Below are 57,671 nucleotides of genomic sequence, written 5' to 3'. Positions count from 1 at the left end.
AGATCACGCGTGCGACCATCGCCCGCGCCGTCGGACTGCAGACCGATCTCCGCGGGCGGGCCAGGATCCTGCTGGCCGATCACGCGGGCAGTGCTGTGCTCGAACAGCGGCGCAAAACCATGCTCACCGACGCGACCGATGGGCTCATCGCGATCGCCTGGCCCTATCTACGCCCCGATATCGACGAAACCGCCATGCGTATGAGCACACTGGCAGGCATCGGCGGGTTCATAGAACTGCTGTCCGCCTGGCGCACGGGCGTGCTCGACGTGGACTCCGAGCGGATCGTCGAACACAGCACTGCGATCGCGATGCAGCTCGGCACGTTGTTTCTGCCCGCGGAGATCATCGGCGACTGACCGAACACGCGAGGCCTTGTCGAGTACTCACGCCGGGTGCCGACTGCGATCGGCTCGACCCGCACGCGGACTGTTGGCTACTGCGCTGATCCCTTCAGCGCACGCAGGCCTGCGGCTCAGCGCACGCAGGCCTGCGGCCATGAATTCCGTAGTGGCCTCGGCTGCCCGGTCGGCGGCGGAACCCGTATCGGAACCCTGGTTGGCCCGGTGGGTGATGCCTTCGCCGATGATGCCCAGTTTGAAGTTGGCCAGGGCGAGGTAGAAGCCCCAGTTGTCCAGGTCGCGCCCCGACGAGGTCGCGTAGGTCTGAGCGAGGGTATCGGGGCTCGGCAGGCGGGAGCTGGTCCACGCGGCCCGGGTGCCGAGGATCACGGCGAAGATCGGGGCACGGTAAACACACATGAGAGCCACGTCGGTGAGTGGATCGCCCAGGGTTGAGAGCTCCCAATCGACCACTGCACGAACAGTTTTCGGGTCCGCGCTGTCGAGGATCGTATTGTCGATACGGAAATCCCCGTGCACGATCGAGGCCGACGATTCCCGCGGGATCGTAGCGTTCAGCGCGGCGTGCAGGGTTGCCACGTCGGGAAGTTCGCGGGTTTTGACCCGCTCCCACTGGGATGCCCAGAGCTCGACCTGCCGGGCGACGAAACCGTTCGGCCGACCGAATGTTTCGAGGCCGACAGCGGCCGGGTCGACCGCGTGCAGCTCGGCGAGGACGCGAACCAGCTCGCGCGCACTGGAATTCACCTGCTCATCGGTGAGCGCCGCCAGCTCGTCCTGATCTCGAAATACCGTCCCGTCGACGAACTCGACGACCGCCATCGGTGCGCCGAGCGCGGATCCGGTCGCGTCGAAGGCGATCGTCTTCGCCACGGGCACAGCGGATTTCCGCAGCGCGCTGGTGACGGTGTATTCGCGCCCCATGTCGTGGGCGGACTGGGTGAGGCCGGCGACCGGTGGGCGACCCAGCGCGAGACGTCATCGGCGGCGGCGAACGTCAGATTGGACCGGCCACCACTGATCAGTTCGACGCGCAGCTCCCCGTGCACCTCGACGCCGTGGGCACGCAGGAACTACCGGCGGGTGCGCGCGGCACGCCTCGACGGCGCGAACGGCCGCGAACGCGTGAGCTGTGTCGTCGAGGCACTGGCCTTCTCGATGCCGACATCGATGCCGCGCTCGCCGAAGCAGGCAGATCGACCGCCCACGCGCGCGACGCGGGGCGTGCCATCGCGACAATGTGTACCGCACTCCCCCAATGGTTTCGGCTCGACGGCCCGTCCTCCCCCGAACAGATCGCCACCGCCTACGCGGATTTCGCCCTCGGCCTGCTCGGCTTGGCGCCCGGCGCGCTAGCGCCGATAAAACAACGGCTGGACCACCCACAAGCCCAGCACAGCACGGCCGCGACAATTCCCGCGATGACGCCCGCGGCGGTGCCGACGACCATATCGAAGATCAGCACCGCCATGCCCGTCAGCGCGACCCCGAGTAGCGCGATTCCGAGAGTGCCAGGCGGTGGGCACCGAGCACGAGCACGCCGAGACGATGTCGGCGGAACAGCAGCCGGTGAATGGCCACGGGGGCGACCAGCAGGGCGGTCGCGGCGATGGCGGCGGAAACCACCACGAGGTAGACAACGCGCAAGGGACGCTCAGGCGTCATTTCACCGCGTACGGATAGACGTCGGAGCGACCCTGGAACGACAGGATCCGCGGGTTCTTCACCCGACCGTCGCGAATCTCGATTGCACGGCGAATCGTTTCGCTGCCATCCCACGCTTCGGGTCCGCCGAGCACGACGGGCAGGTACTCGAGCAGGGCTTCGGAGTTCTCCCATGTCGCCGAGTCCCAGAGGAACGAGGGGCTGTGGTCGACACCGTAGTAGTGCAGATCGTCACCGACGGTGAACATCGGATCGGCGAACGAGGTCGGGCGCGAGAACTCGAAGCCCATCCCCTCGTCGCAGGAGACGTCTACGAAAAGTGTTCCGCGCGTGAACAGTTCGAGGTCGTCGTTCATGACGAACGTCAACGGGTCCTCGGTGTCCTGGAACATGCAGTTCACGACCACGTCGTAGTTGGCCAGCATCTGCGCCAACGGCCCCGGCTCGGGTGCCTCGAGCGCGAGTGTCCGGCCGGGCAGTCCCGGATCACGCTGGAAATGCTGCATCCGCACCGATGCGAACGGCGAGGCCACCGCCGACACGCTGCGCTGGGTCAGCACCGTCACATCACTGATCCCCATCGCCGACAGTGCCCGCACCGCACCCCGCGCGGTGGCGCCGAAGCTGATCACCGCCGCGCGCATCCGGCGACCGTAATCTCCACTCACGCCGCGCAATTGGAGGGCGTGCATGACCGAGCAGTAACCGGCCAGTTCGTTGTTCTTGTGGAACACGTGGACGCTGAAAGCACCCGATTTCGTCCAGTGGTTCATCGCCTCCCAGGCGATCAGGGTCAGGTCGCGGTCGACAGCCAGCTGGGTCATCCGCGCGTCCTGCACGCAGTGCGGCCAGCCCCACACGGTCGTGCCGGGGCGCATCTGCGCGAGGTCTTCGGCCAGCGGCTTGGCCAGCAGGAGCACATCGCACTCGGCGAAGAGCTCGTCGCGCGTGCGATGACCCGCTACCAGCGGGGCGAGGACGTCGTCGGGGTAACCGAATCGGTTGCCGTAACCGTGTTCGAGGTAGATCTGACCGCGCAGTTGGGGATCGATGCGGTCGAGGTGAGCCGGGTGGATGGCCAGCCGGTGTTCGTTTTCCTTGCGAGAGGTCGCGACGACGCCGACGGTCAGGTGTTTCACAGTTGCTTCACCTGGTCAGCCTACCCGTAGGCCCTTCAGCGCTCCGTTTCGCCGAGTTCCGCCCGGGAATGTATCCCACCCCCTGCGCCGGATACATTCCCCGATCAGCTATCGCCGATGCAGCGACCAGACGGTGAACGCGCCCCAGAGTGCCAGGCTCACAGCCGCGGCCGTATAGAGGAGATAGGCCAGCACGACCAGGACGGACCCGTAATTGCCCACCCAGTCGCCGAGCCGCGGCAGACCGGCCACGCCGAGGCCGAGCAGGATCAGGCCGAGGACCAGCCCCGGTGTCGCCAGCGGCGCGATGGGCGATTCGGCGGACGAGGCGGCGGTCACGCGGCGACCCCGACCGGTAACTGTCAGGTTGCTGTTCGATTCGAAGTAGATGCTGCTCATAACAACGCGGTCCCTTCCTGGCAGCCGCCCCGACACGGCCGATAAGCGATCCGTACCGGATCTTTCGATGACCGTCGCGCCGTGACGGACGTGCGGGGCGTTCTGCACCGCGACTCCGCGTCGACCCGGTGGATGATCACGAATGGTTAACGTTCAGCAATTGCGAGCTTGCCAGCTGGGCCAGCCAGAGAACAGGTGATGTGATCTGCATCACATAGAACACCTGTGCGACACGGATAGATAACGCGCGTTACATTCCCGAAGAACACGGGTTGGAACTGGCGAAACCCCAAGCCAACTGGACATTTGCTCAAGAAGCCGACAAGCGTGTCATTTATCGAACCGTTACGGCCCCGACGCGGGAAAACGTACCCAAACGCACCGCGATCCAGTTGGTACCTCCGCGAGCCGTCGACACGGCACCGTGACGGAATCCGCTCAGCGAACTCCTCTCACGCCCGAAACCCGTAGGCCCCGAACCGCTTCGTTGCCGACGACGCGCGGAAACCGCGCCGTGACAGGTCTGAGAGGAACCGATCGTCGCGCAGGAAACATTCCGGCCGCGACATCCTGCGTTCGATGTGGGGATCGCGTCACGTTCGGCTACTGTCCTTCTAGTTTTCGATGCTGCTGGATCGTTCGTGTCGCTTCGCCGAAGTCGCGTGCCGCGTGAGATCCACGCCTCGCGCTTTCGGCGACCCTCTCAGACGAAGGACGCCGGTCACCATGCCCGCACCCGTTATCCTCCACGGCCGCATCGCACGGCTGGAACCTCTTGCACCCCATCATGTTCCCGGCCTGGTCGCCGCGGCTGCCGCGCTGGACGGACCGGCCGGGTTCACCATCGTCCCGCACGGCGAACAGGAGGCTCGCACCTATGTCTTCCAGGCCGAGGCGGCGCAACTGGCAGGCACGGCGCTGGCCTTCGCGATCGTCACCGTCGCCGACGAGAGCGTGGTCGGGGCGACCCGATTCACCCGGCTCGACTACTGGCAGGGGCCGCTGACCTGGCCGTTGTCCGCCGAACCTGTCACCGCGTTGCCCGGCGGGGCCATCCCCGACGCGGTGGAGATCGGCAACACCTGGCTCACCCCGGCAGTGCGGGGCGGTCAGGTGAATCTCGACTCCAAGCTGTTGCTGCTGTCGCACGCCTTCGAGAGCTGGGGTGTGCGGCGGGTGACCTTGCGCGCCGATGCCCGCAACCTGCGCTCCCGGGCGGCGATCGAACGCCTCGGCGCGGTGAGTGACGGTGTGCGGCGGGCACATTCGCGTGGGCTCGACGGCGCGGTGCGCGATACCGCGTTCTATTCGATCCTGCACGACGAATGGCCGGGAGTGCGCGGTCGGATCATCGAGCAGCTGGCCGCGCGCGCGTTGCGGCGGGCGCCGTTGATCCCGGCGACCGTGGAAGGGTGGCGGACCCTGACCGCGCCGATCGGCTGACCGGCACGTCGGATCCGGGCGATCGATGCCTCAGCGGCCCGGCACGGATTCGACCCGGTCGATGATCAACTCGGCCAGCTCGGCGGGGCGTTCGTCGGGTATCCAGTGCGATGCGCCCTCGATCACGGCCAGGCGGTAGTCCCCGGCCACGTGACGTTCGGTCAATTCGGCGCCACGGCGCGACAGTGCCGTGTCACCGGTGCTCCACACATGGGTCACCGGAACCTCGATCGGTGCCGAAACCATGTTCGGCGCCAACGACAGCATTGCCCGGTACCAGTTGAGAGCGCCGGTGAGCGCACCACCGTCGACGATCTCACTGCGCACCCTGGCGATGGAGTCCTCGGACATCCCCGTCTTGGCCAGCAGCCCGTCCAACACCGCGGGACGAGCACGCAGAAGCCGTTCGGGCAGTCCCGGGATCTGGAACAGCGCCATGTAGTAGGAGCGGACGAGCTGATCGCTGGACACCAGCGACCGGACGTAGGCACTCGGGTGCGGGACCGAGATGGTCACCAGTGTGCGGACCAGGTCGGGCCGGGCCGCCGCCATCGACCACGCGACCATGGCGCCCCAGTCGTGTCCGACGAGGTTGACCGGCCCGCGGCCGATGGCATCCACCAGTGCGACCACGTCGCCGACCAGCTCCGACACTCGGTAGGCACGCACGCCGCGCGGTCGCGCCCCCGGAGAATACCCACGCTGATCGGGCGCGATAGTGCGGTAGCCACGCGCGTTGAGCAAGACGGTGAGGGGGGTCAGCGAGGTCGCGGTCTGGGGGAAGCCGTGCAAGGCGACGATCACCGGGCCGTCGATCGGGCCGGAGTCGACCACGTCGAACTCGAGACCGCTCCGGGTGAAGGAGGTTATCCGGATACTCAACCAAAGCCTCCGATGGAGTCGACTGAACGATAAATTACGCCGGATTCCGGTGTGGGGCAAAGAGGGGATTAGCGACCGGTCCCGCCGTGCACCACGGCGACCTCGGCTCCACCGAGGTCGAAGGCCCGATGCAGGATGCGCACCGCTGCGTCGAGGTCGGTGTCGCGGACCAGCACGGAGATGCGGATCTCCGAGGTGGCGATCAGGTCGAGGTTGATGTCCGCCGCGGCCAGCGCCTCACAGAAGGTGGCGGTGACGCCCGGATTGTTGCGCATGCCCGCGCCGATCAGCGAGACCTTGCCGACGCGGTCGTCGTAGCGGACGTCGGCGAAGCCGATCTCGGCGCGGCGGTCGCGTAGCAGGGCTACGGCACGCGCGCCGTCGGCGGCGGGCAGGGTGAAGGTGATATCGGTGCGCCCGGTACCGGTGTTCTGCACGACCATGTCGATGCCGATCTCGGCGTCGGCGACCGCGCGGAACACCTTGGCCGCGTAACCGGGTTCGTCGGGCAGACCGACGACGGTCACCTTGGCCTCGTTGCGGTCGTGCGCGACACCGGTGAGCACGGCCTGGTCGGCGGGGATATCGGCCATCGAGCCGAAGACGGTGGTGCCGATGTTGTCGGTGTAGGACGAGCGCACGTGCACGGGCACCTGGTAGCGGCGCGCGTATTCGACGCAACGCAGCATGAGAACCTTCGAACCGCAGGCCGCCATTTCCAGCATTTCCTCGTAGGAGATCTGGTCGAGTTTCTGGGCGTCGGCCACGATGCGCGGGTCGGCGGTGAAGACACCGTCGACGTCGGTGTAGATCTCGCAGACGTCGGCGCACAATGCCGCGGCCAGCGCGACGGCGGTCGTGTCGGAGCCGCCACGGCCGAGGGTGGTGACATCGTGGTTGTCCTGGCTCACACCCTGGAACCCGGCGACCAACACCACTTCACCGTCGTCGAGGGCGCGGCGCACCCGGCCCGGGTCGACTTCGATGATCTTGGCGCGGCCGTGGGCGCCGGTGGTGATCACGCCGGCTTGGGAGCCGGTCAGCGATCTGGCTTCGGCTCCGAGTGAATGAATCGCCATGGCCACCAAGGCATTCGAGATCCGCTCCCCTGCGGTGAGCAGCATGTCCAGCTCGCGCGGTTCCGGTGCCGAGGCGATCTGGGCCGCCAATTCGAGGAGCTCATCGGTGGTATCGCCCATTGCCGAGCAGACCACCACCACGTCGTGCCCCTGCTTCTTCGTCTCCACGATCCGCTCGGCGACCCGCCGGATCCGCTCCGCGGTGGCTACCGACGAACCGCCGAATTTCTGCACAACCAGGGCCATCTGCGAAGTCCTCTCCCCTGCTCGCCCGCGTGCGATCCGCGGGTGACCCCTCCGAGTATCCAGGCAATCCGGGCACGGCCGTACCAATTCGGAAACGAAAACGACTGCCGCCGAAGAGTTCCGGACGCGATACTGGCAGTCAGGGGGTGGCGCGAAGCGTCGGCTCCCGGTTCGGCAGCTCTCGGCGTTAGGCGTATTCCGGTGATCGATCAGCACTTCCGTTCCGCTCGCTCCGCTCTGGCGGTCGCCGTTCTCGGCACCGGCGCGCTGGCCGAGGAGGTGGCGCGGATCTTTCGCCACACCGTCGATGATCTGAGCGAACGCGCCGGGACGCGGTTGGTACTCGGGGCGGTGTCGGGCGCCGATCTACTCGTCGACGCGACCGCGACCACCGCATCGTCGACCACAGTGCTCGCCGCGCTGCGTGCAGGCAGGTCGGTGGTCACCGCGAATACGGCACTGATCGCCGAGCACGGACACCGACTGGCCGCGGCCGCGGAGGAATACGGGGCAGACCTGTGCTTCGAGGCGGCGGTCGCGGGCGGGGTGCCGGTAGTGCGGCCACTGACCCAATCACTGTCGGGCGATCGGGTGCGGCAAGTGCTCGGGGTCTTCCCCCTCGACGGCGCGAATCCGGTTGCGCAAGCCGCGATCCTGGCGACGTTGGCGTTTCACACCAGAGTGGAAGTCGCCGATGTGCACTTCGAGGAGTTCGGGGCGGCCGACCCACACGCCCTCGCCGCCGCGCAAGCGTTGTCACTGCGGCTGCGACAACTCACCGTCTGCACCAGGGTCAGCGAGCAGTCAGGCCCCGAAGACGGTGGCAAGGAACAGATTTCGGTGCGCGTACACCCTGCGCTGATTCCTGCCACCCACCGGCTCGCCCAGGTGGACGCACCCGCGGTGACCGTCGAGGCGGACTGCGCTGGGCAGCTGATGTTCGCTGGCCGCCATGCCCCGAAAGCCACCGCATCGGCGCTGCTCGGCGACTTGGTCACCGCCGCACGAAACCGCGTCAACGGCGGCCGCGCACCCCGCGCCTCCTACTACGCCGAACTCCCCGTCGCGCCGCTCGGCGACACCCCGACCCGCTTCTACCTGAACCTGCACGTCACCGACCACGCCGGCGCCCTGGCTCGGGTCGCATCGACCTTCGCCGACCACGGGGTGAGCATCGAGCGGGTCCGTCAAGAGCACCACAACGACGCCGCCCACCTGATCGTGCTCACCCACCGCGCCAGGGAATCCGCCCTCACCGACACGGTCGACGCCCTCACCGACGCATCCTGCGTGCGCGCGGTGCGCACGCGTTGGCGAGTGGAGGGCACCGACGGCTAGCCGAAACCGCTTGGACGCAACGCATCGTGGGCAGACCGTCGCTCGGTGGCGTCGCCGACAATGAACATCCGCATCTGCCGCTGATCGCGCGGGCTACCCCGAGCCTTGACAGTGCAGAGGACGGCCCCACTCGCCGGGATGAGCGCCGATCACTACATCCGGCTCGAACAAGGCCGCGATAGGCATCCGTCCGATCAGATCGTGGCGGCGTTCGCCCGGGTGTTCTCGCTCGACGACGACGGCACCGCGCAGCTGCGGGAGTTGGCGAGCCCGGCGCTGCGGCGCACACGGGCACCGCGACGACCGGAACGGTAACGCCGAGCCTGCTACGCCTGACGCGGACCTGGTCGGACACTCCGGCGATGGTATATGGATGTCCGGCCGCGACACCGGTGGCTATCGCGCTGAATTCCTGTTCGGCGCCGGGAGTCAATCAGGTCAGGATGGTGTTCCTGGATCCCGAGGCGCGCAACATTTTTCCGGATTGGCCGGCAATCGCCGCGGAGACCGTGGCCGGTTTGCGGGTCAGCGCAGGCACTGATCTCGACGACCCGCTTCGGCAATGAGCACCTCGACTACAGGCTGAACGCGACCGCGCGCAGGATCAGGACTGCGATGAACACGGCGGTGAAGGCCAGGTCGAGGGAGAAGTCGCCGATGCGGATCGGCTTCAGTACCTTGCGGACCGGGGCGATCACCGGTTCGGTCGCGGCGTGAGTTACCTCCCGTGCCTTGCGCGCCCACTGCGGACCGTTGCCAAGGGCATCTATCCAGTCCACCACCAGCCGAGCGATCAGCAACAGCAAGAACACGGTCAACGCGTAGCCGACCAGGGTTCCGATAAGACTCATCACGCACTCCCTCGCGGAGGCCACAGAGGACCTCTTACCGCTACCAACGTGCCCGACATTGCCAAGGTTTCCACCACCCGGTAGTTCTCAGTCAATTGTCAGGCCTGCGGTCGTGTTTCCTCGACGTGATCGCGGGTGCGGCGTGGTGGCACCTGGTCGGCAATGGCGAGTCGCGGCGCGCGTTGTCTACTTGCCTTGGTGGGCGTCCGTCGGCTCGTAGCGGCGGGTGAAGTCGAGAATGCGTGCAGTCACCAGTTTCGGGAACTGGTGGAAGAGGCCGTGTCCCGCCTGGGGAACGATCTCGACTTCGCAGGTGGACAGGTTGTCGCGCAGGCGTTGTTCGGCGAGTTGCGGATCGACCACCAACGACTCCGACCCGATCAGCACCAGGGTCGGCGATGTGATCGTGGCCAGCCGCTCGTCGGTGAACATCTTCGGATAGCCGATCGTGGGGATATACCCGAGAGCCGCCTTCACGCCCGCGAATTCCGCGTCGGTCAACGCGACGCCGGGGTTGAGCCGTGCGTTCATCGTGCGGAGGTTCTTATCCGTGGGCCGGGCTCCGACGCGGAGCATCATCCACAGCAGGCTCCATGTGATCTTCGTCAAGGTGCCGCTCGGCTCTACCACGTTCACGCTCGCCAGCCGCGTCTGCTGAGTGGTCGCGATGACCAACACCTGCCACGCGCCCTGTGAGTAACCGACCAGATGAACCCGGTCGACGCCGAGACCGTCGAGGACCTCGCCGAACCAGGTACCGAAGCGCGATTCGTCGATCGGCGCGGTCTGCACACTGAGACCGGGAGCGCCGATCATTTCGGGCATATAGACGACGCGATCGCGAGCGAAGTCCTCGATGACGTGGTCCCAGGACAGGCTGTTGCCGCCGAGTGAGTGCATCAGCACGATCGGCACCCCTTCTCCCGCACCGGCTTTGCGGACGCGAGTGGATCCGAAGGAGGTACTGATGTCGACCGTGGTCGACGGGATCCGCCACTGCTTTTCCAGTTCGCGATAGGTCCGCAGATACTCCTCGCGCGCCTTGTCGTTCTTGAACCGCCCGATCTTGGCCATGACCACCCCTGCTTCTCGTTGGTGATATCACCGTACCACAAAGGTGATATGGGCGTACCATGAAAACTTCTCGTGCAGCCAGATCAGAGGGGAGCCACGGTGCCACGCTTGGCCGATCACGAAGAACGTCGCAGGTCCATCACCGGTGCCGCCCGCCGGGTGATCGCCCGCGGTGGGCTCGACGCCGCGACTTTCCAGTCCGTCGCCGTGGAGGCCGGGGTCTCGGTGCGGTCGGTGCAGTACTACTTCGGCACCAAACGGGAGTTCCTGCTCGCCACCCACCGTGCTGTCGTCGAGGACTCCGGCACCCGGATGACCCAGGGGTTCGCGGCGCTCGGGCCCGACGCCGGTCCGCGCGATATCGTCCGCACGATCCTGCTCGCGATACTCCCCCTCGACGAACCCAGTCGGCGCGACGCCGTCATTCTCGGCATCTTCCACGCCGCGACGCTCACCGGTCCCGACGTCGAATCAGCCGATACCGTGCAAGCGCCGAACTTCATCGTCGACGCTGTCGCTGGGCAACTGCGACAGTTGCGCGGGCCCGGCGCCGACGAGCAGACCCTTGTCGCCGACGCCGAGGTGATCCTGCTCGCGGTCGGCGGGCTGGCGCAAGGAATGCTCACCAACGACGACTATGCCTCGCGCGCAACACAATTGGTCGACCACCTGCTCGACCGCGTATTGGTAGCCTGAAAAACGAAGAGCCCCGGCGATATTCGCCGAGGCTCACTCGTCTGACACTCGAATTACTTCTTGCGTTCCTTCTTCTCGCGCACACGCACCGAGATGCGCACCGGCGAACCGTCGAAGCCGAATTCCTCACGCAGACGGCGCTCCAGGAAGCGGCGGTAGCCTGCCTCGAGGAACCCGGTGGTGAACAGCACGAACGTCGGCGGGCGAGTGCTCGCCTGAGTGGCGAACATGACGCGGGGCTGACGGCCGCCACGCATCGGCGGCGGGGTGGCCGCGATGACTTCCTTCAGCCAGGTGTTGAGGCGGCCGGTGGAGATGCGCTTGTCCCAGGACTCGAGCGCGGTTTCCATCTGCGGCACCAGCTTGGCCACGGCGCGGCCGGTGTGGGCGGAGATGTTGACCCGCTGCGCCCACGGCACCCGCACCAGGTCGCGATCGATCTCGCGCTCGAGCATGTAGCGGCGGTCCTCGTCGACCAGGTCCCACTTGTTGAACGCCAGCACCAGCGCACGACCGGACTCGGCGACCAGGCTGATCACGCGCAGATCCTGCTCGGTGATCGGCACCGAGGCGTCGATCAGCATGATCGCGACCTCGGACGCCTCCAGCGCCGACTTCGTGCGCAGCGACGCGTAGAACTCGGTGCCGGTGGCATTGGAGACCTTGCGGCGCAGACCGGCGGTGTCGACGAACTTCCACGTCTTGCCGCCCAGCTCGACCAGCGAGTCGACCGGATCGACGGTGGTGCCCGCGACATCGTGGACCACCGAACGCTCGTCGCCGGCCAGCTTGTTGAGCAGGCTGGACTTGCCGACGTTCGGCTTGCCGACCAGTGCCACACGACGCGGACCCGCGACAGCGGTGCCTTCACGCGGGGTCTCGGGCAACGCGCTGAGCACGTCGTCGAGCAGGTCACCGGTGCCACGGCCGTGCGCGGCCGAGACCATGCGCGGCTCGCCGAGACCCAGCGACCACAGCGTGGCGGCCTCGAGTTCGACCTTCTGGTCGTCGACCTTGTTGGCCACCAGGATCACCGGGATCTTGGAGCGGCGCAGCTTGCGCACCGCGGCCTCGTCGGTCGTGGTCGCGCCGACCGTGGCGTCGACCACGAGCAGGATCGCGTCGGCGGTCTCCATCGCCACCTCGGCCTGGCGCGCGACATGAGCCTGCAGACCCTTGGCGTCGGGTTCCCACCCGCCGGTGTCCTGCACCATGAAACGGCGCCCGGCCCAGTTGGCCTCGTACGAAATGCGGTCACGGGTCACCCCGGGAACGTCTTCGACCACCGCTTCGCGTCGGCCGAGGATGCGGTTGACCAGGGTCGACTTGCCCACGTTGGGGCGCCCGACCACGGCAAGCGTCGGCATCGCGACGTGCTGTTGGCCGTCACCGTCCCCATCGATATCGAGGACTTCCCATTCGGACTCGTCGGTCCAGGTTCCGTCGCCTACGAGAATCTCTTCGATCATCGCGGACCTCCTGTCGTGGCCGAAAGCTGCTGAGCCACCACGCGATACAGCTCCTCGATGGTCTGTGCCATCGTCAGGTCGCTGGTGTCGACGAGCACCGCGTCGGCGGCGGGGCGCAACGGCGACACTGTGCGGGTGGAGTCGAGGGTGTCGCGGCGCTGCACGTCGGCCAGCACGGCCGCGTAATCGTCGCCGCGGCCCTCGCGGATGTTCTGAGCGTTGCGCCGCTCGGCGCGTGCCTGCGCGGAGGCGGTGAGATAGATCTTGGCGTCGGCGCCGGTGAGCACGACGGTGCCGATATCGCGGCCTTCGACCACGATGCGTCCCGACATCGCCGCGATCTCACGCTGCAGGGCAACGAGCTGCTCGCGCACCTGCGCCACCGCGGAAACCGCCGAGACCGCCTTGGTGACGGCGTCGCCGCGGATCTCGTCCGAGACGTCTTCACCGTCGAGTTCGATGACCTCGTGGCTGGGATCGGTGCCGATCGAAAGCGGCATCCCCGCAACGGTTTGCGCGATCGCGGCCGCATCGGTCAGCTCGACGCCCGCACGCAGCACGCGCAGGGTCGCGACCCGGTACATGGCACCGGTGTCGAGGTAGCGCGCACCGAGACGGGTGGCGAGACGGCGAGACACGCTGGACTTGCCGGTGCCGGACGGGCCGTCCATCGCGACGATGAGCGTCGCGTCCCCGGTCATCCGGTTGCCATCGAATTCCAGGGGAAAGTCGACACCGTTCACAGCTGCACCGCCTCGTAGAGTTTGCCGATCTCGTCGCGGCCGAGCACCCGCAGCGTGCCGGGACGCTGGTCACCCAGTGCCACCGGGCCGAGGTGGGTGCGCACCAGCCGGATCACCGGGTGGCCGACCTCGTCGAGCAGCCTACGCACGATGTGCTTGCGGCCCTCGTGCAGCACGAGCTTCACCAGCGACCGGCCCTGGTAGGCCTCGAGCACCATGAACTTGTCGACCTTGGCGGGCCCGTCCTCTAGCTCGACGCCTTCGCGCAAGCGCTTACCGACCAAGCGGTAGTTCACCTCGCCGTCGACGGTGGCCAAATAGGTCTTGGGAACTTCGAACGAGGGGTGCATCAGTCGATGCGCCATCTCGCCGTCATTGGTGACCAGCAGCAGGCCCTCGGTGTCGGCATCGAGGCGGCCGACGTGGAACAGGCGCTGACCAGCGGCGATCCGCTCGGCGATGATATCGCCGACGCACGGGCGCCCCAGGTCGTCGGACATGGTGGACTGCCAGCCCCTCGGCTTGTTCAGCACCAGGTGCACCAGTTCGTCGCGGACCACGACACGGGTCCCGTCGACGCGCACGACCGCGTTCTCGGCGTCGATGCGCAGACCCTGCTCGCGCACGATCTTGCCGTCGACCTCGACGCGACCCGCGGCGATCATCTCCTCGGCGGCGCGGCGCGAAGCCACACCGGCCTTGGCGAGGACCTTCTGCAGACGTTCGCCTTCGCCCCACGGGAGCTTCTTGGGACCCTCGGTGACATCAGCGTGCTGGTGACGCGCGGGCTTGGCGTTGTTCAGGATCGTCGGAGCGACGACCTTGCGCTGCGGCTTCGTGGTCTTCTTGCGAGCCGCGAAGGCCTGTGATCCGGCCGAAGCGCCGCTGCGCTGACCAGCTGTGCCACCACGCTGTTCGCGGTCGGCGTCACCACGCGGGTAGCCGCCACCGGTGCTGCGACGGTCATCACGCTGACCACCGCCGGCGGGGCCACCACGGCGGTCGTCACGCTGGTAACCACCGGCAGACGGGCCACGACGGTCGCCACCGACTGGGGCGCCGCGTCGATCATCACGCTGGTATCCACCGGGCGAACTGCCGCGACGGTCACCACCGGCGGGGCCGCCGCGACGATCGTCACGCTGGTAACCGCCGGTGGAGCCACCACGGCGACCGCCGGACTCGGCGTCACGCTGGGAGCTGCCGGCGGACCGGGCAGCTGTCTGATTGCCGCGCTGGAAGCCACCCGCGCCGGTGCCACGGCGGCTGGGAGCCGAGCCGCGAGAGCCGGTCTGCCCGGTGCGCGCACCCTCGCCACGGTTACCCGCGGTTCGATTCGCGCCACTTCGGGGCTGGTCGCTGCGATTTCTTCGATCCGGTGTGCCATCTCGGCGAGCGGAATTATTCATCTGTCCTGTCAATCGTCGGTGCCGAGATCCATGTCGGACTCGGCGGGTTTCTTCAGCCTGGTGAACCGCGGATCGGTTTCCAGGCTCTCGCTGATCTCGTCGATCAGATCGACGCCGGGAAGCAGCGGCGCCAGCAGTGGCAGGTCGCCGAGCGAGGCGAGCCCGATCCGTTCGAGGAACAACTCGGTGGTGCGGTACAACGTCCCGTTGGTGTCGGGGTCCTGACCCGCTTCCGCGATCAAGCCCCTGGCCAGCAGCGTGCGCATCACTCCATCGACGTTCACCCCTCGGACCGCACTGACCCGCATGCGGGTCACCGGCTGGCGGTAGGCGACTACCGCCAAGGTTTCCAAGGCGGCCCGGGTCAGCTTCGTCCGGGCCCCGTCGAGCAGTACCCGCTCGACATAGGGCGCGTACTCCTGTCGAGTATAGAAGCGCCATCCGTCACCGACGAAACGCAGGTCGATGCCGCTGCCCCGCGCGGTCAGTTCCGCCGACATCGCGCGCAGGACGGTTTCGACGCGCTCGCTGGTGTCGTCCAAGGCCGCTGCCAGCTGTTCTGTCGGCGCCGGGGCGTCGACAACCAGCAACATCGCCTCGAGCGCCGAGCGCAATTCGAGGTCGTCGAGTGGCTCAGAGGTGAATTCCACCACTGCCTCAGTCATGCTGCGCCTTCCTGGATGATCGAGGGCCCTACGTGGTCACGCTCGGCTACCGCCTCCGGGCCTGACCCGATCATCCGTAGTCTTCCTCGAAAGTCAACGCCGCTGCCTCGGCGTCCGGGTCGAGCTCGCCGAGCCAGCTGACGGCAAGGGGCCCGAGCGGATCGGGTTGGTCGAAGGCGATGGTTTTACCCCGGTACAACTCCAGCAACGCCAGAAACCTCGCCACGATTTCCACCGGGACTGTGCAGTCGACCACCAATTCGGCGAACGTCGTCCATCCGCCCGGGCCGCGTTCCTTCAACATGGCCAGCACCAGCTCGGCCTGCTCGGCGACCGAGATGGTGTGCATGTGCAGATGCCCGAGCCCGACCTCGGCGATCGGGCGTGGCCGGAAGGCCGCCGCCGCGATCTCGGCGAACGCCGCGATATCCACCCCGAGGGTGACCTCTGGCAGCAGCCCTTCGAACTGTTCCTCGAGCGCCACCGAGCGCGGATACCGGCGCAGAGCCGCGGCTTCCAGCTCGGCGAGCAGCTCGGCCACCTGCTTGAACGCGCGGTATTGCAGCAGTCGCGCGAACAGCAGGTCGCGAGCGTCGAGGAGTTCGAGGTCATCGGCGTCGGTCATCTCGCCCGACGGCAGCAGCCGCGCCGCCTTGAGGTCGAGCAAAGTGGCGGCGACGACGAGAAATTCGGTGGTCTGATCGAGAATCTTGTCCGCGCGCAGCTTGGTGTTCTCGGCCAGCTCAGCGGTCAATGCCTTGGTGTAGGCGATGAATTCGTCGGTGACCTGATGCAGCGCGACTTCGGTGACATCGAGTTTGCGCGAGCTGATCAACGTCAGCAGCAGATCGAACGGCCCCTCGAAATTAGTGAGCCGCAAGTGAAAACCGGGTTTCTCCGCGGCCGGCACCGCGTCTTCGGGTACTGCTTGCACCGCAGGTGTAGCTCCGATCACCGGCCAGACCGGTGGATGACTTCACGTGCCATCGCTCGATACGACTCGGCGCCGCCCGATTTCGGCGACCAGGTGGTGATCGGCTCTCCGGCGACGCTGGCATCGGGGAAGCGCACGGTGCGCGAGATGGCGGTGTCGTAGACCAGATCACCGAACACCTCGACCACGCGCGACATCACCTGACGCGAATGCAGCAGGCGCGCATCGAACATGGTGACCACGATGCCGTAGAGGCTCAGTCGCGGGTTGAGCCGGTCGCGCACTTTCTCGACGGTGTCGTTGAGCAGGGCGAGGCCGCGCAGCGAGAAGTACTCGCATTCCATCGGAATGATCACACCGTCGGAGCAGGCCAGCGCGTTGACCGTGAGCAGGCCGAGCGAGGGCTGGCAGTCGATGAGGATGTAGTCGTAGCGATCGCGCACACCGTGCAGGGCGCGGCCGAGCGACTGTTCGCGGCCGACCTCGTTGACCAGCTGGATCTCGGCGGCGGAGAGGTCGATATTGCTGGGTAACAGGTCCATGCCGTCGACCTTGGTGGTCTGCAGCACGTCGTCGACCTTGGCTTTACCGCCGATCAGCAGGTCGTGCACGGTGAGGTCGAGATCGTGGTGTGCCACACCGAGCCCGGCCGAGAGCGCACCCTGCGGATCGAGGTCGACGAGCAGCACCCGGCGACCGTATTCGGCCAGTGCCGCGCCGAGATTGATGGTCGAAGTGGTTTTTCCGACCCCGCCCTTCTGATTGCACATGGCCACGACGAGTGCGTCGCCATGTCGCTGGACCTGCGGTGGATCGGGTACCAGTCGCAGCGGGCGGCCTGTCGGGCCCATCTCGACGGCCTCGGCGACCTGTTCCGGTCCACCGTCCCACGGTGTTTCCGCTGTCGTCACGATCCGCTGCTCCTTATACGTTTTCCTTGCCGGTAACCCCTGTCGAGGGTAGCGAGGCCGATCCTGCGACCGGCTCGCTTTCGTACGGTCCAACTCTGGGTAGACGCTACCGCTCGGACCGGTGAGGTACGGCATGGCAACGCCGGGCGTGTTCGCACGATACCTGCTCAGCGCGGACCGGTGGGTACGGTTCACGTGGCACGCGGATGGGCGGTGGCCCACACTTCGCGCATGGTGCTCACCGTGACGAGGGTGTAGATCTGGGTCGTGGTCACCGAAGCGTGGCCGAGCAGTTCCTGCACCACCCGCACATCGGCGCCACCGTCGAGCAGGTGGGTGGCGAAGGAGTGGCGCAGGGTGTGCGGTGAGACCGTCGCGCCGATTCCGGCGCGCTCGGCAGCGGTCTGTAGTACCTGCCATGCGCTCTGCCGTGACAGTCGGCCGCCGCGAGCGTTGAGGAAAAGCGCTCCGCCGCAACCTTTTCCGCTCGCGGCGAGGGTGGGACGACCACGCACCAGATACGCCTCGACGGATGCGAGAGCAGGGCGGCCGATCGGGACGAGGCGCTGTTTTCCACCCTTGCCGCGCAGCACCACACAGCGTTGTTCGGCGTCGATGTCGTCGACGTCGAGCCCGACCATTTCCGAGATCCGCGCGCCCGTGGAGTAGAGCAGTTCCAGCAGTGCCCGGTCGCGCAATCCGCGCGGTCCCCCTTCGGCGCCATCCGGTTCGCCGCCCGCCGACTCGAGAAGTCGCAGAACCTGGTCGTAGGGCAGCGCTTTGGGCAACCGCCGACCCGGCGCGGGCGGTTTCACCGCGTGCGCCACATCGGTGTCGGTCATGCCCTCGGCGGCGGCGAACCGGTGCAACCCGCGCACCGCGATCAACGCCCTCGCCACCGAACCCGCTGCCAGCGCGGGGTGATCAGCGCCGCCGGAACGCAACGCCATGGTGAATTCAGCGACGTCGCCTTGGGCCACCGCGCTCAAGCTCTCGATTCCACGACCGGTGAGGAAATTCCGGTAGCGGGCCAGATCACGACGGTAGGCACCGAGGGTGTTGCGCGCGGCTCCGCGCTCGACCGTGAGGTGGTCGAGGTAGGCGTCGATCTCGCGCTCCAGCACGCCCTTGCCTGTCTAGTCCCCGCCGACCACTGCGACGGGTTCGGCTGCCGTGGTCACGCGTGGTTACCGCGAGTCGGCGCTGACTGCGCCTCGGCGGCTTTACGCCGCAGGAACGTCGTCGGTTGACCGGGCCACGGCGCGTCGGCAGCGCGCAGCGGCACCCCACTCGCCTGAGCCGCCGCGTAGGCGAGCACCCCCGCCACCGCGGTCGCGTTCACGATCTCCCCCGCCAGCGCGGCTCGCACCGCCTCGTCGAGCGGCATCCGCACCAGCTCCAGATCCGCTTCCTCGTGCTCGGGATCGGGCCGGTCGGTGGCGCTGAGACCGGTCGCGAAGAACACCCGAAGCGCCTCGTCGGTGAAGCCCGGCGACAACGCCACATCCACCAGCACCGACCACTGCGCGGCGGCGAGGCCCGTCTCCTCGGCCAGCTCACGCTTGGCCGCGGTAAGCGGGTCCTCACCCTCGATATCGAGCAGCCCGGCGGGCAGTTCCAGCAGCCGGGTACCGATCGGATGCCGATACTGGCGGATCAGCACCACAGTGCCGTCGTCGTCGAGCGCGAGCACCGCGACAGCACCGTGATGCTCGATGACCTCACGCTCGGCGACCCGCCCGTCCGGCATCCTGACCTGATCCTGGCGCAAGGCCAGGATCGCGCCGCTGTAGAGCACCCGGCTCGACACCGTCTCGAAGTCGTGACTACCGGGCTCGCTCATGCGTTCCTATCGCCGATGTTCCTATGCGTCCGCGGCCTGCTCCGCGAGCTCTTCCTCCGGGAAGTCTACGGGAAGGCGTTCGGCCAGTTTATATTTCAACGCGGCGTTGATCAGCGCCGCGAACAGCGGATGCGGCCGGGTGGGACGGCTCTTGAGCTCCGGATGCGCCTGGGTGGCGACGAAGAACGGATGCACCGACGCCGGGTATTCGACGAACTCCACCAGGTGCCCGTCAGGCGAGGTGCCGGAGAAGACCAGCCCGCTCTTGGCGATGGCGTCGCGGTAGGAGTTGTTCACCTCGAACCGGTGCCGGTGCCGCTCGGACACCTTCTCGGTGCCGTACGCCTGCGCGACGACCGAGCCCTTCTTCAAGGTGGCGGGGTAGGCGCCCAACCGCATGGTGCCGCCCAGATCGGCTTCACCGGCGACAACGTCTTCCTGGTCGGCCATCGTCGAGATCACCGGGTTCTTGGTATCCGGCTCGAATTCCGCGGAGTTCGCGTCGGCGATACCGACCGAACGCGCCGCCTCGATGACCACACACTGCAAACCAAGGCACAGACCGAGCAGCGGGATTCCGCGATGCCGGGCGTAGCCGATCGCGCCGAGCTTGCCCTCGATGCCGCGAATGCCGAACCCGCCGGGGATCAACACGGCGTCGACATCGCGCAGCGCCGCCTGCGCGCCGACCTCGGTCTCGCACTCGTCCGACGGCACCCAGCGGATGTTCACCTTGGCGCGATGCGCGAAACCACCCGCACGCAGCGCCTCGGTCACCGACAGGTAGGCATCGGGCAGATCGACGTACTTGCCGACCAGTGCCACCTCGACGGTCTCGCGCGGGGAATGCACGCGATCGAGCAGATCACCCCACACCGCCCAGTCCACATCGCGGAACGGCAGCCCGAGCTTGCGCACCACATAGGCATCGAGACCCTCGCTGTGCAGCACCTTCGGGATGTCGTAGATCGACGGCGCGTCCGGCGTGGAAATGCACGCCTCCACATCGACGTCACACATCAGCGCGATCTTGTTCTTGAGACCCTGCGGCACCTCACGGTCGCAACGCAGGATCAGCGCGTCGGGCTGGATACCGATATTGCGCAGCGCGGCCACCGAATGCTGCGTCGGCTTGGTCTTGAGCTCACCCGAGGGCGCCAGATACGGCACCAGCGACACATGTAGGAAGAACACGTTGTCGCGACCCACATCGTGGCGGATCTGGCGGGCGGCCTCGAGGAACGGCTGCGACTCGATGTCACCGACGGTGCCACCGATCTCGGTGATCACCACATCCGGCACATGCCCCTCGAGATCAGGACCCTGCATCGCCAGGATGCGATTCTTGATCTCGTCGGTGATATGCGGAATGACCTGCACCGTATCGCCCAGATACTCGCCGCGGCGTTCCTTGGCGATCACCGTCGAATAGATCTGACCCGTGGTCACGTTCGCGTCCATCGTGAGATCGCGATCGAGGAAACGTTCGTAATGACCCACGTCCAGGTCGGTCTCGGCGCCGTCTTCGGTGACGAACACCTCGCCGTGCTGGAACGGGTTCATGGTGCCCGGATCGACATTGAGATACGGGTCGAGCTTCTGCATCGTCACCCGCATGCCGCGCGCGGTCAGGAGCTGACCGAGGCTGGAGGCGGTGAGACCCTTACCCAATGAGGAGGCGACGCCACCGCTCACGAAGATGTGCTTGGTGGCATTTCTAGCCTGATTCCGTTGATGACCCACGGACCACCACTGTACCGCTAGTCCGCCTCTCCGCGTATTTTGCCGGTCGTTTGCGGGCCCGCGTGTTGGGTTGTCGGGCCCGCGGAGAGGTGCTCGAGACTTCTGGAGGTCCCCGGCGAGTTACCCATGTGCTCGCGAGATCAGGAGTTACGTCGGTACGCGAGTCGCGGGAGGTTGCCTTGGGGAAGTGGTGAGGTTCTCAGTCAGCGGGGCATGGCTACCAGAGTCAGCGAGGTCGCTGATGTGCCTGTTCCGTAGCGGCCTGCGCCACCTGCGAGTTGTTCTGTCAGGGCGAGTGTTGTTGTTACTCGGCCTATTTCGCGGTCTACGTTGTCGACTGTGGTGACTGTTGTCGCCAGGGGGGCCTGGGCTCTTACGTTGGCTATGGGGGCGTTGTTCTCGGCGGCGCCTTGGCGGCCTGTGAGGACTGTTCCCGCGGCTCGCGCTCGGAGGGCGCCGGTGAAGCGGGCGATAGTCGCGCCCTGGCCGGTGTCGGGTTCGACACCGTTGCCGGTGATGACTACGGCTAGTTGGGCGGGTCTGGTCGGGGGGTCGGTGTAGGTGAGGAAGTCGCCGCCTCGGAGGGTTTCGAGGATGAGGGACAGTTCCTGGGGGGTGCTGCGTGGGTGGTTGGTTGTGGGGTCTTGGAGCAGGGCAAGGCCGAGCAGGTCGCCTGCGAGGCTGCCCTGGTCTACGGCTCCGATGGTCAGTTGGGCGCCCGCAGGGACGATGTTGGCCATGGCGGAGCGCATGCGGTCGCCCTCCCCCTCGTCGACGAAAGACTCGGCGAGGGCGACGCGGCCGGTCACTGTGGCTCCTGCTGTTTGCAGTGAGTTGCTCACGCCGTCGATGTCGGCGGGGTCGGCGTCGGGGGTGGTGAGGACGACGACGGTGCGGTCGGCCAGGGTGCCGTTCAGGATTCGGGCTGCCGAGCCCGCGATGAACTGGTCGGCGGCGTCGAGGCGGGCGGTGAGCTGGGCGTTCTGGGCGGTCAGCGCGTCTACCTGGGTGTTCAGGTCGGTCTTGTCCGACCGCAGGCCCGCGAGCATGTCGCCGGCGAGGGTATGCGAACCGAGCACCACCCCGACCGCGAGCGCGAGGAAGATCGCCGCGATCGAGATGGCGTGTTGACGCAGCGAGATCACAGCAGACCACGCACCCACACGACGAAGCTGTTCCAGTACTCGATCGCCCAGTCGAGCACCTCGGAGCCGTTGCGCGAGGCCAAGAGCACCACGACGATCGCCACGAGCGCGGCCAGCACCACCAGCGCCAGCGCGGCACCGGCGGAACGGTGGCGGTACAGCGTCGACACCGCGTTCGCGTCGACCAGCTTCGCGCCGACCTTCAACCGGGTCAGGAAGGTGGCCGGGTTGCTGTCGCGACGGCCACGGTCGAAGAAATCCTCGAGCGACGCGGGCGCGCCTGCCAGCACGATGAGCGACGCGCCGTGATGATCAGCGAGCATCAGCGCCAAGTCGGTCGGCGAACCCGAGGACGGGAACGTGGTGGCACCGATCCCGAGATCCTGGATCCGCTCCAGACCCTTCGCGTGGCCGTCGGTGTCGGCGGGCAGAATCATCTCGGCACCGGATTTCAGTGTCTCCGTGCTGATTTCGTCGGGATCGCCGACGATCAGATCGGGTGTGTACTTGAGCTTGCGCAACGTATCGGCGCCGCTGCCGACGCCGATCAGGATCGGCGCGTACTCCTTGATGAACGGCTTGAGGCGCTGCAGTTCCGCGAGATGGCCGGAGCCGTCGGCGATCACGACCACATGCCGGTTGCGCATGTTCAGCTCGATATCGGGCACCCCGACACCGTCGATCAGCAGCGCGCTCTCGGTGCGCACGAATTCGGTGGTGTTGCCCGCGAACGCGTCGAGGTGGTCGGCAAGACCGTTGCGCGCCTCGATCATCCGGTCGGCGATCGCCGACTCGTCGAATTCGATGCCCTCGACCAAGACCTCGGGTTCCTTCTTGGTCAGCTTGTCGGCGTAGACGATGCCGCCGTCGATGCGGACCTTGGCGCCGTCCTTGATCCTGCCGAACGCGTCGGAGGACACCGTGTCCATCAGCACGATCCCGTTGGCCACCAGCACTTCCGGTCCCAGATTGGGATACCGCCCGGAAATCGACGGGGAGGTGTTGATCACCGCAAGCACTCCCGCCTCGACCAGCCGGTCGGCGGTGTGACGGTCCAGGTCGGTCTGGTCGAGGACGACCACATCCCCCTGGCCTACCCGGCGCAGCAATCGGCCGGTATCGCGATCCACCCGGGCGATCCCGGCGACACCGGGCAGCGTTTCCGTATTCCGTGACAACAACGCCGGCATCTTCATGAGGCCGATGATGAAGCCAAACCCTCAACCTTTGGTGGAGGCGCGCCGGTCGGGGCATGAGTGACGCCTACCCGTATGCTCCGGGTCACAGACATTTCGGACAGGAGACACATTCATGCCACGCAGCACCGTCGAGACGATTTTCGACGCACCTCGCGACATCGTCTACCGCCTCTTCACCGAACGTGAGAGCGTCAGCCCGTACCTGCCGATCCAGGTCAAGCTCATCAAGGCGGGCGATCCGGCCACCGGCGTCGGCGCCCAGCACCTGCTCGGCTTCGGCAAGGCAGGCGTCACCGAGGAGATCACCGCACTGGTCCCCGGCGAGCGGATGGAATACAAGATCGTCAAGGGCGCACCGGTCAAGCGCCATGTCGGCATCGTCACCTTCGCCGATACCAGCGAGGGCGGTACCCGCGTGGTGTACACGATGGAGTCCGAGCCGTCGCTGCCCGTCCCCGCGCCGGTGCTCGAGTTCGGCCTGCGTCAGCTGACCAACCGGCTCATCAGCGGCGTGCGCAAAGCCCTGCGGTAATTCTGGAGCGCTGGCGCGCTCGAGTTCGCGGCCCCACCGGTCCCGCAGTTGCGGGCTCGAGACTCGCCCCTGCGGCGCATGCGCTTCGAGCCCGCAACTCCGGGACGGCCGCGAACCACCGCTACGCGGCGGGATCCTCCTCGAGGTCGGATCGTGCCGGGCTGGGAGGTGCGGTCATGGCGGACTCGGAGCTGCGGTGATCGATCGCTGATTCAGGCAGGCAACCGCTCGGCCCGGGCGGTTTCGAGTAGTTCTTCCGCGTGCGCACGGCCGGTCTCGGTGTCGTCCAGACCCGCGAGCATGCGAGCCAGCTCCACCACTCGTTCGTCGTCGGTCAGCGTGCGAACGCCGCTGTCCACCTTGCCTTTTCCATCGTCGGACTTGTTCACCACCAGGTGGGTGTCGGCGAAGGCCGCCACCTGGGGTAGGTGGGTCACGACGATGACCTGGTGGGTGCGGGCCAGGCGCGCCAGGCGCTTGCCGATCTCCACCGCGGCCCGGCCACCGACCCCGGCGTCGACCTCGTCGAACACCATGGTGGCGCCGTGATCGGAACCGGCGAGCACCACCTCGAGTGCGAGCATCACCCGCGAGAGTTCACCGCCGGAAGCGCTCTTGCTCAACGGCAGCGACTGCGCGCCCGAATGCGCGGAGAGCCGGAATTCCACTTCGTCGCAGCCGTTGGACCCGGCATGTAGGTGCACCCCGCCGATCTCGAGCGGCGCCGGATCCTGGGCACTGGCCGGCAGCGGTCGGACTTGGACTTCCAAGCGCGCCTTGCCCATCGCCAGCCCACCGAGCTCGGTGCTCACCGCGCTCGCCAGCTTGCCCGCCGACTTGGCGCGCGCGGCACTGAGTTTGCGTGCCGCCTCGCGCACTTTGCCCGCGGCGGTCTCGACCTCACCGGCCAGCTTGGCCAGCGCGTCCTCGGACACATCGAGCGAGTCAAGGCGCGAGCGCGACTCGTCGGCCCACGCGATCACGCCGTCGATATCGGGCGCGTATTTGCGGGTCAGGGACTTGAGCTCGGCCTGTCGGTTGAGCATCGAGTCCAGCGCGCTGGGATCGGACGGTAATTCCGACAGATAGCTGCTGAGTTCGGTGGCCACGTCGACCACCACCGCGATCGCCTCGCCGAGCCGCGGTGCCAGCGCGGCCAGCGCCGGGTCGTCGGCGGAATCCAGGCGGGCGCGGGCACCACCGAGCAGATCGAGCACGCCACCGCCGTCAGCCGGTGCGTCGGTCGGACCCGACAGTGACTCGTGCGCGGCGACGCCGGCCTCGCGCAGCGAATCGAGATCGCTGAGCCTGCGGATCTCGGCGACCAGGCGGGTGTCCTCACCGGGTTCGGGCGCGATGCCGTCGATTTCGGTGAGCGAATACTTGAGTCGATCGGCTTCTAGGGCCAATTCCCTACTGCGCGCGGTGCGTTCGAGTAGTTCGGTGCGCGCGTCCAGCCAGGACCGGCGGTGCACCTGGTACTTGCGCAGCAGGCCGGCGACGCCGTCGCCGGCGAACTGGTCGAGTGCCGACAGTTGCTGTTCGGGCCGCTGCAACCGCAATTGGTCGTTCTGGCCGTGCACGGTCAGCAGCCGGGAGGTGAACTCGCCGAGTACCGCGGCGGGCACTCCGCGCCCACCGAGGTGTGCGCGCGAGCGTCCGTCGCTGTTGACGGTGCGGACCGCGATCACGCTTCCGTCTTCGTCGGCTTCGGCGCCCGCCGATTCCAGCACTTCCCCGACCGCCGCGCGCGCCGCGTCGTTCACGTCATCGACGACGAAACGGCCCTCCACCACGGCTTTCGCCGCGCCCAGGCGTACTCGTCCCGCGTCAGCGCGCGCACCGCTGAGCAGGTGCAGGCTGGTGACGACCATGGTCTTGCCCGCACCGGTCTCACCGGTGAGCACGGTCAGACCCGCATGGAACTGCGCGGTGGCCGTCGAGATGACACCGAGTCCGTCAATCCTGATCTCTGTCAGCATCAGTGCTCTTCCGTTCGCTGTCTGCCCCGCCAGCCGGTGACCGGCAGCTGGAACTTACGCACCATCCGGTCGGCGAAGGGCGCCGAATCGAGCCGAACCCACCGCACCGGCCGTTCGCCGCGTACCACTTCGGCACGGCCGCCACGCGGCAACGCGAGGGTGCGCCTGCCGTCGAGGAACACGATCGCATCATGCCCGGTTGCCACGGTTTCCACCGCGATGAGCGATTCCGGGCTGGTCACCAGTGGCCGCGCGAACAACGCGTGGGCGTTGCTCGGGATCACCAGCATCGCCTCGAGTTCGGGCCACACCACCGGCCCGCCCGCCGAGAACGCGTAAGCGGTCGACCCGGTGGGGGTCGAGATGAGGATGCCGTCGCAGCCGAACGCCGAGACGGGCCGCCCGTCCACCTCGAGCACCACTTCCAGCACACCCATCCGCTGCGCGTTCTCGAGGCTGGCCTCGTTGAGCGCCCAGCCACGTTCGACGATCGTGTCGTCGACGCGCACGGTGACGTCGATGGTCATCCGGTTTTCCACCTGGTAGTCGCGATCGACCACCTGTGAGAGTGCCTCGTCGAGGTTCTCGGCCTCGGCTTCGGTGAGGAAGCCGATGCGGCCCAGGTTGATTCCGAGCACCGGCACGCCCGCGGGCCTGCCGAGTTCGGCCGCGCGCAGGAAGGTGCCGTCACCGCCGAGGGCGAGCACCATCTCGCAGCCCTGGGCCGCGGACGGGCTGTGCGGCACCACGCGCACCGGATATCCGGCGTCGTCCTCGAACCGGGTGCTGTCGGCCTCGTCGGCCAGCACCCGCAGGCAGATGCCCGCTTCGGCGAAGATCTTCGCCACCCGGTGCGCGGTCTCGATGATCTCCGCGCGACCGGGATGGGCGACGAGCAGGATCTCCCTGCCGCCGGCGTGCGTACTCACTGCGGACCCTCCTCGACAGCGTGCGCGACCAGCGCCCGCACCTGTTCGGCGTCGTGATCGAACGGGCCGACCTTGCGCAGCCACAGGAAGTACTCGACATTGCCCGACGGACCGGGCAGCGGGCTCGCGACCACACCCAGCGTGCGCAATCCGAGTGCGGCCGCGGCATCGGCCACATCGCACACCACCTCGGTACGCAGCGCCGGGTCACGCACCACCCCACCCGAGCCGACGCGGTCCTTGCCTACCTCGAACTGTGGTTTCACCATCGGCAGCAGATCAGCACCGTCGGCCGCGCAGGCAGCCAGGGCAGGAAGGACGAGCCCGAGCGAAATGAACGACAGGTCACCGACAACGATTTCGACTGTGCCACTGATGGATTCGGCGGTGATGTTGCGCACGTTGGTGCGATCGAACACCCGGACCCGGTCATCGTTCTGCAGTCGCCAGATCAGCTGGCCGTAGCCGACGTCGACCGCGACCACTTCGCGCGCACCCTTGTTGAGCAGCACGTCGGTGAACCCCCCGGTCGACGCGCCCGCGTCCAGGCACCGCTTACCGGCGATGTCGAGCCCCTCGGGCTCGAACGCCTCGAGTGCGCCGAGCAGTTTGTGCGCACCACGTGAGGCCCACGACACCTCGTCGGCTTCTTCCCGCACGATCAGCGGGGTTCCCGTCTCCACGGCTGTCGCGGGTTTCACCGCGACGGTTCCAGCAATCAGGACGCGGCCCGCACTGATCAGTTCGACCGCGTGTTCTCGCGATCGCGCCAATCCGCGGCGAACCAGTTCGGCGTCCACGCGCGCTCTCCTGGCCACCTCAGATCTTGTCCACTGTCGCCAGCGCGTCCACCAGCACGTCGTGCGCCTGCTCGAGAATACGGGCACGACGGGTGATGTCGGCGCCGGTCTCGGTGTTCTCCGCCGGGCTCACGGCGGGACGCGGGCCGAGTTCGGCGAGCAGTGCATCGACGTCGGCCTTGATCCTGCTCGGATCGGCCGGTTCCTGTGCCGGGGCGCCGGGCAGGTGAGCGCCCGGCACGGGAATCCCGGGCCGGGGTGGCTGTGACGCGCCGTTCGGCGGTGAACTCGCAGTACTCATCGTGGCGTCAACGCTATCGGATTTCCGAATCGCCCGCGCGCACGCGTACCGCCCGGCCGGGATGCTGTCGCAACAGTTCCGCGATGTCCGCGGGCGCGGCGGCCTCGGCCACGACGTCGTCGTTGAGGGCGTCGAGGGTGGCGGCGATGTAGGTAGGGATCCGCGCGGCGGGCGCGCCGATCACCTCGTCGAGTGTGCTGACTCCGGTCAGCACCAGCAGCGAGTCGAGGCCGAGGCCGTTGGCGCCCTCGATATCGGTGTCGAGCCGGTCGCCGACCACCAGGGCGCGGCGGGTGTCCGCTCGCTCGATCGCGTCTGCCATCAGCGGCGCGTAGGGCTTGCCTGCTACGAGGGGCTCACGATCGGAGGCGGTCTTCAGTGCCGCGACCATCGAGCCGTTGCCGGGGGCGAGACCGCGCTCGTTGGGCAGGGTGCGGTCGGCATTGGCGGCGATCCACAGCGCGCCGGCGCGCAAGGCGTAGGCGGCTTCGGCGAGGTCGGGCCACGCGGTCGTCGGCGAGTGCCCTTGGACGACCGCCGCTGGTGGGGTCTCGCCGAACCGGCGGATGGGCTCGAGGCCGACGGCTTTCACCTCGGCGGCCAGATCGTCGGTGCCGACGACGAGCACCCTGTCGCCGGGGCTCAGCCGTTCGGCCAGCATGCGGGCGGCGGCTTGTGCGCTGGTCACCACATCGTTCGCGGTGGCCGGGTAGCCGAGTTCATCCAGGTGGTGCGCAACGGCACCGGGGCCACGCGCGGCGTTGTTGGTGACGTACACGAGCCGTTGTGCCGAATCACCGTCCGGGACAAGTGCTTTAGGCGCACCTTCGATGACATCGGGTCCGCGGTACAGCGTTCCGTCCAGGTCGAGCAGCAATGCCTCGTATCGATCGCGTAGCCGGTCCATCCACCCTCACTTCGTCGTCTCTGCCGGGTCGGACACATTGGCGACCCTAGGCGAAGGCACCGACAGCTTCGGTTCCCCTCGGCTGCCGAATAGCGCTCGCACCCTTCATGATCGAGCATGTGCCAACTGTTTGTGCATGATGTCCCCAGTTGCGGACGTCTCGCCCAGCGCGTCGCGGGCGCTCATCGGTGCACAGGGCAAGCCGGGCCGTTGCCGACCGAAGGAGGTCCGCTGCTCACACAGCATGCTCGATTGCCCGCTTCGCAGGAGGCCGGTCCACCGCTCGAGGGGACCGAGTACATCTGCGCCACACCCGAGCCGGCGTTGCCCGGCTGACACCGCCAGGCATCCGACCTTCGATGACATGCGAAAAGGCCGCAGGCCGGGAACCCTGTAGGTGTTCCCGGACTGCGGCCTTGTGGTTCTACTGTGCGTCGCCGGTGAGTTCGGTTGCCCGCTCCTCGGCGTCGGTTTCGTCGTCGAGGTCGGCGGCAGCAGCGTTGAGGAACCACTGCAGGCCGTCATCGGTGCGGCCTGCCGCCACGAGCGCGTCGGCGTAGGCGTAGAACAGGCGCGCGGCGGCGGAGCCCGTGCGCGACGGGTCCAGATCGGAGGCTTGCAGCGTCACGACGGCCTGGTCGAACTGACCCAGATCCATCCGGGCGCCCGCGACGACCATCCGCAGCTCGGCGGCTTCGTCACCGGTGAGCGTCTGCGCTTCCTCGCTGCGACCGAGCTCGATGGCCCGTTCCGGCCTGCCGAGACCGCGCTCGCAGTCGGCCATCACCGCGAGCAGTCCGGCACCACCCGACATGCGTCGTGCGGTCCGCAGCTCCGACAGCGCCTCGGCCCACTCCTCGGCGTGGTAGGCCACCACACCGGCGGTCTCCCGCACCACCGCGATGCGGCCCGCACGTTGCCGCGCGGCCCGAGCGTGTGCCAGCGCCAGGCGCGGGTCGTCTTCGAGCAGCTCGACGGCCATCACCATGTGCCGGGCCACCGAATCGGCGTTGTTCTTGTCCAGACTCAGCAGATCGCGGCGCACGGCCGGATCCAGATCAGAGGCCTGCACGTCCTCGGGCAGGTCGGGCTCCTCGGGCCGAGCCGCCCGGCGATCATCGGGCCGACCGCCTGTCGCACGAGCACCTTCACCACCACGTCGGCGATCATCGCCGCCGAAGTCACCCGACCGCGCCCCACCGGACTCCGAGCCACCACGCGCACGGTCGTCACGGTCCGAAGGCGCACCGCGATCCGCGAATCCACGGCGCTCGCCACGCGGACTTTCGTCCCGATCCGAATCGCCCGGCGCGCGGTCGCTGTCGGACTCGGTGCGAGGAAGATCGTCACGATCCGTGCCACGGGGACGCTCGTCGTCGGCTGTGGAGTGGTCGTCCGCGTCGGCTACCGGAGCCGCGCTGGGCTCATCGCGCTCTGTGCCCGCATCCTCGGACTGCTCAGTGGACGCTTCCGGCTTCTCGGTCGCTGCTGCGGTGATGTTGTCCGACGGACCGGCCGTGCTGTCGTCGATGGTCGACTCGTCGATGTCGGGAGCAGCCGCGGCCGAGACGACGCCGAGCACGTCACTTTCGCGCTCAGTACGCTTCTCACGGTAGGTGCCGTTGAGCGGCTTGCCGTCCTCGCCGACGAACCGTCCCTGACCGCCACCGGCGCGGGTATCCCGCTTGAATCCACCACGACCGCGATCGTCGTCCCGTCGGGGCCCGCGATCGTTGTCGTCGCGACGCGGGTAGCCACCCTTGCTGTCGTCACGACGCGGGTAACCACCCTTGTTGCTGTCGTCACGACGCGGGTAACCACCCTTGTTGCTGTCGTCACGACGCGGGTAACCACCCTTGTCGTCGCGCTTGGGGTAGCCGCCACGATCCGCACCACCGCGCGAGCGGTCGTCGCTGTCGCTGCGACGGAAGCCACCACGGTCGCTCCCGCGATCGGAGCTGCCGCGCGAACGGTCGTCGCCTTCACCGCGACGGAACCCTCCGCCCGAACCGCCACGGGGGCGGTCGTCGCTGCTGCCGCGGTATCCACCACGATCACCGCCGCGGTCGAAACCACCGGACGGACGGTCACTGCCACGATCGTCACGCTTGAATCCACCACGATCGCTCGAGCCGCCACGACCGGCATCGTCGCGGCGCTGGTAACCGCCGCGGTCGCCACTGTCGCTGCGCTTGAATCCACCGCGATCGTTGTCGTCACGCTTGGGGTAGCCGCCACGACCAGCGTCATCGCGCTTGGGGTAGCCGCCCTTGTTGCTGTCGTCGCGGCGCTGGTAGCCACCGCGATCGGAGGAGCCGCCACGATCCGAACCACCACGGGGGCGGTCGTCGTTGTTGCCACGGTATCCACCACGATCGCCGCCGCGGTCGAAACCACCGGACGGACGGTCACTGCCACGATCGTCACGCTTGAATCCACCACGATCGCCGGAACCGCCACGACCGGCGTCATCGCGGCGCGGGTAACCGCCACGGTCGCCACTGTCACTGCGCTTGAATCCACCGCGATCGTTGTCATCACGCTTCTGGTAGCCGCCACGATCGCTGTCGTCGCGGCGCTGGTAGCCACCGCGATCGGCATCGTCGCGCTTGGGGTAGCCGCCCTTGTTGCTGTCGTCACGGCGCTGGTAGCCACCGCGATCGGAAGAGCCGCCACGATCCGAACCACCGCGCGGGCGGTCGTCATTGTTGCCACGGTATCCACCGCGATCGTTGGAGCCACTACGACCGGCGTCATCGCGGCGCGGGTAGCCGCCGCGGTCGCCACTGTCGTTGCGCTTGAATCCGCCACGGTCGCCGCCGCTGCTGCCACGATCGTCGCGGGTATATCCGCCACGCTGGCCCTCGGGCCGACCGGAGCCACGACTGTCGTCATTACGACGGAATCCACCCCGATCGGAGCTGCCACGATCGGAACCCCCACCACCGGCGCTGCTTCCTCGGCTTCCTCGGCCGGCGTCGTCACGGCGGAATCCGCCGCCTTCGCCACGGCCCGAGCCGCGATTATCACCGTGTCCGCCGCGGGGGCGATCGGTCGGTTCGCCTCGCCGGCCGAAACCGGGGGCGTCTCCGTCCCGGCGGAAAGGCTTCCGTCCGTCGTTGTGTTCCGACACGGCGATCCCTCTCTAGGTTCCCCGGCCTCCGGGGAGTGTTGTCATGGCCCCGCCACTAAGAATTCAACCACGGACGAAGGACGGGGCATCGTCCGCCTGGCGTACCGAACCCGTATCGAGTCCACAAACGCCGATAGGGGACCCAAATAAGGGTCCCCTATCGCGAAGGATGTTCCGGCAGTGTCCTACTCTCCCACACCCTGTCGAGTGCAGTACCATCGGCGCAGGTGGCCTTAGCTTCCGGGTTCGGAATGGGACCGGGCGTTTCCCCACCGCTATAACTACCGTAACTCTATGAAACTGTCACACAGAGAGCCACAACCAGAAACCCGAACCCTCCCTCACGGGAAAGCCCGGACAACCCATTGTTGTCTCAGTGATCTGTGTGCTGTTTCAGAAACCGCACAGTGGACGCGTAACACCTTTGTAGTAAGCCCTCGGCCTATTAGTACCAGTCACCTACACCAGTTACCTGGCTTCCAATTCTGGCCTATCAACCCCATGGTCTGTAGGGGGCCTTAACCCATCAAGTGGGAGAGAAACCTCATCTTGGAACAGGCTTCCCGCTTAGATGCTTTCAGCGGTTATCCCTTCCGAACGTAGCCAACCAGCAGTGCTCCTGGCGGAACAACTGGCACACCAGAGGTTCGTCCGTCCCGGTCCTCTCGTACTAGGGACAGCCTTCCTCAAGTTTCTTACGCGCGCGGCGGATAGAGACCGAACTGTCTCACGACGTTCTAAACCCAGCTCGCGTGCCGCTTTAATGGGCGAACAGCCCAACCCTTGGGACCTACTCCAGCCCCAGGATGCGACGAGCCGACATCGAGGTGCCAAACCATCCCGTCGATATGGACTCTTGGGGAAGATCAGCCTGTTATCCCCGGGGTACCTTTTATCCGTTGAGCGACACCGCTTCCACTTGCCGGTGCCGGATCACTAGTCCCGACTTTCGTCCCTGCTCGACCTGTCAGTCTCACAGTCAAGCTCCCTTGTGCACTTGCACTCAACACCTGATTGCCAACCAGGCTGAGGGAACCTTTGGGCGCCTCCGTTACATTTTGGGAGGCAACCGCCCCAGTTAAACTACCCACCAGGCACTGTCCCTGAACCAGATCATGGTCCGAGGTTAGAAGTCCAATACGATCAGAGTGGTATTTCAACGACGACTCCACCCGAACTAGCGTCCGAGCTTCACAGTCTCCCACCTATCCTACACAAACCGTACCGAACACCAATACCAAGCTATAGTGAAGGTCCCGGGGTCTTTTCGTCCTGCCGCGCGTAACGAGCATCTTTACTCGTAATGCAATTTCGCCGAGTCTGTGGTTGAGACAGCAGAGAAGTCGTTACGCCATTCGTGCAGGTCGGAACTTACCCGACAAGGAATTTCGCTACCTTAGGATGGTTATAGTTACCACCGCCGTTTACCGGGGCTTAAATTCTCAGCTTCGCCCATGACAGGCTAACCGGTCCTCTTAACCTTCCGGCACCGGGCAGGCGTCAGTCCGTATACATCGTCTTACGACTTCGCACGGACCTGTGTTTTTAGTAAACAGTCGCTTCTCTCTGGTCTCTGCGACCCCACCCAGCTCAGGAAGTAAATTCCGTCACCAGATGTGGTCCCCCTTCTCCCGAAGTTACGGGGGCATTTTGCCGAGTTCCTTAACCACAGTTCTCTCGATCGCCTTAGTATTCTCTACCTGACCACCTGTGTCGGTTTGGGGTACGGGCCGTGTACCAGCTCGCTAGAGGCTTTTCTCGGCAGCATAGGATCACTGAATTCCCCTCAACGGGTACGCATCACGTCTCAGGCTACATGTTGTGCGGATTTGCCTACACAACGCCCTACACGCTTACACCAGGTATTCCATCACCTGGCCCAGCTACCTTCCTGCGTCACCCCATCGCTTACCTACTACAGCCGGGGTCCTGTGCAGCCGTCATCCCCCTCGCCCGAAGGCTCAGTAAGACAACATTTGGACAGTTAGCACAACTGATTCAGCATTGGGCGCGGATACACGGGTACGGGAATATCAACCCGTTGTCCATCGACTACGCCTGTCGGCCTCGCCTTAGGTCCCGACTCACCCTGGGCGGATTAACCTGGCCCAGGAACCCTTGGTCATTCGGCGGACGAGTTTCTCACTCGTCTTTCGCTACTCATGCCTGCATTCTCACTCCCGTGGCCTCCACAGCTAGTTCACACTGCTGCTTCCACGGCCACAGGACGCTCCCCTACCCATCCACACACCTGGCCCTGCACGAATGCAGGACGGGTTATTGTGTGAATGCCGCGGCTTCGGCGGTGTACTTGAGCCCCGCTACATTGTCGGCGCAGGATCACTTGACCAGTGAGCTATTACGCACTCTTTCAAGGGTGGCTGCTTCTAAGCCAACCTCCTGGTTGTCTAAGCGACCCCACATCCTTTTCCACTTAGTACACGCTTAGGGGCCTTAGCCGGCGATCTGGGCTGTTTCCCTCTCGACTACGAAGCTTATCCCCCGCAGTCTCACTGCCACGCTCTCACACACCGGCATTCGGAGTTTGGCTGACTTCGGTAAGCTTGTGGGCCCCCTAGGCCATCCAGTAGCTCTACCTCCGATGTGAAACACGTGACGCTGCACCTAAATGCATTTCGGGGAGAACCAGCTATCACGGAGTTTGATTGGCCTTTCACCCCTACCCACAGCTCATCCCCTCAGTTTTCAACCTAAGTGGGTTCGGGCCTCCACGACGTCTTACCGTCGCTTCACCCTGGCCATGGGTAGATCACTCCGCTTCGGGTCCATAATGTGCGACTAGAGTTCGCCCTATTCAGACTCGCTTTCGCTACGGCTACCCCTCGACGGGTTAACCTCGCCACACACCGATGACTCGCAGGCTCATTCTTCAAAAGGCACGCCATCACCCCACACAACAAGTTGCGAAGGCTTTGACGGATTGTAAGCGCACGGTTTCAGGTACTATTTCACTCCCCTCCCGGGGTACTTTTCACCTTTCCCTCACGGTACTAGTCCGCTATCGGTCACCAGGGAGTATTCAGGCTTACCGGGTGGTCCCGGCAGATTCACAGCAGATTTCACGGGCCCGCTGCTACTCGGGTATCACTCACGAGAGCCAAGAAGTTTTCGTTTACCGGGCTATCACCGTCTATGGCAGGCCGTTCCAGACCATTTCAACTAACCACTTGGTTTCTTACTCTCGCCCAGTCCGGCAGAACTGAGAAGAATGACCCCACAACACCGCATACACAACCCCTGCCGGGTATCACATGTACACGGTTTAGCCTCATCCGCTTTCGCTCGCCACTACTCACGGAATCACTGTTGTTTTCTCTTCCTGTGGGTACTGAGATGTTTCACTTCCCCACGTTCCCTCCACACACCCTATATATTCAGATGCGGGTAACACGACATCACTCGTGCTGGGTTTCCCCATTCGGAAATCCTCGGATCTCAGCTCGGTTGACAGCTCCCCGAGGCTTATCGCAGCCTCCTACGTCCTTCATCGGCTCCTGGTGCCAAGGCATCCACCGTACGCTCTTAAACACTTACTAACAAAGATGCTCGCGTCCACTGTGCAGTTCTCAAACAACACACCCGCATCGGATTGAATTCCTGACCTACTCGACAGTTACCTGCCAGCGGTTTCGAAGGAGATCCGAGCGGATCGTTTGTTTTGCCATGAAAAAACACATTCGCGTGTTCTTTCAGGACCCAATAGTGTGTCGGTATACCCATCGCGGACGATCACTGAGGACCATCCGTATGTGATGAAAGCTGTCAGTGTTCCACCCATGAGCTCCAGCCGGACCACGAATGGGTCCGAAACTGTCTCTGCCAACCACTCACCAACCTGTGTTGGGAATGCGCTGGAGAATTGCTCCTTAGAAAGGAGGTGATCCAGCCGCACCTTCCGGTACGGCTACCTTGTTACGACTTCGTCCCAATCGCCGATCCCACCTTCGACGGCTCCCTCCACAAGGGTTAGGCCACCGGCTTCGGGTGTTACCGACTTTCATGACGTGACGGGCGGTGTGTACAAGGCCCGGGAACGTATTCACCGCAGCGTTGCTGATCTGCGATTACTAGCGACTCCAACTTCACGGGGTCGAGTTGCAGACCCCGATCCGAACTGAGACCGGCTTTAAGGGATTCGCTCCACCTCGCGGTATCGCAGCCCTCTGTACCGGCCATTGTAGCATGTGTGAAGCCCTGGACATAAGGGGCATGATGACTTGACGTCGTCCCCACCTTCCTCCGAGTTGACCCCGGCAGTCTCTCACGAGTCCCCGCCATTACGCGCTGGCAACATAAGATAAGGGTTGCGCTCGTTGCGGGACTTAACCCAACATCTCACGACACGAGCTGACGACAGCCATGCACCACCTGTACACCGACCACAAGGGGGCCTACATCTCTGCAGGTTTCCGGTGTATGTCAAACCCAGGTAAGGTTCTTCGCGTTGCATCGAATTAATCCACATGCTCCGCCGCTTGTGCGGGCCCCCGTCAATTCCTTTGAGTTTTAGCCTTGCGGCCGTACTCCCCAGGCGGGGTACTTAATGCGTTAGCTACGGCACGGATCCCGTGGAAGGAAACCCACACCTAGTACCCACCGTTTACGGCATGGACTACCAGGGTATCTAATCCTGTTTGCTACCCATGCTTTCGCTTCTCAGCGTCAGTTACTTCCCAGAGACCCGCCTTCGCCACCGGTGTTCCTCCTGATATCTGCGCATTTCACCGCTACACCAGGAATTCCAGTCTCCCCTGAAGTACTCTAGTCTGCCCGTATCCCCTGCAAGCTTAAGGTTGAGCCCCAAGTTTTCACAGAAGACGCGACAGACCGCCTACAAGCTCTTTACGCCCAGTAATTCCGGACAACGCTCGCACCCTACGTATTACCGCGGCTGCTGGCACGTAGTTGGCCGGTGCTTCTTCTACAGGTACCGTCACTTGCGCTTCGTCCCTGTCGAAAGGGGTTTACAACCCGAAGGCCGTCATCCCCCACGCGGCGTCGCTGCATCAGGCTTTCGCCCATTGTGCAATATTCCCCACTGCTGCCTCCCGTAGGAGTCTGGGCCGTGTCTCAGTCCCAGTGTGGCCGGTCACCCTCTCAGGTCGGCTACCCGTCGTCGCCTTGGTAGGCCGTTACCCCACCAACAAGCTGATAGGCCGCGGGCCCATCCTGTACCGATAAATCTTTCCACCTTCAGACATGCATCCGAAGGTCATATCCGGTATTAGACCCAGTTTCCCAGGCTTATCCCGAAGTACAGGGCAGATCACCCACGTGTTACTCACCCGTTCGCCGCTCGTGTACCCCGAAGGGCCTTACCGCTCGACTTGCATGTGTTAAGCACGCCGCCAGCGTTCGTCCTGAGCCAGGATCAAACTCTCCGTTGAAGACTCTCGAAAACACCCCGAAGGGTGCAATCAAAATTATCTAACTAGAGTCCGAAAACCTAGCAAAGCCAAACACCAGCAAAAAATTTCGCTGTTGTTTTCAATGTCCAACCTCCCACGACCGGGGGGTACGGAGAAGTTGGAACCAATATAAATATTGGCACTGACATTCATCGACACACTATTGAGTTCTCAAAGAACACACGCACAAACGGAATAACTGGATCTTCCAGATCTCCGAAGGGCAACTGTTCCAGCCTAACCTCACGTCCAGGCGATGTCAATCGTAAGCCTGGTCACAAGATCTCAGCTCCGTCAGGCGCTTCCCCGTACTACCGCGTTTCCCTTGCCCGCCAGCCACTCGGGCTAGCGTCTCGGCTCCGGGTTGGTGTCCGTGTCGCTCTGACTTCCAATAAGTTACGCGCCGGATAACGCCGCGTCAAATCGCCTGGACAACACCGGATCTCCCCAGGTCACGACGGTGCGCTCAGCCGATGTGGCTGCCTGAATCACACGTATGTGATTCAGGCCTCCGCAACGACGTCAGGCTATCCGATGCACGCCCGCCATGTTCTTCTTTCCGCGCCGCAGCACCAGCCACTCACCGTGCAGGTAGTCGCCATCGGACGGAGTCCAGTCGATGTCGCTGACCCGCTGGTTGTTCACCGACGCGCCGCCTTCGTTGACCACGCGACGGGCGGCTCCCTTGCTTTCGCACAGACCCGACGCGACGAGCAGGTCGACGATCGTGTTCGGTTCGCCCGGCACCACCTCGGCGACCTTGCCGTCGACCGCGGTTTCGCGCAGCGCGGCACCGAGGGTGGACAGCGGAAGTTCGCCCAGCTCACCGCGACCGAAGAGGGCATGGCTTGCCAGTTCCACCGCGTGCGTCTCGGCCTCACCGTGCACCAGCGTGGTCATCTCCGCCGCCAGGCGCTTCTGCGCCTCGCGGGCGAACGGACGATCCACCGTCGCCTGCTCGAGTTCGTCGAGTTCTTCGCGGCTCAGGAAGGTGAACCAGCGCAGGTAGCGCACGACATCGGCGTCGGCGGTGTTCACGAAGTACTGGTACCAGGCGTAGGGGCTGGTCAGTTCGGGGTCGAGCCACAGGCTGCCGCCACCGGTGGACTTGCCGAACTTCTTGCCGTCGGCCGAGGTCACCAGCGGCACGGTGAGCGCGTGGACATGCGCGCCGTCGACACGCCGGTTCAGTTCGACGCCGGCGATGATGTTGCCCCACTGATCGGAGCCACCGACCTGCAGCGTGCAGCCGTGCTCGCGGCGCAACTGCAGGTAGTCGTTGGCCTGCAGCAGCATGTAGCTGAACTCGGTGTAGGAGATGCCGTCGCCTTCGAGCCGCCGTTTGATGGTGTCGCGGGCGAGCATGACGTTCACCGAGAAGTGCTTACCGACGTCGCGCAGGAAGTCGACGGTCGACAGCGGACCGGTCCAGTCCATGTTGTTGACGATGACCGCACCGGTCGGCGAATCGTCGAGGTCGACGAAACGCTCGAGCTGGCCTCGAATGCGCTGTGCCCACTCGGCGACGGTGTCGGTCGAGTTCATGGTGCGTTCGCCCACGTCACGCGGGTCGCCGATCATTCCGGTCGCGCCACCCGCGAGCACGATCGGCCGATGCCCGGCCAGCTGGAAGCGCTTGAGCGCGAGCAGCGGGACGAGGTGGCCGGCGTGCAGGCTGGCGGCGGTCGGGTCGAAGCCGGCATAGAGCGTCAGGGGCGCGGCGGCCGCGGAAGCGCGCAGCTCGTCCAGGTCGGTGGACTGCGCGATCAGGCCGCGCCAGGTCAGTTCGTCGAAGATGTCGCCGGTCACGCTGACCTATCTTTCCGCATGCGGTTCGTCAGTCGCGTGCGGGCCGGGCGCGGGTGATCCAGGCGAGCAGATCGGCTTCGACCTCGTCGCGGTTGGTTTCGTTGAGGACCTCGTGGCGGGCGTCCGCGTAGACCTGGTAGGTGATGTCGTTCAGGCCCGCGTCGCGGTAGCGCTGCACCAGCAGGTCGGACAGGCGCAACTTGTCGTTGAGCGGGTCCTTGTCACCGACCAGCACATAGACCGGCAGGTCGGCGCGCACGGTGCTCGAATCGGACAGCCTGGTCTGGGCGTTGGCCGCGAGCAGGCCCATATTGGCCTCGTCGATGGCGAAACCGCACCACGGGTCGGCGTTGTAAGCGTCGACCTGGGCTTCGTCGCGGCTGATCCAGTCGGCGTCGGTGCGGGTGGGCTGGAATTCGGCGTTGCAGAAGGCGATCAGGTCACCGCCGGCGGCCGCGATCTCGCCGAACAGGCCGTCGACCGCGGTCGTACCGCTCAGAACAACCTCGTCGACCAGGTGGGAGTGGTCGAGCAGGTACTGCTGCACGGCGAACGAGCCGAGGCTGTGGCCGATCAGGGTGACGGGCAGGCCGGGATGGCGTTCGCGCAGGATCTCGGTGAGCGCGACCTCGTCGGCGACGAGCCGGTTCCAGCCCTCGGGGCCGAGGTCACCCGGCACCTGACCCATGCTGAGGCCATGACCGCGGTGGTCGTCGGCGTAGACGGCGAACCCGAGGCCCGAAAGCCGTTCGGCGAGATGGCCGTAGCGGTCGGAATGTTCGCCCATGCCGTGCGCGATCTGCACGACGCCGCGCGGCTCGGTCTCCGTGGGGAGCCAGCTCCGCACGTGGATCACGGTGCCGTCGCTGCTGGGAAAAGTGAACACGGGCGCTCCTGCTCGTACGGTCTTTCGACGTGGTCCTCGATCGTCGCACCCCGGGGGAATTCGCCATATTGGATTCACAGACGAGATCAGGGCGGCGATCTTGGCTCCGCGGCCGAACCCCGCACCGATGCCTCGGCACGCCGAAGATCGCCGGAACCCCCCGGGCTCCGGCGATCATCAGCGTGTCGAGTCGCGGCTCATCGCACCAGCGCGGTGATGGTGGCGCGGCGCTCGTAGGCGATCCAGCCGAAGATCGCGGCCAGCACCAGCGGGAAGATCGCCATCGCGGGCTTGTCGGCGATGAAGGCCTGCGTCGCGGCGGCGAGCACGGTGAGCACGGAAAGACCCACGGCCGCAAGACCGCTCAGCCGCGGCACCATCAGGCCGATACCGCCCGCCACCTCGGCAACGCCGATGAAGATGAGCAGCCCGATGGGGATGGTCAGGTTCTCGGGGGCGTTGTCCATCAGGGTGTTCGGGATGACGAGTTTCGGTCCGCCCGAAGCGATCACGAAGAAGAGGCCGAGCACGATCTGCAGGGTCCACAGAACGCGGTTGCGAATCTTGCCGGGGCGGTAGGTGGCGGCGTCGGAGAAGTTCGCGGAGGGGGTGGCGGTGGTCATTGTCTCGTCCTTCGAGTCGGTCGCGCCGGGTTGGTAGCGCGTTCACCAGATAGGACGGACCGTCGCCCACAAACTCATCGCTGTCGGCGAAGTCTTTCGGAATCGCTGCTCGGCTCGAACGCCCGTGGGCTACGCCGGTAGACCGAGACGGCGTTCGACGCCGGTAGCCAGAACCGCCAGGGAATCTCGGCGGCAACGCTGACACCCACCCGCGGACCGGAGGCGATATCAGATTGCGGCACAGGAGGTTTCAGTTCCAGGTGCAGCGCGGAGAACGGGTCGAACAGCTCGGTTCCATAGTCGGACATCCTGATGCCGAGCGCGCTGCCGACATTGCCAGGTCCCCGCGCCAGGTCGGCGTCCTTCCGGACGGCGGGTCTGCGTTCGCGTGCGATATCGATGCCCTCGACCACTTCGGCCGCCCGCACGAGCACCGCACCGGCCTCACCGTCGTAGCCGCCGGTCACATTCACACACAGGTGGATTCCGTACGAGCGATAGACATAGAGCCGCCCGGCGGGGCCGAACATCACCGCGTTGCGGGCGGTCGGACCCGGCCAGGAGTGCGCGGCGGGGTCGGGCCACGGTCCGGCGGGATCGCTGCCGTAGGCCTCGACCTCCACGATCCGCAGGGCCACCGGACCCGACCTCAGGACGGCGCCGAGCAGCCGGTGCGCGGCGGTGGGCGGATCGACGGCCAGTTCCTGGGCGGACACAACCATCATTGTCGTCCGGGCAGGATGGCCCGAGGCTGCCGGGTCAGGTGTAGGCGCTGTGCCTGCCTCGTGTTTCAGGCAGGGGTTTTGGCCTCGACCTGGATCAGGTCGTAGCGCAGCGATGAGTGGTCGGCGGGTGGATTCTCGACCGGATCGACCCGGACCTGCATGCACCGCATGGGTGCGACACCCTGGCAGTCGACCTGCTCGGCGGCGACGAACATCCGGACGGTGCCCCGCCCCGACGCGGTCATCCAGTTCACCAAGGCCGACGACAAGGCCAGCAAGAGGATGAGCATGAATGTGCAATTGTCCAAGGGCGGCAAGGTAACTCGCGTCATCGCGTGAGTGATCGCGTGAATCGTAGGGTGCGACAACGACTTCAGTGTCGGATCGACGACGATGAGGCCGCGCGCGTCGGTCTCGATACCTGTCTCGGCGGCTAGCGGCGAGACCAGGTCAACGGCACGCTCGCGCCCTACCAGGAGATCGGCGACGAACTGGTGCGGCTGCGCCTGCTCATGGACATGAGCCGCATCGACACGACCGTCACCCGGGGCACCACCGAGACCTGGGTCGTGCACATCATCGACGGCATGCCGCACAACTTTCACGTCCACGATGTGCAGTTCCGGGTGCTCGACTACGACGGGGCCCCGCCCCCCTCCGAGCTGGCCGGCGCCGAGGACACCATTTTCCTGCGGCCGAATACGGCGGCCACCCTGGCCTGCGCTTCGACGGGCCTGCTGATCCGACGACACCGTACGTGTACCACTGCCACCTGCTGTGGCACGAGGATGTCGGGATGATGGGCCAGTTCACCGTCGTCGAACCAGGCCAGCAGGCTGCGAAACCTCTGGACACGCCCACTGACCCTTGCGACATCGACACCATCGCGCTAAATTCATCACATAGTGAATTCAACACTCGATGAATTGAGGTGACCATGTCGCACACCGCACCGCCACCGACCGCCGTCCAGGTCGCGGACCTGACCGTCAAGCGCGGAAAACGTTCCGTCCTGCAGGGCCTGACCATGGACATCCCGCGCGGCTCGATCACCGGCCTGCTCGGCCCGTCGGGTTGCGGGAAGACCACCCTGCTGCGCAGCATCGTGGGAACGCAGCTGGTGGAGTCGGGCACCGTCACGGTGCTCGGGAAGCCTGCGGGTAGCGCCGGGTTGCGCCGGCGGGTCGGCTACGTCACCCAGGCGCCGAGCATCTACGCCGACATCAGCGTCCGCGACAATGTGGCCTACTACGCCGCGCTCTATGGGCGCGACCGGGAAGACACCGAATCCGCGCTCGTCGCAGTCGGTTTGGCCGATCACGCCGATCAGCTCGGCGATCAGCTCTCGGGTGGGCAGAAGACAAGGGCGTCGCTGGCGTGCGCTCTCGTCGGCAAGCCCGAGCTGTTGGTGCTCGACGAACCGACGGTCGGTCTCGATCCGGTGTTGCGCGTGGAGTTGTGGAAGCAATTCCGCGAATTGGCCGCGGCGGGAACGACTTTGCTCGTCTCTAGTCATGTGATGGACGAAGCCGAACACTGCGACAAGCTGCTACTGATGCGCGAGGGCGTACTGCTCGCCCAGCTCAGCCCCGACGAACTGCGCGAGCGTACCGACGAACAGAACCTCGAGGCCGCCTTCCTGACCTTGATCACGATGGGAGTGCACCCATGACCACCCTGCGTCCCTACACCGCCACCACCGGCCGGATCCTGCGGCAACTGCGCAACGATCACCGCACCGTGGCGATGATCTTGGTGGTTCCCGCCCTGCTGATGACCCTGCTGTACTTCATCTATCAGGACGCACCCCGCGCCCCGCACACCCCGCTGACGATGTTCGACCGGGTCGGCATCACGATGCTCGGGATCCTGCCGTTCATCGTGATGTTCCTGATCACCGCGATCGCGATGCAGCGCGAACGCACATCGGGAACCCTCGAACGGCTGCTCACCACGCCGCTGAGCAAGCTCGACCTGCTCGCCGGGTACGGCAGCGCGTTCTCCCTCGCCGCCGCCGCGCAGGCCGCCGTCGCCAGCGTGGTCGCGTTCTGGCTGCTCGGGTTGACCGCCGCGGGCAGCCCTGGCTGGGTCCTGCTGATCGCGATGGTCGACGCGGTGTGTGGCGTCGGACTCGGACTGCTGGCGAGCGCCTTCGCGCGCACCGAGTTCCAGGCCGTGCAGTTCATGCCGGTGATCGTCGCGCCGCAGATCTTCCTGTGCGGGCTGCTGGTTCCGCGCGACCGGCTACCCGGCTGGCTGGAGGCGATCAGCAATGTGATGCCGTTGAGTTACGCGGTGGACGCGCTACAGCAGGTGTCGGTACACGCGGAGCCGACGGGCGCGATGTGGCGCGATATCGCCGTGGTCGCCGGGTTCTCGGTGGTGGCGCTCGGCCTCGCCGCCGCTACGCTGCGTCGACGCACCCCGTAGCGAACAAGGCCCGGCCACGACGAGAGGACCACCATGAGTGACGGCGAATCCGGTTCCGGCACAGCGAAATCCGGGCGCACCGGGCGCAGGCCGGGCAATGCCGACACCAAGCTGGCGATTCTCGACGCGGCGCGAGTGCGGTTCGCAAGCGCCGGGTTCGACAAGACATCGATCCGTGCGATCGCGGCCGATGCCGATGTCGACCCGGCGCTGGTACACCACTATTTCGGCAACAAGCAGCAGCTGTTCGCCGCCGTGGTGGACTTCCCGGTCGACCCGGACACGACCCTGCGCGCGGTCGACGCCGCTCCGGTCGACGAGCTCGGGCCGACCATCGTGCGCGCGGTGGTCACGGTGTGGGACTCCCCCGCCGGACCCGGCATCGTGGCCATAGTGCGCAGTATTTTCGCGGGCGGCGATCAGAATCTCGCGCGCTCGTTCCTGCTCCAGGTGGTGCTGGAACGGGTCCGCGTGCGCATCGCGACCCCGGATGACGACGGACGGGCAAGGGTCTCGCTGGCCGCGTCCCAGATGGTGGGGGTGCTGACCGCCCGCAAGATCATCGCGCTGGAACCGCTGGCCTCGATGCCGATCGATGCCGTAGTCGATGCTGTCGGGCCGGTCGTCCAGCGCTACCTGACGGGCGATATCGGCACCAGCAGTTGGTGACTCAGCGCGACCGCACCCGCACGAGGGCGGATGCGGTGTCGCGCGGCGCCGGTCAGGACTCGGCGACGAAGAATTCGTGCTCGGCGTCGGTGACGTCGCGGGCCTCGTCGATCAGCAGCACCGGGATGCCGTTGTCGATCGGGTAGGCGCGGCGAAGGCGGGGGTTGTAGAGCACGCTCGCATCGGCTTCGGTGCGCACCAACTGCAGCGGGCCCTTGTCCTGGGGGCAGGCGAGCAGGCCGAGCAGAGTCGCGTCGATCGTGGATTCTTGCGCCATAACCGACAACCTACCCCGCCGTCACCGACGCCGGAGAATCCGAGCCACGGCGGAACGAGATGTGGCGGTGACCGAAGTAGCTGCCGACCGCGACCAGGCCGAGCACGACCACCGCCGACGGCATCCGCGGCAGCCCGAACACCGACACCGCGAGCGAGAGCAGTGCCATGTTCAGCACGAGTCCCCCCGAGTTCACCACCACGAACCCGAGGAAGTCGCGCAGCACATGCCCACGCACCCGGAACACCAGCGTCCGGTGCAGCACGAACGCGCTGACCAGGCCGACGCTGTAGGCCAGCGCCACCGCGATCGCGGGCGGCACGGAATCACCGAGAACGGCCATCCAGGCCACGGTGAGCACGATGCCCAGGACGGTGTTGAAGCCGCCGATCAGCGCGAACGCGAGCTCCTGGCGCCGCACGACCCGCAGCAGCAGGCCGGTCGGCGCGTCGGCGACATGCGGTGAGTCGGCTGTCATGACGGCACATTCACCAATTCACGTTCGGCGGTGTCGGCGGTCGGTTCGGTGGCCTCGCTCTCGGCACCGCGACGACGTCCACGCACGTAGAACCACTGTGCGACACCGAGTCCGGCCAGCCCGGTGAGCACGGCCGCGATGCCGATCTTCCAGCCCGGCGGACGCCAGGTGACATCGAGTTCGGCCTTGTCGGTTCCCGCCGGGATGTCCACCGCCAGGATCGACTTGGCGATCTGCGTCACCGGGATGGGGGTGCCGTTCAGCGACGCCCGATAGCCGGGCCACGCCAGGCGCGAGAGCACGATCCGGCCACCGTTGGCCGAACTGACCTGTGCGCGGGTGCTCGTGTAGCTCTCCGACAGCGACGTCGCGGTAACGCCCGCGGCATCGGTGATCCGACCGTTCTTGCTCGAGATCGGCCCGTCGACCCGCTCGAGCACGCCGATGTAGGCCTCGTGGCCCGGGTAGTCGACCCACTTCCACCCGGCGGGCGGTTCCTGGTTGACCACGTCGGGGAACAGCGCCTTCTGCACGACGACCCGGTCCAGGTTCATCAGATCGGCCAACGGCCGCCCGGTGGTGGCCTCCGGCGCGAACATCCGCCGGTAGGCGTCGGGGCACACGCTGCTGTCCCAGCGCATGCAGAGCAGTTCGCCGAAGTAGAAGTGCCCGGTCGGCGTGTAGCCGTTCACATAGTTCAGGCCGAGGCCCTTGGCGGAGTTGCCGAAGACGAGCGAGGCGTAGGCCCCGTCCACGCTCTTGTCCTTGGGCTGGAGCAGCCCACGGTCACCGAGCTGGATGGTGTTGCCGGTGAAATCGGGGAACTTCGCCGCGGCCTCGGACCGCGAGGCGGGCAGGTTCCACGACATCGGCGTCGGCTGCGCGTCACGTACCTGCAGATACACGATCGGGAACATCGCGGTGATGGCGAGCAGGCACGCGGCGGCGACGCCACGGGTCTTGTCCAGCCAGATCAGCCCGGCGCCGAGCGCACCGATCGCGACCGCCGACAGCAGGTGCCAGTACCAGTCATCGGGCGCGGCCGAGAACGACCGAACCCACAGCAGCAGGATCAGCACACCGGCGGCGATACCGCGATTCTTCAGGTCCTTGGTGGTGGCGTAACGACCGAGCAACACGCAGACCAGCACGAGCAGACCGATCGCGAGCATCGGCAGCACCCGCACCGGCCACCGCAGCGGCCCGACCGTGCCGGGACCGGCCGTCCACATCAGCATCATGATCGCGAAGATCCCGACCGCGCTGAGTTCACGCCAGCAGTCCTTGGCCCTGCGCCAATCGATGAAGGCGAGCGCGGGCACCAGGAACCAGGCGATATAGGTGACCGGCATGGGCTGGATGTAGCCCCACCACGAGGTGAACGCGGGCAAGGTGCTCGGCAGGCTCGCGTTCAGCGACTCCGACCACGGCACGGTGAGGAATTGGTCGTTGATGATCTGCGCGGTCCCGCGCCAGGTCACCTTGGCCGAGAGCATGCTCGGCAGGTAGGTCAGCAGACCGGCGAGTCCGGCACACAGCGAAACCAGCGCCAACCGCAGCACCGGCCGCCACGCGCGCTGGTAGATGATCTCGCCGACGGCGACGGCGAACAGCATCAACACCGCTTCGACCGCAGGGAAGATGTATTGCACCGAAATCGTCAGATAGAGGAAGACGAAAACCGGGATCGGGCCGCCGGTTCCCCGCGCGTAGCGCACCGACGACGCCCACGCGTGCACCATCCACGCGGTGCCGGTGAGCGCGGTCATCCAGCTCGCGGTGTCGAAGAACAGGAAGAAGCCCGACAGCGGGAACGCGACGCCCGCGACCGCCGACCACGACAGCCGACCACCGTAGGCCAGGCAGATCCGGTACACACCCAGACCCGCGATGATCGAGAAGATCAACTTCACCACGGTCGCGTAGAGCGCGATGTTGTCCACCGACGGCGCGATCAGGTCGATCAGCAACTGCGGCGGGTTGAACAGCCCGGCATCGTCCATCGTGTTGTTTCCCGACATCCACTGCTCGGGAACCATCGCCGGGAACCGGCCCTCGCGCATCTCGCGGCCCAGCGTCACCCACAGCGAGGTGTACTGCGACTCGGTGTCGTCGGTGAAGAAATGACGTGCGTTGGCCAGCAGCACAGCGACGTACCCGAGGATCACCCCGATAGTGGTGACGAGCCCCCATCGCACGACATCGCGTCGCGAATCAGGGTCTCTACGCGCATCGAGGTCAGCACTGTCGGTCACGAGTCCCAGACCCTACATCGAACGACCGTTCACGGTGCAGTGGGTCAGCCAGATTCCCTCGGCGCAGCTCCGAGTAGGCCAGGCTGTACCGTGTTAGAGTTCACCGGCTCGGACTCTGCTGTCACGCAGGGAGTACCGGCACGCACCGTCTTCGAAAGTCGATCCAGCTGATGCCGATTCCCACCTCGCCGACCTACCGCCCCGTTCCTCCGACGCCGAACGGTCATGCCGACGCGTCCGACGGCCCTCGCCCACATCGGGTTTCGGTCGTGGTGCCGATCTACCGCGGCGAGGAGACCATCAGCGGCCTGGTCGGCGAACTGCACAAGCTGAGCCGACCCACCGAAACACCGGGTGGCGTCACATTCGTCGTCGACGAGATCGTCCTGGTCCATGATCACGGCCCCGATCACTCCGATGTTGTGCTCCAGGAACTGGAACACATCTTCGAGGAGGTGCGCACCGTCTGGTTGAGCCGCAACTTCGGCCAGGACGCGGCGACCATCGCCGGTATGTCGGCCGCGGGCGGCGACTGGATCATCACCATGGACGAAGACGGTCAGCACGATCCGTCGTTCATCGGCAAGTTCCTGGATGCGGCGCTCACCGAGCGGGCCGACCTCGTGTACTCGAAGCCGGTGAACACCCGCCCGCACGGTTTCCTGCGCAACATCACCTCGCGCGGCGCGAAGATCGTGTTGGCGACGCTGTTCGCCTTCCCCGACTCGAGCCGTTTCGAGAGCTACCGGCTCATCCGCGGCGATATCGGCCGCCAGCTCGCCGGGGTCGCGTCCAACGGCGTCTACCTCGACGTCGCCCTCACCTGGGTAGTCGGCTCGGTCGCGCAGGTGCCGGTCGAGCTGCGGGCCGAGGGCCGCGACGAGTCCGGGTACAACTACCGTCGGCTGTTCTCGCTGTTCTGGAAGATGGTGTTGTGCAGCGGCACTCGCGGGCTGCGGCTGGTCAGCATGCTCGGCGTGACCCTCGCGCTCGGCGGGCTGGTGTTCGCCGCGGTGATCATCGGCCAGCATCTCACCGGGGACGGCGCGCCCGAAGGGTGGGCATCGATCATCGTCGTGCTGCTGCTGTGTTCGGGTGCGACCTTGTTCTCGCTGGGACTGATCGCCGAATACCTCGGCGTCGCGCTGCACGTCCTGGTGGGTAAGCCGCTGTACCTCACCGTAGACTCACCGACTCCGCGTCCCGGTCATCGGGAAGCGACCACAACCAAGAGAGAGACCGACCGGGTTGAGCAGTGACCGCATCATCTTCAGCCGACCGTTTCGGGCGCGCCAGGAACTGGCCAACCTCGAGGCGGTGCTGAATTCTGATCACAGTCACGGCGACGGCGCGTTCACCGCGTCGGCCACAGCGAAGATCAAGGCCATCACCGAGGCCCCGCACGCACTGCTGACCACCTCGTGCACCTCCGCGCTCGAAATGGCGGGCCTCCTGCTCGAATTGGGCCCCGACGACGAAGTGATCGTGCCCAGCTTCGCTTTCACCTCGACCGCGACGTCGATGGCGTTGCGCGGCGTGACGTGCGTTTTCGCCGATATCGATCTCGCCACCGGCAATCTCGATCCGGCCTCGGTCGCCGCCGCGCTCACGCCGCGTACCAAAGCCGTCGTCGTCATCCACTACGGCGGTGTCGCCGCGGACATGGCCGAGCTGCTCGCGCTCGCCGACGCGCACGGCTTCGCGATCATCGAGGACAACGCGCACGGCCTCGGCGGTCGCTGGCGTGGCCAGTCCCTCGGCACCATCGGCACGCTGGGCACGCTGAGCTTCCACGACACCAAGAACGTGCACTGCGGTGAGGGCGGCGCCCTGCTGCTCACCGACGAGATCTTGATGGCGCGCGCCGAGATCATCCGCGAGAAGGGCACCGACCGGGCCCGTTTCCTGCGCGGCGCGGTCGACAAGTATTCCTGGCAGGACATCGGTTCCAGCTACCTGCCGAGTGAACTCAACGCGGCGGTGCTCGACGCGCAACTCGCGGAGTTCGATGTCATCCAGGCCGGTCGCCATCGGGTGTGGGACGGCTACGCGAGCGCGCTGCCGGACTGGGCCGCGCGCAACGATATCCGCCTGATGACCGTCCCCGACGACCGTGAGCACACCGCGCACCTGTACTACCTGCGCACCCCGACCGAGGCCCGCCGGGACGACCTGATCAGCCACCTCTGCTCGCTCGGGATCTCCGCGCCGTTCCACTATGTACCGCTCGATTCGAGCCCGGCCGGATTCAAACTCGGCCGGACCCCGAATCCGTGCGTGCGCAGTGCCGAGTTCTCCGGCACGGTCGTTCGGCTCCCGCTGTGGCCGGACCTGAGCGACGATCAGGTCGCTCGGGTCGTCGACGCGGTCACCGCGTTCACCGTCTGACTCAGACGTCGAGGACGTAGAGCTTCTCCCGCCCGCCCGCGATCAACGCCCGGTAGGACACGCGTGCCCCGTACCGCCGGAAGAACGCATCCAGGCTCGGCTCGGTGAATCGGGCTTCCTTGGCGCCGTCTCCCGCGTTGGTGAACCGTCGACCGATGGTGGCGAGCACCCGATTGTCACTGGTCGCGAGGTTGCGGACGGGCTCGGCGATGATCACCTGCACGCGGGCCGCCGCGAGCATGCGAGCGATGACGGGTTCCGGGTCCGGCAGGAAGTGGTAGAGGCTGGCCTGCATGATCAGGTAGTCGGCGGGCGGCAGCGGATCGTCGGCGTGTACGTTCCACACTTCGCCGTGTCCACCCACTCGGGTCAGTTCGGCCACGAATCCCTCGTTGAGATCGAGCCCGCGATAGTCGACGGATTTTTCCTGCAAATGTTTGGTGAACAGGGTCGCCGGGCCGCAACAGACGTCGACGACGCTGGCCCCCGGTGGGATCAGGGCGGCAATCGGCTGAAAACGCCCGTCGTAGTGACGGCCGTACAACCCCCGCATCAGTACTTCGTACACGGTTCCGCTGCGATAGATCAGGCTGGTGCTCACGAAAAGATCCTCTGGAACATCGGTGAAACGACTAGCCCACGCGATGCTACGGAGTATTCGGCTTCCCCGCCGACCGAGAGATGGTCGGCGGGGACCTTTTTCAGCCCAGCAACCGCTCCACCTCTGACGCGGTGAGCACCTCGTAGGCGTCGGTGTCCCAGTTGTAGAACCAGGTGGTCGGTCCCGGCGCCGGCAGACCGGCGGCCATGACCGCCGACGCCGAGGGACGGAAGCTGGAACTGCGTGAAATCTCGTCGACGACGTAAACCAGGTCCGGACGCTGACTGCGCTCCAGCCCGCGCATCGCCTCGGTGACATCGCCCGGTTCGATCCGGAAACCGCGGCGCACGCTCAGCGCTGCCGCCGCGATCGTGCCCGCCCGGGTCTTCAGCCCGAACGCGACCTCCATGTCGACCGGCGTGATGTCGTTGAGCACGTCCACGATCGGCTGGGTGAACACCGACCCGCGCGCGGTGTGGATCACCGTGTCGCGGCGGTCGACCAGCCAGTAGTCACCGTCGCTGTCGCGCCGGAACAGGTTCTCCGTCGGCCACCAGGCGTCACCGGCCTGGAATACCCCGCGCAGCCCGCCGTCGGAGATGTCGCCACCGTCGACGGCCTTGCCGAGCAGCAGGCCGGGTTCGTTGTCGGCGCAGCGGCGCGCGAATCCGTCGTCGCCGACGAGGATCTGCTCGCTGACCGGGTCGTAGGCGACCAGTTCCACGCGCGCGGTGCCGGGCACGGGCCTGCCCTTGGACCCGATCTTGGCGCCGGTGACATTCGCCAGCACCACATCACCGTCGATCGAGGCGTAGAACTCGAGCACCCTGGCCGGGTCGAACTGTTCGACCGTGCGCCGCCAGAGTCCCGCGGGCATACCGGATCCGATGAACAGCCGGATCGGATGGTTGTGGCCGGCCGGGAAGACCTGGGCGTCGAGCAGATCGCGCAGCATGGTCCAGGTGTAGGTGACGACGGTGACGCCGTAGCGGTGCACCTCTTCGGCGAAGCGGCCCGGGTCCATGTCCATCGGCCTGGCCAGCGCGATCCGGCTGCCACCGGCGATCGCCCCACCGAGGCTCACCAGCAGCCCCGACGAATGATGCAGTGGCGCAAGGCAGTACACGGTGTCGCGCCGGTCGAGGTCGCCCGCGCTCGCGGTGCCGAACGCCGACAGCGCCCAGCGGTGGTTGGTGATGTACTTCGCTTCGAGTCGGTCGCCCGAGCCGACCACCAGCACGAACGCGAGTTCGCGTGCCAGACCCGGGTTCGGCCGATACCAGGCGGGCACCCGCACCTTCGCAGGGTCGATCTGCTCGAGATCGATCACCCGGTCGCTGGTCGCAACCGCGAGTGCACGGCTGTCGCCGCCACCGAGCACGAGCACCCTCGCGGCGGTCGCGGCGGCGGTGCGCAGGTTCTCCGGGTCGGTGATCAACGTCTGCACGCCGGTCAGCTCGATCGCCCGGTCGAGTGCAGCGCCCGGTGCGAGTAGCACCGCGACGGCACCGATGCGCGAGAGCGCGGCGACCGAGGCCAGCGCGCTCGGCCGCGTCTCCATCATGACCCCGACCCGCATCGCGGGCCGGATGCCCACCGAGATCAGGCCGCGAACCACATTGTCGACCCGCTCCTCGACGGCGGCGTTGGTGTGCACCCGGTCATCGAACAGAACAAGGTCCTTCTGCGGCGCGCGGCGCGCGTGCTCGTTGAGCAGCTTGCCCAGCGAGATGCGGGTGTGCGGCTGAATCATCCCGAGCCGGGTCAGCCGGGGCAGTGCGCGCGCGGCCTCCCCTGCCATGTCGATCGAGCCGCGAATCGTGTTGCCCGCGATGCCTTCCAGCGCCTTGCCGACGCCCGCGCCCGCCTCAGCCAGTCCAGCGGCCGTGTGGACCATCCGGGTGGCGGCAGTGCGCGGCGCGGTACTCGGGACGTGTTCCTGCATGGGCACGATCTGCTCGGGCAGGGTGCCGTTGCCGTCCATCCACGCGATCCAGTCGCACACCATCGGCCAGGTGTGGTTGGTGGCCGTCGAACCGGCGACGAGCCCGAAATGTCCTGCCACCAAACTGGCTTCGTACACCTCGGCATTGGGCGCGGCCCGCACGATGCCACGCACCGCGGCGGGCTGACCGATATCGTCGACCTCGCCGACAAAGGCCAGGATCGGGCACTTCAGCTCGGCGAGCGACACCGGATGGTCGCGAATCACGAAGCCGCCGAGCATCATCCGGTTGTGGGCGACGAACTGCTTGAGCAGATCGGCCGCCGCCGGGCCCGCATACCCCACCCAGCCATCGCTGTTGAGGAAGCGGCGCTGACGTTCCTTGGGCAGCAACGCTTCCCGGTCGTGCAGCTGCAGCAGGAAGTCGATCCGCGACTTGGCGGTCTTCACCGGGTCGAGCATCTGGAAGCCGATGCGCACCATCGACTCGGTGATCGGCAGGCGGTGCATCACATGGTCGGCCAGGAAGTCGGCGACCTCGGAGACCACGCCGTAGGGCAGCCCGAACGGCATACCGGCGACGATGTCGACGGGGCTGCCGAAGGTGACGATGGAGGCCACACCTTTGCCGTAGCGGTAGGCGGTGGTCTGGTAGGCGAACATGCCGCCCTGGGAGTACCCCATCAAGTGCAGCTGCGCGCCGGTGGCCTCACAGACGGTGTCGATGGCGGAGTTCACCGCGAGCACGTGGTCGGCCAGGTCGCGTTCCCAGCCGCCTTCCTCCGTCGCGGGCGAGCCGAAATCGATGACCCAGCAGTCGATTCCGCTGGCGTGCAGGATGCCGACCGCGCCGCCTGCCGCATTCACGTCCCAGATGTCGGCGTTCACCATCAACGGCGGCACGAGCAGGACCACCGGACGGCCGGGCGTCGTATCGTCGGGGAAGTAGTGCCGCAGCCGATACATGCGCCTACGCTCGACGACCTCGAAGGGCGAGGACTCGACATCGTGTGACAACCCGCCGAAGCGGATCACCTCCAGCCCGTTCTGCGCGGTAGCCAGCAACCGCTGCACCGAACCGACCACACCTTTTGGACTGATATCCACCGTTCCCACCTGGCCCTACCTGCTTAAAGTGACACACCTCACACACCCCGATGTGCTCATACGAGCTAACCACACCGGACCTCCATTATGTGTCGCCTGTGACAGGCCGCATGTTGCGGCGATTCGGGTCACATCGCGTCCGGAAAGAAGCGAACTGCCCACCGAGGAACAGGTGGGCGTGGGCGGCGGTGCCGGTGACCAGCCAGTCGGCACCCCATCCCCTCAGGTGAGCATCATTCGACGATAACGACGACGGCCTGGTCGCGATGTCGATCCGTCGGCTGTTCCCGGACATCCCCGTGTCCGCAATCGCCTCCCGCACAACGGATCTCCCGGTCATCACTATGTTTTCCCGAATTCCCTACGCGCGGCCACATCGACCACCTAACATCGTTGACGTCCGGAACGTACTGACACACATCAGGTTTCGTGCAACACCGTTTCACATGCCAGACCTTCTCCGCGCTGGACCATCTATTTCGCGCAGGACCATTTCGCTTCGCACTGTTACCCACCCCCCAAGCCTGTCGCGCACTGTCGCGTCACGCAGGCCGATCGGCCGTGCCGATTTCCGTCCCGAGGTGAGGACAAATGCCATGACCATCGAAATGCCGTTGCCCACAGACAATTCCGCGCGCAAGAGCCTGAGCACCACGGCCGCGCAAAAGCTGACACATACCACCAAGTCCGAACCGCAGATGCAGGGCATCAGCTCGCGCTGGTTGTCACGCGCACTGCCATGGGTGCAGGTCGCGGGCGGTATCTACCGGGTCAACCGCAGGCTCACCCATACCGTCGGCAACGGGGAAGTCGAATTCGTCGTCGACGGATCCAGGGCCAGGGTGATACCCCAGGAACTGCGCGAGCTTCCGCCGCTGCGCGATATCGACGACGACCAGCTCCTGCGGCCGCTCGCGGAGAATTTCGTGCAGTACGACCTCGATGCGGGAACAGTAGTCGCCGAATTCGGCAACCCGATGGATCAGGTAATCCTTGTCGTTCACGGGAAACTCGCCCGACTCGGCTCCGGTGAATACGGCGAGTCGACCAAACTCGGCATGCTTTCCGGCGGCGACTACTACGGCGAGGAAATGCTCACCGATCCCTCCGCGATCTGGCCGGACACGGTGAAGACGGTGACCAAAACCACCATTCTCTGCCTGCCGAGGCAACAATTCGAGCAGTTCCTCGAGCTCAATCCGGAGCTGGATCAGATCCGCACCGAAGCGGCCCAGCTGTCGAGCCGGATCAAGAACTCCAAGGGCGAAGCCGATATCGAGATCTCCTCCGGCCACTCCGGCGAACCCCTGCTCGAGGGCACCTTCGTCGACTACGACGCCAGCCCCCGCGAATACGAACTGAGCCTGGCTCAGAGCGTGCTGCGGATCCACACTCGCGTCGCCGACCTGTTCAACGATCCGATGAACCAGGTCGACCAACAGCTGCGACTCACCGTCGAAGCACTCTACGAACGACGCGAATACGACCTGGTGAACAACCCCGAGTTCGGTCTGCTGCACAACTGCGATCTCAAACAGCGCATCACCACCGAATCGGGAGCGCCGACCCCCGACGACATGGACGAGTTGCTCAGCATGCGGCGCGGCACCAAATTCTTTCTCGCACACCCGAAAGCGATCGCCGCGTTCGGTCGCGAATGTACGCGCCGCGGGCTGTATCCCGATCCCGTGGAGTACCAGGGTCACCGGGTGCCTGCCTGGCGCGGGGTGCCCTTGCTGCCGTGCGGCAAGATCCCGGTCAGCAACACCCAGACCACATCGATCATGGCGATGCGTATCGGTGAGAAGGATCAGGGTGTCGTGGGTCTGCATCAGACGGGTATTCCCGACGAATACGAGCCGAGCCTCAACGTCCGGTTCAAGCAGATCGACGACCAGTCGATCATGTCGTACCTGGTGAGCTGCTACTACTCCGCCGCGGTCCTCGTTCCCGATGCGCTCGGCGTACTCGACGACGTGCTCGTCGCACGCCGAGCCGACTGATCGGCGCGGACGGTGTCCATCCTCACCAGGGCCGGTGCCCCGATCGCGGCCGGCGATCTGGCCGTCGCGGTGGCGGCCCTGTTACACGGCGCCGCCGCCCCGGCCGACCTGTTCGCCGGCGCCACGCCACCGCCCCGGCGAGCTTCGTCACTACTGTCGATACCCCGACCCAGCGTCCCGAAATCACCGCTCACACAACGGGCTTCACTCTCGCCACCCGAAGAGGCCACCCACACCCCGCACCGAGTCGGCACCGTCACGCCACGTCGTTTACTCGGCCCGACTGGGCTCGGCACTTCCGGCCTGCGATTGTTCCCGACCCAGCACTCCCCTGCCGGATCGTCGAATTCCATTGGTCAACAGGCTATTCCGGCTCTCTACTGCCCACCTCCCGAGCGCGACGACCCGGCATTGGCCGAGGCCGTCAACGCGGGTCTGCTCGCCTGGGCTGCCGAGATCGGTCTCTACGAAGGGCGCCTCGACGAGCTCGGCAAGGCCGATTTCGGACGGCTGATCATGCTCGCCCATCCCGATTGCGACGATCCGCACCTGCTGCTCGGCGCCGCGCGCTGCGCGGTGGCGGAATGGTCGGTCGACGACTACTACTGCGAGGAGGACGCCCCTGGCGACACCGCACCCGACGGCACCCCGTCCAGCGCCGCCGCCGAACTCGGGCCAAGGCTCGAATTGGCGGCCGCCGCGATGGATCCAGCCCATCTGCCCGCCCGCTACGCACCCAGGCTCGAACAGGCCATGCAGGCCGACCCGATCCTGCGCGCGTTCCGCACCTCGTTCGCGCACCTGGCGGGGTTCGCGAGCCCGGCACAGCTCGCCCGGTTACGCACCGAGATCGCGGGATGGTTCATCGCACTCGGTGCCGAGGCGGGCTGGCGCGCGGCACACCGGATGCCACCGGTCTGGGAGTACCTGACCAATCGGCAGCCACACAGTTTCCTGCCGTGCATGGCACCCATCGACGCGGTCGGCGGTTACGAACTCAGCGCCGCCGACTACGCCGACCCCGCGGTCCGACGGGTGGTCACCACCGCCGCGCTGGCCGCCCAGATGGTGAACGACCTGTATTCGATGGCGCGCGAGGATCTTTCGGGTGGCAGGGAGTTCAACCTGCCGACGGTCTTGGCCGCCGAGGAGGGCTGCAGCCGGGCCGAGGCCGTGCAGCGAACAGCCCAGATCCATGACGAATTGATGCACCGCTTCGAACGGGAGGCGGCCCCACTCGCCGCCTCGGGCTCACCCCAGCTGCGCCGCTTCCTGGCCGGCCTATGGGCCTGGATGGGTGGCAACCGCGCCTGGCATGCGGGCAGCCGCCGCTACCACGACACCACACCAGGAGAGGACGACAGATGACCATCGTCAACACCCCCGACCGCACGGTCCTGCGCACCACCTACCAGCGTTCGGTCGCGGCGTACTGGAACAACAATCCCAACGACGACCGGGTCAATACCGAACTGGGCAAGGTCGACGGCCTCTACCACCACCACTACGGCATCGGCGAACCCGACTGGTCGGTGATCGAGGGCCCCGAACAGACCCGCCAGGAACGGATCGTGCGCGAACTGCACCGCCTCGAGACCGCCCAGGCCGACTACCTGCTCGACAACCTCGGCGGCATCACCCCCGACGACCGCCTGATCGACGGTGGATCCGGGCGCGGTGGCACCAGCTTCATGGCCGCCGACCGATTCGGCTGCCACGTCGACGGCGTCAGCATCTCCGAGTACCAGGTCGGCTTCGCCAACGATCAGGCCAAGACTCGCGGGGTGACCGAGCGGGTCGGGTTCCACTTCCGCAATATGCTCGACACCGGCTTCGCCGACGAGTCGGCCCGCGCCATCTGGACCAACGAAACCACCATGTACGTCGACCTTTTCGATCTCTTCGACGAATTCGCCCGCGTGCTCGAACCGGGCGGCCGGTACGTGTGCATCACCGGCTGCTCCAACGATGTCACCGGCGGCCGGTCCGCCTCGGTCAGCTGGATAGACGCGCACTACGGCTGCATGATCCACCCGCGCAGCGAGTACTTCCGCGCCATGTCCGACAGCGGCCTTGTCCCCACCACGGTCGTCGACCTCACCCCCGACACCATCCCGTACTGGGAGTTGCGCACCCATTCCGAGCTCGCCACCGGCGTCGAGCAGCCCTTTCTCACCGCCTACCGCGAGGGGAGCTTCCAGTACCTGATGATCGTCGCCGATAAGGT

At 66.1% G+C, this 57,671-nt stretch carries 52 protein-coding genes, 3 rRNA genes and 2 pseudogenes (2 of these 57 only partly in view); 18 read left to right on the top strand and 39 right to left on the bottom strand.

Annotated features, from left to right (window positions below):
* Positions 1-359: the 3' portion of a TetR/AcrR family transcriptional regulator gene (locus ACTWPB_RS18775; protein WP_446226409.1), read on the top strand. Its footprint begins 286 nt before the window's first position; 359 of the gene's 645 nt are visible here — the last part of the coding sequence; the start codon falls outside the window, past its left edge; it ends in the stop codon at positions 357-359.
* A 27-nt stretch (positions 360-386) separates the two neighbouring features.
* Here the strand turns inward: ACTWPB_RS18775 and ACTWPB_RS18770 are convergent.
* A pseudogene (locus ACTWPB_RS18770) lies at positions 387-1,432 on the bottom strand (phosphotransferase family protein).
* Between ACTWPB_RS18770 and ACTWPB_RS18765 the strand changes: the two are divergent.
* Positions 1,406-1,633 (top strand): annotated as a pseudogene (locus ACTWPB_RS18765) (hypothetical protein); the annotation flags it as partial. The pseudogenes ACTWPB_RS18770 and ACTWPB_RS18765 overlap by 27 nt on opposite strands.
* Positions 1,634-1,668: 35 nt before the next feature.
* Here the strand turns inward: ACTWPB_RS18765 and ACTWPB_RS18760 are convergent.
* From ACTWPB_RS18760 to ACTWPB_RS18745, 4 genes are all read right to left on the bottom strand, one after another.
* A complete protein-coding gene (locus ACTWPB_RS18760; RefSeq protein WP_446221899.1) occupies positions 1,669-1,833 on the bottom strand; it encodes a hypothetical protein in 165 nt (54 codons plus the stop codon).
* A gap of 5 nt (positions 1,834-1,838) precedes the next feature.
* The gene (locus ACTWPB_RS18755; RefSeq protein ID WP_446221898.1) at positions 1,839-2,027 is read right to left on the bottom strand and encodes a DUF6328 family protein; all 189 of its coding nucleotides are present in this window, start codon (positions 2,025-2,027) and stop codon (positions 1,839-1,841) included.
* The gene (locus ACTWPB_RS18750; RefSeq protein ID WP_446221897.1) at positions 2,024-3,166 is read right to left on the bottom strand and encodes a N(5)-(carboxyethyl)ornithine synthase; all 1,143 of its coding nucleotides are present in this window, start codon (positions 3,164-3,166) and stop codon (positions 2,024-2,026) included. The genes ACTWPB_RS18755 and ACTWPB_RS18750 overlap by 4 nt, the downstream gene beginning before the upstream one ends.
* A gap of 108 nt (positions 3,167-3,274) precedes the next feature.
* Positions 3,275-3,565, bottom strand: coding sequence for a hypothetical protein (locus ACTWPB_RS18745; RefSeq protein WP_446221896.1), 291 nt, complete (start codon positions 3,563-3,565; stop codon positions 3,275-3,277).
* Positions 3,566-4,291: 726 nt separating this feature from the next.
* Here ACTWPB_RS18745 and ACTWPB_RS18740 point away from each other — a divergent pair.
* On the top strand, positions 4,292-5,008 hold the full coding sequence (locus ACTWPB_RS18740; protein WP_446221895.1) for a GNAT family N-acetyltransferase: 717 nt from the start codon (positions 4,292-4,294) through the stop codon (positions 5,006-5,008).
* A 30-nt stretch (positions 5,009-5,038) separates the two neighbouring features.
* Here the strand turns inward: ACTWPB_RS18740 and ACTWPB_RS18735 are convergent, their stop codons facing one another.
* Entirely contained in the window at positions 5,039-5,890 is an 852-nt protein-coding gene (locus tag ACTWPB_RS18735; protein WP_446221894.1) for an alpha/beta fold hydrolase, read from the bottom strand.
* Positions 5,891-5,958: 68 nt separating this feature from the next.
* On the bottom strand, positions 5,959-7,215 hold the full coding sequence (locus tag ACTWPB_RS18730) for an aspartate kinase (RefSeq protein ID WP_446221893.1): 1,257 nt from the start codon (positions 7,213-7,215) through the stop codon (positions 5,959-5,961).
* 201 nt (positions 7,216-7,416) lie between these two features.
* Between ACTWPB_RS18730 and ACTWPB_RS18725 the strand changes: the two genes are divergently transcribed.
* The 3 genes from ACTWPB_RS18725 (at position 7,417) to ACTWPB_RS18715 (ending at position 9,119) form a co-directional block, all read left to right on the top strand.
* Positions 7,417-8,553 carry an ACT domain-containing protein gene (locus tag ACTWPB_RS18725; protein ID WP_446221892.1) on the top strand — a complete coding sequence of 379 codons (1,137 nt, stop codon included), beginning with the start codon at positions 7,417-7,419 and terminating at the stop codon, positions 8,551-8,553.
* A gap of 138 nt (positions 8,554-8,691) precedes the next feature.
* Positions 8,692-8,868 (top strand): hypothetical protein, encoded by a 177-nt coding sequence (locus ACTWPB_RS18720; RefSeq protein ID WP_446221891.1) that lies wholly within the window; start codon positions 8,692-8,694, stop codon positions 8,866-8,868.
* A gap of 47 nt (positions 8,869-8,915) precedes the next feature.
* Complete coding sequence (locus ACTWPB_RS18715) at positions 8,916-9,119, top strand: MmyB family transcriptional regulator (RefSeq protein WP_446221890.1); 204 nt, start codon at positions 8,916-8,918, stop codon at positions 9,117-9,119.
* Positions 9,120-9,128: 9 nt separating this feature from the next.
* On the opposite strand, the gene ACTWPB_RS18710 is transcribed toward ACTWPB_RS18715, so the two are convergent.
* Both ACTWPB_RS18710 and ACTWPB_RS18705 read right to left on the bottom strand, forming a co-directional pair.
* Positions 9,129-9,404, bottom strand: coding sequence for a YggT family protein (locus tag ACTWPB_RS18710; protein ID WP_378972769.1), 276 nt, complete (start codon positions 9,402-9,404; stop codon positions 9,129-9,131).
* Between the two features lie 186 nt (positions 9,405-9,590).
* Positions 9,591-10,478: an alpha/beta fold hydrolase gene (locus tag ACTWPB_RS18705; protein ID WP_446221889.1), complete on the bottom strand. Its 888-nt coding sequence runs from the start codon at positions 10,476-10,478 to the stop codon at positions 9,591-9,593.
* 99 nt (positions 10,479-10,577) lie between these two features.
* On the opposite strand from ACTWPB_RS18705, the gene ACTWPB_RS18700 reads away from it, so the two are divergent.
* Positions 10,578-11,174, top strand: coding sequence for a TetR/AcrR family transcriptional regulator (locus tag ACTWPB_RS18700; protein WP_446221888.1), 597 nt, complete (start codon positions 10,578-10,580; stop codon positions 11,172-11,174).
* Between the two features lie 53 nt (positions 11,175-11,227).
* Here ACTWPB_RS18700 and der read toward each other — a convergent pair whose 3' ends face one another.
* From der to steA, 11 genes are all read right to left on the bottom strand, one after another.
* Entirely contained in the window at positions 11,228-12,643 is a 1,416-nt protein-coding gene (gene der / locus ACTWPB_RS18695; protein ID WP_446221887.1) for a ribosome biogenesis GTPase Der, read from the bottom strand.
* On the bottom strand, positions 12,640-13,344 hold the full coding sequence (gene cmk, locus ACTWPB_RS18690) for a (d)CMP kinase (protein ID WP_446226408.1): 705 nt from the start codon (positions 13,342-13,344) through the stop codon (positions 12,640-12,642). The genes der and cmk overlap by 4 nt, the downstream gene beginning before the upstream one ends.
* Before the next feature lie 38 nt (positions 13,345-13,382).
* Complete coding sequence (locus ACTWPB_RS18685; protein ID WP_446221886.1) at positions 13,383-14,795, bottom strand: pseudouridine synthase; 1,413 nt, start codon at positions 14,793-14,795, stop codon at positions 13,383-13,385.
* An 8-nt stretch (positions 14,796-14,803) separates the two neighbouring features.
* The gene (scpB, locus tag ACTWPB_RS18680) at positions 14,804-15,460 is read right to left on the bottom strand and encodes an SMC-Scp complex subunit ScpB (protein WP_446221885.1); all 657 of its coding nucleotides are present in this window, start codon (positions 15,458-15,460) and stop codon (positions 14,804-14,806) included.
* A 70-nt stretch (positions 15,461-15,530) separates the two neighbouring features.
* Entirely contained in the window at positions 15,531-16,415 is an 885-nt protein-coding gene (locus tag ACTWPB_RS18675) for a segregation and condensation protein A (RefSeq protein ID WP_446221884.1), read from the bottom strand.
* Positions 16,412-17,245, bottom strand: a complete 834-nt coding sequence (locus ACTWPB_RS18670; RefSeq protein ID WP_228538008.1) for a ParA family protein — start codon at positions 17,243-17,245, stop codon at positions 16,412-16,414. The genes ACTWPB_RS18675 and ACTWPB_RS18670 overlap by 4 nt, the downstream gene beginning before the upstream one ends.
* 251 nt (positions 17,246-17,496) lie before the next feature.
* Positions 17,497-18,429, bottom strand: coding sequence for a site-specific tyrosine recombinase XerD (xerD, locus tag ACTWPB_RS18665; RefSeq protein ID WP_446221883.1), 933 nt, complete (start codon positions 18,427-18,429; stop codon positions 17,497-17,499).
* A gap of 53 nt (positions 18,430-18,482) precedes the next feature.
* On the bottom strand, positions 18,483-19,148 hold the full coding sequence (locus ACTWPB_RS18660; protein ID WP_446221882.1) for an NUDIX domain-containing protein: 666 nt from the start codon (positions 19,146-19,148) through the stop codon (positions 18,483-18,485).
* Positions 19,149-19,169: 21 nt separating this feature from the next.
* Positions 19,170-20,891, bottom strand: a complete 1,722-nt coding sequence (locus ACTWPB_RS18655) for a CTP synthase (protein ID WP_446221881.1) — start codon at positions 20,889-20,891, stop codon at positions 19,170-19,172.
* 203 nt (positions 20,892-21,094) lie between these two features.
* Complete coding sequence (locus tag ACTWPB_RS18650) at positions 21,095-22,036, bottom strand: copper transporter (protein ID WP_446226407.1); 942 nt, start codon at positions 22,034-22,036, stop codon at positions 21,095-21,097.
* The gene (steA, locus tag ACTWPB_RS18645; protein ID WP_446221880.1) at positions 22,033-23,232 is read right to left on the bottom strand and encodes a putative cytokinetic ring protein SteA; all 1,200 of its coding nucleotides are present in this window, start codon (positions 23,230-23,232) and stop codon (positions 22,033-22,035) included. The genes ACTWPB_RS18650 and steA overlap by 4 nt, the downstream gene beginning before the upstream one ends.
* Before the next feature lie 115 nt (positions 23,233-23,347).
* Here steA and ACTWPB_RS18640 point away from each other — a divergent pair, with 115 nt between their 5' ends.
* Positions 23,348-23,767 carry an SRPBCC family protein gene (locus ACTWPB_RS18640; RefSeq protein ID WP_446221879.1) on the top strand — a complete coding sequence of 140 codons (420 nt, stop codon included), beginning with the start codon at positions 23,348-23,350 and terminating at the stop codon, positions 23,765-23,767.
* 212 nt (positions 23,768-23,979) lie between these two features.
* On the opposite strand, the gene recN is transcribed toward ACTWPB_RS18640, so the two are convergent.
* The 14 genes from recN to ACTWPB_RS18570 form a co-directional block, all read right to left on the bottom strand.
* A complete protein-coding gene (gene recN / locus ACTWPB_RS18635; RefSeq protein ID WP_446221878.1) occupies positions 23,980-25,749 on the bottom strand; it encodes a DNA repair protein RecN in 1,770 nt (589 codons plus the stop codon).
* Entirely contained in the window at positions 25,749-26,678 is a 930-nt protein-coding gene (locus ACTWPB_RS18630; RefSeq protein WP_446221877.1) for an NAD kinase, read from the bottom strand. Before ACTWPB_RS18630 ends, recN begins: the two co-directional genes overlap by 1 nt.
* Entirely contained in the window at positions 26,675-27,496 is an 822-nt protein-coding gene (locus ACTWPB_RS18625; RefSeq protein WP_446221876.1) for a TlyA family RNA methyltransferase, read from the bottom strand. The genes ACTWPB_RS18630 and ACTWPB_RS18625 overlap by 4 nt, the downstream gene beginning before the upstream one ends.
* A 1-nt stretch (position 27,497) precedes the next feature.
* Positions 27,498-27,779, bottom strand: coding sequence for a hypothetical protein (locus ACTWPB_RS18620; RefSeq protein ID WP_446221875.1), 282 nt, complete (start codon positions 27,777-27,779; stop codon positions 27,498-27,500).
* A 13-nt stretch (positions 27,780-27,792) separates the two neighbouring features.
* Positions 27,793-28,686 (bottom strand): HAD-IIA family hydrolase, encoded by an 894-nt coding sequence (locus tag ACTWPB_RS18615; protein WP_446221874.1) that lies wholly within the window; start codon positions 28,684-28,686, stop codon positions 27,793-27,795.
* Positions 28,687-29,110: 424 nt separating this feature from the next.
* Positions 29,111-30,184 carry a hypothetical protein gene (locus ACTWPB_RS18610; protein ID WP_446226406.1) on the bottom strand — a complete coding sequence of 358 codons (1,074 nt, stop codon included), beginning with the start codon at positions 30,182-30,184 and terminating at the stop codon, positions 29,111-29,113.
* A gap of 1,807 nt (positions 30,185-31,991) precedes the next feature.
* Positions 31,992-32,108 (bottom strand): 5S ribosomal RNA (gene rrf, locus ACTWPB_RS18605).
* 136 nt (positions 32,109-32,244) lie between these two features.
* Positions 32,245-35,376: ribosomal RNA gene (locus ACTWPB_RS18600) — 23S ribosomal RNA — on the bottom strand.
* Between the two features lie 334 nt (positions 35,377-35,710).
* Positions 35,711-37,227 (bottom strand): 16S ribosomal RNA (locus tag ACTWPB_RS18595).
* Together the 16S, 23S and 5S rRNA genes form the textbook arrangement of a ribosomal RNA operon.
* A gap of 543 nt (positions 37,228-37,770) precedes the next feature.
* On the bottom strand, positions 37,771-39,057 hold the full coding sequence (gene tyrS / locus ACTWPB_RS18590) for a tyrosine--tRNA ligase (RefSeq protein WP_446221873.1): 1,287 nt from the start codon (positions 39,055-39,057) through the stop codon (positions 37,771-37,773).
* Between the two features lie 28 nt (positions 39,058-39,085).
* Positions 39,086-39,943 (bottom strand): alpha/beta fold hydrolase, encoded by an 858-nt coding sequence (locus tag ACTWPB_RS18585; RefSeq protein WP_446221872.1) that lies wholly within the window; start codon positions 39,941-39,943, stop codon positions 39,086-39,088.
* 197 nt (positions 39,944-40,140) lie between these two features.
* Complete coding sequence (locus tag ACTWPB_RS18580) at positions 40,141-40,566, bottom strand: DoxX family protein (protein WP_446221871.1); 426 nt, start codon at positions 40,564-40,566, stop codon at positions 40,141-40,143.
* Positions 40,567-40,640: 74 nt separating this feature from the next.
* Positions 40,641-41,291, bottom strand: a complete 651-nt coding sequence (locus ACTWPB_RS18575; protein WP_446221870.1) for a DNA-3-methyladenine glycosylase — start codon at positions 41,289-41,291, stop codon at positions 40,641-40,643.
* 65 nt (positions 41,292-41,356) lie between these two features.
* Positions 41,357-41,581, bottom strand: coding sequence for a hypothetical protein (locus tag ACTWPB_RS18570; RefSeq protein WP_446221869.1), 225 nt, complete (start codon positions 41,579-41,581; stop codon positions 41,357-41,359).
* A 228-nt stretch (positions 41,582-41,809) separates the two neighbouring features.
* On the opposite strand from ACTWPB_RS18570, the gene ACTWPB_RS18565 reads away from it, so the two are divergent.
* The 5 genes from ACTWPB_RS18565 to ACTWPB_RS18545 are packed head-to-tail and all read left to right on the top strand — an operon-like array spanning position 41,810 to position 44,390.
* Positions 41,810-42,091 (top strand): multicopper oxidase domain-containing protein, encoded by a 282-nt coding sequence (locus ACTWPB_RS18565; protein ID WP_446221868.1) that lies wholly within the window; start codon positions 41,810-41,812, stop codon positions 42,089-42,091.
* Positions 42,049-42,216, top strand: a complete 168-nt coding sequence (locus ACTWPB_RS18560; protein ID WP_446221867.1) for a multicopper oxidase domain-containing protein — start codon at positions 42,049-42,051, stop codon at positions 42,214-42,216. The genes ACTWPB_RS18565 and ACTWPB_RS18560 overlap by 43 nt, the downstream gene beginning before the upstream one ends.
* Before the next feature lie 12 nt (positions 42,217-42,228).
* Positions 42,229-42,963 carry an ABC transporter ATP-binding protein gene (locus ACTWPB_RS18555; RefSeq protein WP_446226405.1) on the top strand — a complete coding sequence of 245 codons (735 nt, stop codon included), beginning with the start codon at positions 42,229-42,231 and terminating at the stop codon, positions 42,961-42,963.
* Entirely contained in the window at positions 42,960-43,721 is a 762-nt protein-coding gene (locus ACTWPB_RS18550; RefSeq protein ID WP_446221866.1) for an ABC transporter permease, read from the top strand. Before ACTWPB_RS18555 ends, ACTWPB_RS18550 begins: the two co-directional genes overlap by 4 nt.
* A 33-nt stretch (positions 43,722-43,754) precedes the next feature.
* Complete coding sequence (locus ACTWPB_RS18545) at positions 43,755-44,390, top strand: TetR/AcrR family transcriptional regulator (protein WP_446221865.1); 636 nt, start codon at positions 43,755-43,757, stop codon at positions 44,388-44,390.
* Between the two features lie 52 nt (positions 44,391-44,442).
* Here the strand turns inward: ACTWPB_RS18545 and ACTWPB_RS18540 are convergent, their stop codons facing one another.
* From ACTWPB_RS18540 to ACTWPB_RS18530, 3 genes are read right to left on the bottom strand one after another with little or no spacing between them, the layout of a single operon-like run.
* Complete coding sequence (locus ACTWPB_RS18540) at positions 44,443-44,667, bottom strand: Trm112 family protein (RefSeq protein WP_378917571.1); 225 nt, start codon at positions 44,665-44,667, stop codon at positions 44,443-44,445.
* Between the two features lie 10 nt (positions 44,668-44,677).
* Positions 44,678-45,145 carry a GtrA family protein gene (locus tag ACTWPB_RS18535; RefSeq protein WP_446221864.1) on the bottom strand — a complete coding sequence of 156 codons (468 nt, stop codon included), beginning with the start codon at positions 45,143-45,145 and terminating at the stop codon, positions 44,678-44,680.
* The gene (locus ACTWPB_RS18530) at positions 45,142-47,400 is read right to left on the bottom strand and encodes a hypothetical protein (protein WP_446221863.1); all 2,259 of its coding nucleotides are present in this window, start codon (positions 47,398-47,400) and stop codon (positions 45,142-45,144) included. The genes ACTWPB_RS18535 and ACTWPB_RS18530 overlap by 4 nt, the downstream gene beginning before the upstream one ends.
* Positions 47,401-47,570: 170 nt before the next feature.
* Between ACTWPB_RS18530 and ACTWPB_RS18525 the strand changes: the two genes are divergently transcribed.
* Together ACTWPB_RS18525 and rffA are read left to right on the top strand one after the other, a co-directional pair.
* Complete coding sequence (locus tag ACTWPB_RS18525) at positions 47,571-48,659, top strand: glycosyltransferase (RefSeq protein ID WP_446221862.1); 1,089 nt, start codon at positions 47,571-47,573, stop codon at positions 48,657-48,659.
* Positions 48,649-49,788 carry a dTDP-4-amino-4,6-dideoxygalactose transaminase gene (gene rffA, locus ACTWPB_RS18520; protein ID WP_446221861.1) on the top strand — a complete coding sequence of 380 codons (1,140 nt, stop codon included), beginning with the start codon at positions 48,649-48,651 and terminating at the stop codon, positions 49,786-49,788. Before ACTWPB_RS18525 ends, rffA begins: the two co-directional genes overlap by 11 nt.
* A 1-nt stretch (position 49,789) precedes the next feature.
* On the opposite strand, the gene ACTWPB_RS18515 is transcribed toward rffA, so the two are convergent.
* Both ACTWPB_RS18515 and ACTWPB_RS18510 read right to left on the bottom strand, forming a co-directional pair.
* Complete coding sequence (locus tag ACTWPB_RS18515) at positions 49,790-50,389, bottom strand: class I SAM-dependent methyltransferase (RefSeq protein WP_446221860.1); 600 nt, start codon at positions 50,387-50,389, stop codon at positions 49,790-49,792.
* Between the two features lie 100 nt (positions 50,390-50,489).
* Positions 50,490-53,441, bottom strand: a complete 2,952-nt coding sequence (locus tag ACTWPB_RS18510; RefSeq protein WP_446221859.1) for an AMP-binding protein — start codon at positions 53,439-53,441, stop codon at positions 50,490-50,492.
* 596 nt (positions 53,442-54,037) lie between these two features.
* Between ACTWPB_RS18510 and ACTWPB_RS18505 the strand changes: the two genes are divergently transcribed.
* The 3 genes in view from ACTWPB_RS18505 to ACTWPB_RS18495 are tightly spaced (at most 12 nt apart) and all read left to right on the top strand, a layout consistent with a single transcriptional unit that may run on beyond the window.
* Entirely contained in the window at positions 54,038-55,444 is a 1,407-nt protein-coding gene (locus ACTWPB_RS18505) for a family 2B encapsulin nanocompartment shell protein (protein ID WP_446221858.1), read from the top strand.
* Positions 55,445-55,456: 12 nt separating this feature from the next.
* Positions 55,457-56,812: a family 2 encapsulin nanocompartment cargo protein terpene cyclase gene (locus tag ACTWPB_RS18500; RefSeq protein WP_446221857.1), complete on the top strand. Its 1,356-nt coding sequence runs from the start codon at positions 55,457-55,459 to the stop codon at positions 56,810-56,812.
* A protein-coding gene (locus ACTWPB_RS18495) for a geranyl diphosphate 2-C-methyltransferase (protein WP_446221856.1) crosses the window boundary here: on the top strand, positions 56,809-57,671 show its 5' portion. Its footprint extends 10 nt past the window's final position; only the first 863 of its 873 coding nucleotides appear in the window; it begins with the start codon at positions 56,809-56,811; the stop codon falls past the right edge of the window. The genes ACTWPB_RS18500 and ACTWPB_RS18495 overlap by 4 nt, the downstream gene beginning before the upstream one ends.

The sequence above is a fragment of the Nocardia sp. IBHARD005 genome (assembly GCF_052814245.1).
Note: the sequence above shows the minus strand (reverse complement) of the source record. Positions and strands in the feature narration are given on the sequence as shown.

Coding starts and splice junctions, on each gene's coding strand:
- ACTWPB_RS18525 (WP_446221862.1), top strand. CDS start 47,571: ATGCCGATTCCCACCTCGCCGACCTACCGCCCCGTTCCTCCGACGCCG.
- ACTWPB_RS18535 (WP_446221864.1), bottom strand. CDS start 45,145: ATGACAGCCGACTCACCGCATGTCGCCGACGCGCCGACCGGCCTGCTG.
- steA (WP_446221880.1), bottom strand. CDS start 23,232: ATGAAGATGCCGGCGTTGTTGTCACGGAATACGGAAACGCTGCCCGGT.
- ACTWPB_RS18550 (WP_446221866.1), top strand. CDS start 42,960: ATGACCACCCTGCGTCCCTACACCGCCACCACCGGCCGGATCCTGCGG.
- ACTWPB_RS18615 (WP_446221874.1), bottom strand. CDS start 28,686: ATGGACCGGCTACGCGATCGATACGAGGCATTGCTGCTCGACCTGGAC.
- ACTWPB_RS18540 (WP_378917571.1), bottom strand. CDS start 44,667: ATGGCGCAAGAATCCACGATCGACGCGACTCTGCTCGGCCTGCTCGCC.
- ACTWPB_RS18755 (WP_446221898.1), bottom strand. CDS start 2,027: ATGACGCCTGAGCGTCCCTTGCGCGTTGTCTACCTCGTGGTGGTTTCC.
- ACTWPB_RS18715 (WP_446221890.1), top strand. CDS start 8,916: ATGGTATATGGATGTCCGGCCGCGACACCGGTGGCTATCGCGCTGAAT.
- ACTWPB_RS18570 (WP_446221869.1), bottom strand. CDS start 41,581: ATGCTCATCCTCTTGCTGGCCTTGTCGTCGGCCTTGGTGAACTGGATG.
- ACTWPB_RS18565 (WP_446221868.1), top strand. CDS start 41,810: ATGAGCCGCATCGACACGACCGTCACCCGGGGCACCACCGAGACCTGG.
- ACTWPB_RS18720 (WP_446221891.1), top strand. CDS start 8,692: ATGAGCGCCGATCACTACATCCGGCTCGAACAAGGCCGCGATAGGCAT.
- ACTWPB_RS18660 (WP_446221882.1), bottom strand. CDS start 19,148: ATGAGCGAGCCCGGTAGTCACGACTTCGAGACGGTGTCGAGCCGGGTG.
- ACTWPB_RS18745 (WP_446221896.1), bottom strand. CDS start 3,565: ATGAGCAGCATCTACTTCGAATCGAACAGCAACCTGACAGTTACCGGT.
- cmk (WP_446226408.1), bottom strand. CDS start 13,344: ATGACCGGGGACGCGACGCTCATCGTCGCGATGGACGGCCCGTCCGGC.
- ACTWPB_RS18545 (WP_446221865.1), top strand. CDS start 43,755: ATGAGTGACGGCGAATCCGGTTCCGGCACAGCGAAATCCGGGCGCACC.
- ACTWPB_RS18640 (WP_446221879.1), top strand. CDS start 23,348: ATGCCACGCAGCACCGTCGAGACGATTTTCGACGCACCTCGCGACATC.
- ACTWPB_RS18620 (WP_446221875.1), bottom strand. CDS start 27,779: ATGAGTACTGCGAGTTCACCGCCGAACGGCGCGTCACAGCCACCCCGG.
- ACTWPB_RS18580 (WP_446221871.1), bottom strand. CDS start 40,566: ATGACCACCGCCACCCCCTCCGCGAACTTCTCCGACGCCGCCACCTAC.
- ACTWPB_RS18730 (WP_446221893.1), bottom strand. CDS start 7,215: ATGGCCCTGGTTGTGCAGAAATTCGGCGGTTCGTCGGTAGCCACCGCG.
- ACTWPB_RS18705 (WP_446221889.1), bottom strand. CDS start 10,478: ATGGCCAAGATCGGGCGGTTCAAGAACGACAAGGCGCGCGAGGAGTAT.
- ACTWPB_RS18710 (WP_378972769.1), bottom strand. CDS start 9,404: ATGAGTCTTATCGGAACCCTGGTCGGCTACGCGTTGACCGTGTTCTTG.
- ACTWPB_RS18575 (WP_446221870.1), bottom strand. CDS start 41,291: ATGATGGTTGTGTCCGCCCAGGAACTGGCCGTCGATCCGCCCACCGCC.
- scpB (WP_446221885.1), bottom strand. CDS start 15,460: ATGACTGAGGCAGTGGTGGAATTCACCTCTGAGCCACTCGACGACCTC.
- ACTWPB_RS18555 (WP_446226405.1), top strand. CDS start 42,229: ATGTCGCACACCGCACCGCCACCGACCGCCGTCCAGGTCGCGGACCTG.
- recN (WP_446221878.1), bottom strand. CDS start 25,749: ATGCTGACAGAGATCAGGATTGACGGACTCGGTGTCATCTCGACGGCC.
- ACTWPB_RS18505 (WP_446221858.1), top strand. CDS start 54,038: ATGACCATCGAAATGCCGTTGCCCACAGACAATTCCGCGCGCAAGAGC.
- ACTWPB_RS18685 (WP_446221886.1), bottom strand. CDS start 14,795: ATGAATAATTCCGCTCGCCGAGATGGCACACCGGATCGAAGAAATCGC.
- ACTWPB_RS18740 (WP_446221895.1), top strand. CDS start 4,292: ATGCCCGCACCCGTTATCCTCCACGGCCGCATCGCACGGCTGGAACCT.
- ACTWPB_RS18760 (WP_446221899.1), bottom strand. CDS start 1,833: ATGGCGGTGCTGATCTTCGATATGGTCGTCGGCACCGCCGCGGGCGTC.
- der (WP_446221887.1), bottom strand. CDS start 12,643: ATGATCGAAGAGATTCTCGTAGGCGACGGAACCTGGACCGACGAGTCC.
- ACTWPB_RS18670 (WP_228538008.1), bottom strand. CDS start 17,245: ATGGGCCCGACAGGCCGCCCGCTGCGACTGGTACCCGATCCACCGCAG.